Raw genomic sequence first — 57,671 nt, 5'->3', positions numbered from 1 at the left:
TCAACGGCATAGTGGCGCTAGTCTTCCCCTCGATGATGGAATTTCTGGGAGGGTCGAAGACCTACCTGATCTTCGGCCTCATCAACATAGGTACTTTCCTCTTCTACTGGAAGATTGTGCCCGAGACCAAGATGTACTCCCTAGAGGAGGTCGAGGAGCAGTTACAGAAACGCTTCTCGTGAAACAAACAACTAATAGGGTTGTTTGTTATATCAAAAGAACATAGTATTGGGCTGTGACGTCGACGACGACGCGGCGCTTCAACGAAGCGGCGCCCAGCCCAAGGAAAGGAGAGGAAATGACTTCTAAAGCAAGAAATCTGACCGATCCCAAATACTCCAAGCTGGCGATCGGCGTTTGCCCCGACCAGTGGGGCGTTTGGTTCCCACGCGACGAAAAACAAATCGAACCTCGCCAGGCCATGAAAGAAATGGCCGAAGCCGGGTTTGAAATCCTAGAAACCGGCCCCTACGGTTACTTCCCAACAGATCCCAAAGAGCTCACCCGCTGGTGCGACGAATTCGGATTCAAAGTTGTAGCCGGCACAGGTTGGGGCATTTTGCACAAGCGCGAGGCCTGGCCGGAAACCGAAAAGACCTTCCGCGCCATCGCAGAAACCCATGCGGAAGTGGGAGCCGAATACATCGTCCACCTGCCCCCGCTCTACCGCGACGACAAGACCTGGCAGTGGACTGACGAGCGCGTCCTCAGCCCGGACGCTTGGAAGCTCTACGTGGAAAATGCCAACAAACTAGGTCAAATGTTGCTCGACGAATACGGGCTCAAAATGGTGTTGCACCCCCACGGGGATTCCCACATAGAAACCCCACAAGACATAGATCGCATTTTCAAAGCGACCGATCCAAAATACGTGAACCTGTGCCTCGACACCGGCCACATCGTGTACGGGGGCGGCGATCCAATTGAAATGGTGCGCAAGTACCCGGAGCGAATCACCTACGTGCACATAAAGTCTTTCGACGTGGCAATTTCGAAGCGCGCCCACGAAGAAGATTGGCCATTTGGCGAGGCCGTAGCAAAGGGAGCGGCGGTACGTCCCCCCGCCGGCGCCCCGGACATGAAGCAGTTGGTAGACGCCCTCGCCGAACTGGATAGGGATATCTACTGCGTATGCGAGCAGGATTGCTACCCCTGCGAGCCGGATTTTCCGCTACCGAATGCCATAAAAACGCGCGAATACTTGGCTTCGGTCGGACTAGGGACACTGTAGGAGGACTCATGACTGTGAATATCGGACTCATCGGGTGTGGGGGCATGGGCAGGGCCCATGTAAAGCGCATCACAGAGGATCTGTCTGGTGCCCAGGTAGTGGCCGCCGCCGATTTGAACCCGCAAGCCGCCGAAGAGGTCGCCGCCCAAGTTGGAGGGAAAGCCTACGGCAGTGGGGCCGAACTAATCTCTGACCCGAACGTGGACGCCGTCCTCGTTGCTACCTTCGGCAAGGTGCACGCCCCCGACGTGATAGCGGCAATTGAGGCCGGCAAATACGTCTTGTGCGAAAAACCGTTGGCTACCACTGCGGCCGACTGCAAAAACATAATGCAGGCAGAGCAGCGGGCTGGCAAAAAACTCGTGACAGTAGGTTTCATGCGGCGTTTCGACCAGGGGTACAACCAGTTGAAAAAAGCCGTCGACCAGGGCGAATACGGCCCTGTGCTAATGGTCCACAACCGCCACCGCAATCCGACTGTGCCCGCTAATTACACTTCGCGAATGCTGATCGACGACACCGCCATCCACGAAATAGACACGATGCGATGGCTCACCGGCGAAGAAATAAAAGCCGTGCGCGTCGATCCGGTGCGCCAAACCAGTCGCGCACACGCCGGCTTAGAAGAACCGATCGTTTTGGTCATGTACACGGACTCGGGGATCCGCCTAGACGACGAGGTAAATGTCAACCTGGGGTGGGGCTACTCCATCGAATGCGAAGTGGTGATGGAAAGCGCCGCAGCCAGGTTGGGTGACCAAGAAAAGATGTTCATCCGGGACATAAACGGCAACCGCAACGCCATCTGCACCTCCCACATTGACAGGTTCAAAGGAGCCTTCGACACAGAGGTGCAGGCCTGGATCAACGCCGTGGCACAAGATCGCCACACGGGCTCTACTGCCTGGGACGGCTACGCCGCCACCTCAGTAGTAGACGCCGCACTCGAATCCCAAAAAGAGGGCGGAAAAGAGATCGCCATCCAGCTGATCGCAAAACCCGCCTTCTACAACTAAACAACCGGTCTTGGTCGGGGTTGCCGCCTGCTCCGAGCGGCAACACCGAGCAAGCCGACCCCCACAACTACAAGACGGAGCAAGCGCCACCCGGCGCAGGCAGCACAGCTGCCAGCCACGCATACCGTGCACAATAAAGGAAGGTTTTGTCGATGCGTAGGATACCGGAACCGCAGCTAGATGTACTTACCATAGGGCGTTCTGGCGTGGACATTTACCCGCTGCAGACGGGGGTAGGGCTCGAAAAAGTCACCTCCTTTGGCAAGTTCTTGGGCGGCTCGCCCACAAACGTCGCAGTAGCCGCAGCAAAACTCCGCCACTCGGCCGCAGTAATCACCGGGGTGGGCGACGACCCATTTGGCCGGTACGTGCGCAGCGAAATGCGCGCCCTCGGCGTATACGACACCTACGTGAAAACCAGCGAAACCCTGTCCACCCCGGTGACCTTCTGCGAGATCTTCCCACCGGATAACTTCCCGCTGTACTTCTACCGTCAGCCCAAGGCGCCAGATCTCGAGATCACCCCCGACGATATTCCCGAGGACGCCCTACAAAAGGCAAAGATCTTCTGGATATCTGTAACCGGACTATCTGAAGAGCCCTCCTTCAGCGCCCACATGCACGCCCTCAAAGCCCGTGCCCGCGAACACTGGGTGATCGCAGACCTCGACTACAGGCCCATGTTTTGGGAAGATGAAAAGCTCGCCACCGAACGCGTGGGAGAAGCCCTCCAATACGTCAACATCGCAGTTGGCAACAAGGAAGAATGCCGCATCGCAGTTGGCGAAACCGAACCCGACAGGGCAGCCGACGCCCTCCTGGACCGCGGCGTCGAAATCGCAATAGTAAAACAGGGCCCTAAAGGTACCCTGTGCAAGACCAAAGACCGCCGCATCGAAGTACCTGTCACCGAAGTAGAAGTGGTGAACGGACTCGGCGCAGGCGACTCCTTCGGCGGTACCCTCTGCCACGGCCTCCTGTCAGGGTGGGACCTCCCCGAAATCATCTCGGCAGCATCAACCGCGGGAGCTCTAGTATGCACCCGCCTCGAATGCTCCACCGCAATGGCCTCCGAGCCCGAAATCCTAGACATGATGCGGGCCCACCCCGAGGCAGAACCACAAGTAACTGAGCGGAACTGACATGTCTATCATCGAAAAAATCGCTGACATTCGGGCCAACCACCCCGAAAAAATTGCTCAAACCCTAGCTGAGCGCACCAAGGGCAGTGCCCCCAAAGACGGGGCAATGCTGGTGATCGCCTGCGACCACCCCGCCCGCGGAGCACTAAAGGCAGGCGCCGACAACACCGCCATGGCCGACCGTGAAGAACTACTGAGCAGGTGCGCAGAAGCACTGGCCAGGCCGGGCGTACACGGCTTCCTCGGCACCGCCGACATGGTCGAAGACCTCGCCCTGATGGGTGCCCTCGAAGGAAAACTAGTATACGGTTCTATGAACCGCGCCGGCCTCGACGGAGCTAGCTTCGGCATCGACGACCGCTTCAACTGCTACGACGCTGCCGGAATCAAAACCGCTGGGCTCGACGGTGGAAAAATGCTACTGCGCATCCACTACAACGACCCGGCCACGCCAGCCACCTTGCAATCTGCCGCAAACGCGGTAAACGAGCTGGCCGCCGAAAAAGTTATGGCAATGGTCGAACCATTCATCTCGGAAACCAAGAACGGACACATCGCCAACAACCTAGAACCCGAAGCGGTAATACGCTCCATCGCAATCGCCGAAGGACTAGGACGTACGTCCGCATATACGTGGCTAAAACTGCCCTGCGTCGACAATATGGAGCAGGTGATGGCCGCCACCACACTCCCATCACTTATCCTAGGTGGGGAAGTTTCCTCGGATCCTGAAGCCGCGATGAACAGTTGGGGCAAAGCTCTGAAACTACCAAACGTAAAAGGCCTAGTGATCGGAAGATCGCTTCTATTTCCGCCTGACGGCGACGTCGCCAAGGCGGTAGATCAGACAGTGGAGATGCTATGAGTGACAACGAAAAATATTTGAAAAAAGCCGGTTCCACCGCACACGGGCAGTACGAAACCGACATCTGTCCCGAAATCGCCGGGTGGGAATTTTCTGGCATCAAGGTGCTGAACCTGCCCGCAGGCGGACAGGAAGAACTCAATTCCGAGGCCGACGAACTGCTAGTGCTTCCCCTCTCCGGCGGGTGCACTGTACAGGTAGAAGGCAAGGAATACCAGCTCGAAGGCCGTCAGGACATTTGGACTGACGTAACAGATTACCTGTACATCCCACGCGAAACCGACTTCACCGTTACCTCCAAGGAAGGAGGTCGTTTCTGCATCCCCACCTCCCGCTGCAACCAGCGCCTCGAGGTTTCCTACTGGGGCAAAGAAGCCGTCAACACTTCGCTGCGCGGGGCAGGCCCCTGCTCGCGCCAGGTGAACAACTACGCCCTCGGCAACGAACTAAAAACCGACCACCTGCTGGTAACCGAGGTGCTCACCCCGGGCGGCAACTGGTCTTCCTACCCGCCACACAAGCACGACGAGCACAACGAAAACGAACGCAAACTAGAAGAAATCTATTACTTCGAAGTGCGCCCCGGAAAAGATAACTCGGAAGGTTTCGCCCTCCAACGTGTCTACCCGTCCCCAGGCCACCCCATCGACGTGTGCACTGAAGTGCGCACCGGCGACGTAGTAGTAATGCCATACGGCTATCACGGCCCCTCAGCCGCCGCCCCCGGCTACGACCTGTACTACCTCAACGTGATGGCAGGCCCCGCCGAGGACGCCACCTGGCTAATGACCGACGACCCAGCCCACGCCTGGGTCAAGGAATCGTGGGGGGAACAGCAGGTAGACCCCCGCCTGCCCATGACCAAAAAAGTAGAAAAGTAGAAAACGGGAAAATCACAATGAAGAGTGAACCAAAAGTAAGGCTTACGGTCGGGCAGGCAATTGTCCGCTTCCTGGTAAACCAGTACTCAGAGCGCGACGGTGTAGAAAAGCGTCTAGTTCCCGGCACCTTCGGCATCTTCGGGCACGGCAACGTGGCCGGACTGGGACAGGCCCTACTGCAAAATGAAATCGATCCGGAACCCGACGGCGGGCGCATGAAGTACATAATGCCCCGCAACGAACAGGGTCAGGTACACGCCGCCGCCGCGTTCGCAAAAGCTAACGAGCGCACCCAACTAATGGCATGCACCGCGTCCATCGGGCCCGGCTCGTTGAACATGGTCACCGGCGCAGCACTGGCCACCACCAACCGGGTGCCAGTACTACTGTTCCCCTCCGACATCTTCTCGACCCGCTTCCCAGACCCGGTACTGCAGCAGCTCGAAGACCCAACCAGCCTAGACGTGTCCGTGAATGACGCCTTCAGGCCAGTGTCCCGCTTCTTCGACCGGATCAACCGGCCCGAACAGCTGATGCCCTCCCTGATGGCAGCAATGCGCGTGCTAACCGACCCGGCCGAAACCGGGGCAGTTACTATCGCCCTGCCCCAAGATGTGCAGGCCGAGGCATACGACTACCCCGAAGCCATGTTTGCAAAGCGCGTCTGGCACATCCGCAGGCCCGCAGTTTCGCCCTCTGAACTAGAGCGTGCAGTCCAGGCCATTAAGGCATCCAAGAGGCCGCTAGTAATCGCCGGCGGCGGCGTAAAATACTCGCACGCACACGAAGAACTGCGCGCCCTAGCCACCGCCACCGGACTGCCCGTAGCCGACACCCAGGCCGGCAAAGGCGCAATCACCTACGACCACCCGTCCTCAGTAGGGGGCGTAGGATCTACCGGCGGCGACTCCGGCAATCACTTAGCCGACAAATCCGACCTCATCATAGGGATCGGCACCCGCTACAGCGATTTCACTACTGCCTCGCGCACGCAGTTCAAAAACCCCGACGTCAAGTTCGTTAACATCAATGTGACCAGCTTCGACGCTGCGAAGAATTCCGCAGTCATGGTTGTTGCAGACGCACGCGAAGCCCTAGTAGCCCTCAAAGACGCCCTCGCCGGATACAAAATCGAAGCCGACTACGCCAAAGAAATCGCCTCCGAACGCGAAGCCTGGATGAAAGCCACCGAAAAGTGCTACCACCTGGACCACGGGCCACTGCCCGCCCAGACAGAAGTGTTCGGCGCCCTCAACGAAATGCTGGGCGAGCGCGACGTAGTAATCAACGCCGCCGGCTCCATGCCCGGGGACCTACAGGCACTGTGGCAGGCTAAATCCGAAATCCAGTACCACGTCGAATACGCCTTCTCGTGCATGGGCTACGAAGTGCCCGCCGCGATGGGCGTCAAACTGGCACTGCCGGATTCGGAAGTAGTCGCAATCGTAGGCGACGGCACCTACCAGATGCTACCCATGGAACTGGCAACCGTAGTCCAAGAGCGCATCAAGGTAATCTACGTGCTGCTCGAAAACCACGGCTTCGCCTCGATCGGCGCGCTAAGCGAATCGCACGGTTCGCAGCGCTTCGGCACCCGCTACCGCGTTGGGGACGGCAACGCCCACAACGAGGACGGACAATTGCTAAGTGTCGACATCGCCGCAAACGCCGAATCGTGGGGCCTAGACGTGCTGCGCGTGCACTCCATAGCCGAGTTCCGCGAAGCCTACGCCAAGGCCGCCGCCTCGGACAAGGCCACCATGATCTACATTGAAACCGATCTTTACGGGCCCAACCCGCCGGCCTCTTCCTGGTGGGAGGTGGCCGTATCGCAGACTTCGCGACTCGATTCGACCAACCAGGCCTACAAGGAATACATCGACTACAAGGACAAATACCAGCGACACTACTGGTAAGCTCCCAGGCCTAGCCCCCGGCTTGCCGGGTGGGCTAGCTGACGCGAGTTGCCAGCCCCGCCGCTGGTGCGAACAGATGCCCCGACACGCTTCAGTGCCGGGGCATCTCGTTACCCAAGCGGCCCGGGCTACTTCGTGACGACGCTTCTGCTTCTTTAACTTCTGTGGTCCCGGCTCTCCTGCCCTTGCGCTTCGCGCAAATGCCCGTCCGCGCCCAGAGCGCACCCTACTTACCCAAGCGCAACGACCGTGCCGTCCTCGCCTAGAACACAGCGGGGGAACGGACTTGGGGCCCTTTCCGGCCAAACTATAAGAGTCTGCAAACGGGTATGTAGAACCGCTCCAAAGGTTGAAAGCAATGCTCACAATAAAAGTAGATTGATAGGACAAACGCTTGATTGATAGGACAAAAGGCCGTACTATTGAGGCATAAGAGACCTAAGTACTAGGGGCTCTTAGCTGACTTAGAAGCGAACTCATTGGGGAGATACTTTCATGACTTACGTTGTTAAGCCTTGGATCGGTGGCAAAGCCGTCGACGGTAAGGGCGGAACAGTCGACATCGACAACCCGGCTACCGGTGAAGTCATTGGGACCTTGGAGCTAGTGAGCCCCGAACAGGTCGAAGAGGCCATCGAGCTGGCCGACAAGGCGCAGAAGGAATGGCGCAACAAGTCGATCCCGAAGCGTCAAGAGGTTATGTACAAGTTCCGCCAGCTGGTCATGGAAGATATTGACAACATGGCGCAGCTGTCGGTGGACGAACACGGCAAGACCCTCTCGGATGCTCGTGGCGAAATTCAGCGCGGTCTAGAAACTGTCGAATACGCCTGCAACATTGGTGCCAACTCCAAGGGGCAGTACTCCTACAATGTGGGCACAAACGTGGACCTGAAAGTTATTCGCCAGCCCCTCGGCGTAGTGGCGGGCATCGTCCCGTTTAATTTCCCGGCAATGGTTCCCATGTGGATGTTCCCGCTGGCTCTAGCCACGGGCAACGCCATTGTGCTGAAGCCAGCCAATGCGGTTCCGTCGGCCGCATTCGACATGGCTAAGAAGTTGAAGGAAGCGGGTCTGCCTGACGGGCTCTTCTCGCTGCTGCCTGGCGACAACCAGATTACTAACGTCATCATTGACAACCCCGCAGTGCAGGGCGTTTCGTTCGTGGGTTCCACCAAGGTTGCCAAGCTGGTGCAGAAGAGGGCGATCGAGGCCGGCAAGCGCGTACAGGCGCTGGGCGGTGCCAACAACCACGCTATGGTAATGCCCGACGCCGATCAGGAGTTCGTGGCAAAGTGGCTGGCCGCAGCAGCCTTCGGTGCCGCCGGCGAGCGTTGCATGGCCCTTTCTGTTGCCGTAGCTGTGGGCGAGGCCGGGGAAGGTCTGGCTGAAGCCGTCAAGAAGCAGGCCGGGCAGATTGCTATTCCTGGCCAGGGCAACGACGAAAAGGCTGGATTCGGTCCGGTGATTTCTAAGGCCGCTCAGGAGCGCATTATTTCTTGGATTGACGAGGCTGAAAAGCTGGGCGCGAAGGTAATCCTGGATGGGCGCAAGCACAAGGTGGAAGGTTACGAGGGCGGCTACTGGCTCGGCCCCACTATTTTGGAAGATGTCCCGCTCGAAGCGAAGGCCTATTGCGAAGAGGTCTTTGGCCCCGTTCTGCTAATCCAGCACCGCGACAGCTTTGACGAAGCGATTGAGTTGATGAATAGGCAGACCGTGGGTAACGGCTCCGCGATCTTCACCAACGACGGTGGGGTTGCGCGCCGTTTCGAACACGAGATCGAAGCTGGCATGGTTGGCATTAACGTGCCTATTCCCACCCCGGTCGCCTACCATTCCTTCGGTGGTTGGAAGGATTCGCTGAACGGTGAACATCACATCCACGGGCCCGAGGGCGTAGAGTTCTACACTCGCGCCAAGGCAATCACTTCCCGCTGGCCTTCCGAAGACGAGGTGCACGACGCCACCTTGTCTTTCGAAAAGGAAGATTAGTAGCTAAGTCCAAGTGAAGGGGTAGGGCCCGGCCGCTGCGAGAGGCCGGGCCCTACCGTGTCCGGGGCAAGGTGTATGGAGGCTGACGCGGGCGGTTTCGGCCCACCACCTGATTGGGCATCTGTGAAAGCGCTCGCGGCGCGCAAACCGGCTGCCGGCGCCAATTTACTGAACGCGACGGAAAAGACAATGTAAAATGAGCCTTATGGCGCGCAAGGTTACTCAGCAAGATGTTGCAGATCTCGCTTGTGTCTCTAGGGGCCTGGTATCTATGGCATTGCATGATTCGCCTAAGATCCGGCCAGAAACTAAAAAACGTGTCGCCGAGGCAGCCGCAAAGCTCGGCTACCGGCCCAACGCTGCGGCGGCAATGCTGGCTTCTTCTAAATCCGGTTTGGTGGGGCTCATTCTGCCGAATCTGTCTAACAATTTTTTTGATTCCGTGGTGTCGGGCGTTCGCGAGGTGGCTAAAGATTCGGGCAAGTTGGTGCTCGTTTCGGATTCTGGCACGGATGTGGCCACCGAAGTGTTTGCGGCGTGGAAGTTTGTGGATCTGAGCGTGGACGCCCTCATATTGGTGTCGCCTCTGATGGCTAAGGCGCAGCTGATAGAGCTCGGCAAACATGTGCCGGTGGTAGTGGTGGGGCGTACTAGCCCGGACCCGTGTGTGCCGGCCGTATATGCGGATCCCGTTCCGATCATGAGGCAAATAGTTTCGCACTTGGTGAAGGCCGGGTGGGAGCATTTGATCTACATAAATTATTCCGAGGGCGCAGGCGAACTTGGGGCGCGCGATCGCAGGGACGCGTTTTTAGCAAGCGTAAAGGCTAGTAGCCAGGTTACTTACGAGTTGGCGGTGGTGAGCCATTCGGGGGTGGGGCATTTGCTCGACGGAAAGCTGGCTAGCCACCAAAAGGTAGCGTTTGTGGCGCACAACGACATGTTGGCGCTCGCAATTCTGTCAGGGCTGACGGTGCGCGGTAAGCGGGTGGGCCAGGACGTGGGCTTGGTGGGATACGACAATATTCCTATGGCGGCGGCCCCTGAAATTAACCTGACTACGGTTGACCAAAAAGGCGCTTCGCTGGGGTGTTTGGCGCTCATGCGGGCGCTGGGTGGGCGCCGCGAGCAGCAGATTGTGAAGGCGGGTGAGTTGGTCGTAAGGGCCTCTTCCGGCGGCGAAAACCCCAAAAAATCAAAATGATACGACAAAGCGTTGACGCGCGTTAAAAACTCCGGTAGCGTAATTCGTACGCAACCGGTACCCGGCCGTGGGTGCTCGGATGCCGCTTTAGCGGCAATCTCAACGAGGAGAGCAAAATGGCGAAACCACTTTCTGTTGCAGTTATCGGTGCGGGCATGGCGGGGGCAACCCACGCCAACGCCTGGCGGCAAGCAAGCACCGTTTTTGGGGCTAATCTGCCCCCCATTCGATTGGCCACAATCGCTGACGCGTACCTTCCCTTCGCTCAGGACGCGGCAAGGCGCTACGGATACGAAAAGGCCACTGCCGATTGGCACGAAATTTTGACCGACCCAACCATCGACGTCGTTTCTATCGTCGTGGGCAACGCCTTGCACCGCGAAATGGCACAAGCCTTGGTGGAGGCCGGCAAGCACGTGTTGTGCGAGAAGCCTCTGACCGACAACCTGGAAGATGCCAAGGCACTAGCCGAACTTGAACAGGGCGCTTCGGTGCAGACGGGAACGGCCTTCGGCTACCGTTGGTCACCCTCGCTGGCGAAAGCCGCCGAGCTTGCCCGCTCGGGCCGGCTTGGCGAACTGGTGAACTTCAACGGCAGCTACCTGTGCGACTACGGGTGCGACGCGAACGCGCCTTTAGCTTGGCGTTACACGGGGCCGATGGGTTCGGGGGCTTTAGGAGATGTAGGTTCGCACCTGATCAATACCGCCGAACTAGTGTGTGGGCCCGTAAAAAGCGTTTCGGGAGCCGCCTTCAACACCGTAATTACCGAACGCCCAATCGCCGAGGGCGCCCAGGCGGCCCAGCGGGGGCAGACACAAGCAGGCGGGCCAAAAGGCAAGGTGACTAACGACGACGTGGCGGCTTTTACCGCCACTTTCGAGGGCGGGGTTGTAGGGTCCTTCGTCTGCTCGAGGGTAGCGTTGGGCCACCCCAACTCCCAGCGTTTCGAGGTATACGGTACCGACGGCTTTGCGGCTTTCGACATGGCCCGGGCGGGTGAGCTCAGCGTGCAAACGCGCTCAGACGAACCTGATCTTGCTGGCCCCCGGGTCGTCCTCGCCAATCCGGATTTCCCGTACTTCAAGGCGGGGTCGTCTATGGCGTTTGGGGGAGTGGGCGTAACCCAGATCGATCAGTTCATCTACCAGGCACACGCCTTCCTAGGGCAGGTGGCCGGCGTTGATACGGGCCTGCCTCGGGTGCCCTCGTTTGCGGACGGGTACAGGGCAATGCGCATTCAAGAAGCGATAGTGCGTTCGGCTGCCGAGGGCGGACGCGAAGTAGAAATCCGATAGGGGAAAACGATGACGTTGAAACTGGGCGCATACACTGCTTGCCTACACAACTACGATTTGGCCGAAGCGTTGGACATTCTGAAGGGCTACGGCTTAGACGGCGCTGAGGTGAACGTGGGCGGGTTCATTCCGTCTCCGCACTGCCACGTGGACTTGCTGGTTTCTTCAAAAACGGCGCGTGAAGAATACCTGGGAGTTTTTGCGGAAAAGGGGATGGAGATTACCGGGCTAAACTGTTCCGGAAACGTTTTGGACCCGCTCCCTGACGTGGGCCCGCGCCACCACTACGATTTGAAGAGGGCGATCGACCTCGCCTCCAAGCTTGGGGTCGAGGAAATTGTCTGCATGTCGGGCGCGCCTGGGTCGGATCCAGACGCGAAGTATCCCTCCTGGGTGGTGAACCCGTGGAATGGCGTTTACCTGGAAGTGCTCGAATACCAGCAGTCTGTGTTGGACAAGTACTGGAAGGAAATGGACAGACGGGCCGCAGATGCCGGCGTGAAACTGGCCTGGGAGCTGCACCCCCACAACACGGTGTTCACCCCGGTAGGGTTTATGAACTTCCTAGAGCGGGTGCAGCCCACGAACATAGGGGTGAACATGGACCCGTCGCACCTGATGTGGCAGGGTATGGACATTTTTAAGTGCATCGACTTCTTGGGTGAGCACATCTACCACGTGCACGCTAAAGACACGAAGATCCTGCCGGATGTGGACGTGCGCGGGGTGTTGGACGACAATTTCACGCGGTGGCCGGAGCAGAACCCCTACCCGTCGGGTATGGCGCATTACTGCTCCACTTGGGCGGACCCGGCCGCGTGGCGTTTTGTGGCTGTTGGCAATGGACACGACACCGAGTGGTGGGCCGAGTTCTTGCGCCGCATTGCCGCCGTAAACCCGGCCATGAACGTAAACATCGAGCATGAGGACCCGTTCTTAGACCAGCTTGCGGGCATTGAAGTGTCTGCGCGCACCCTGCTAGCGGCAAACGCAAACAGGTAGCTTCTAGATTTTGTATAGGTGACGAAGGAGTAACCGATGGTAGACATAGCTCTAGACCCGAACATGTATTATTTCTCAATGTCTGTGCCGCAGACCTTGCACAAGGCCCGTGAACTGGGGTTCGACCATGTGGAATTGTCCCCTAACGCAGACCTGCACTTTTGGCACCACTACCCTAAGGCCGACGACGATTATGTGGCCGAATTGGTGAGGACGTCCAAGCAAACAGGCGTCAAAATACGCACTTTGAATCCGGTGTTCAATTGGTCTGCCACTGACGAACAGGAACGCCAGGGGCAGGTGCGCAACTGGCGTCGCCTGCTGGAAATTGCCGACCAGCTAGATTGCCGCGAAATTACCTCGGAGTTTTCTGGAAATCCTAATACGCCCCGTGAGTGTGAAATGCAGTGGTACAAGTCCATGGCGGAGCTTGAGGGCGACTTCGAAAAGTATGGGATTGCGCTGAACATGGAGGCCCACCCCTACGATTTTGTCGAGACTCACGACGAGGCGTTGCGTCTGGTGCGCGGCGTAAACAAGGATTGGGTCAACTACGAGTACTGCTGCCCCCACACCTTCCACCTGTCCGAGGGCAAGGGAGACGTGGAGCGGATGCTGCGCTCCAGCGGAAAAAAATTGAAGGAAGTGCACGTGGCAGATGTGTACAACCATGCCGCCAACGACGGCAACCGCTACATTGTCAATCCGCCAGGGGTGGACGCTCGTGTGCACCAGCACAATGAAATAGGCAGGGGCGAGGTCGACTGGGACGCGGTGTTCTCGACCTTGCGCGACATGGACTTTGACGGGGTTTTGAGCGTGTGCGTGTTTGGTTGGCACGAGTGGGCCGACGAAATTAACAAGCGCATTTTGGCCCGCCTACAGGAGGAATTCGCGTAGGGTTGCTTAGGTAACTGCAAAACTTGCTGGTTCGCACTCGCCCTCGGCTGCTGTTGCGTTGAGGGCGAGTGCGTGCTGCGCTTCGCCGAGTAGGGCAGGTTTACTACCTGCCCTAATGCTTGGAGATTAGGCCATTGGTCCTTGCTCGGAGCGCCAATTTAATCTATTGTATTTTTGTTGTTACAAATGCGACCTGGAATACATTTCCTTCCAGGGGACAACAGGCATGCAAAGGAGCATAAATGGCCAGGAAACGTATTGGAATTGGGGTAATATCGCTAGGTTGGATGGGGAGGCTGCACACCCGCTCTTACAAGGCACTGCGCGAAAAGTACCCGGAGCTGGAAGTCGACATTGACCTAGTGGTCTGCTGCGACTTAATCGAGGCAAACAGAAAAGTAGCCACCGAAAACCTGGGATTTCGAAAGGCCGTCGAAGACTACCACGACGTGATCTCCGATCCCGAAGTAGACGTAGTTTCCATCTGCGCCCCCAACTTCCTCCACCACGAAATCGCCATGGCCACCATCGCCGCCGGCAAGCCGTTCTGGATTGAAAAGCCAATGGGTATTTCGGCCGCCGAATCGAAGGACATTGCCGAGGGCGCAGCTAAAGCTGGGTTGATCACCTCCGTGGGATTCAACTACAGGCACACTCCCGCAATCGAGCTGGCACGCAAACTCATCAGCGACGGAAAACTCGGACGTATCACAAATGCTCGCGTGTGGTTGATAGCCGACTACGCCTCAGGCCCAGAAGGGCCGCTCACCTGGCGTTACTTCAAGGAAAAGGCCGGGGCTGGCGTAATCTTGGATCTGCTCGGCCACGGCGAAGATCTAGTCCAGTACCTCCTCAAGGATCGCATTAGCGCGGTTAGTGCCCAAACCGGCACCTTCATCACGGAGCGTCCAATTCCGCTAAAGGCGGGAGTGGGACACACCGGCTGGGAAGTGTCTGACGAAAAAGGCCCGGTCGGCAACGAAGATTACGTGTCAGTAATCGGCCGCATGGAATCAGGGGCACTACTAACCATGGAATCCTCCCGCGTCTCTGTGGGCCCACGCGCCGAATACATCGTGGAGGTGTACGGAACCGACGGTTCTATCCGGTGGAACTTTGAAGACCTGAACCACCTGCAGATCTGCCTGGGACGCGACAACGGCTACCAGCAGGGCTACACAAACGCCATGGCCGGCCCCGACTTCCCGGAGTTTATGCGTTTCCAGCCCGGCGCTGGCACGTCTATGGGCTTCGACGATATGAAAGTCGTAGAAGCCGCCCAATTCATCCAAGGAATCTTGGAAGAACGCCAGATTGGCCCCTCCGTAGGCGACGGTTGGTCGGCTGCGGAAATTGATGCGGCAGTGGAAGCTTCCGCCGCAGACGGGCGCTGGCATGAGGTAACTTTGGTTACCGACAACACAACCTTTGACAAATAAATAAGTTCTGCTCACTAATGCTTCGCAAAGTAGCGAAGCTGGCGACTGTCCGGTACCCATACCAGCCGGCAGTAGATTACGCCAGACAATGGTGTCCTAAACCCGGAGAGGGATATGACAAATAAAAATTCTTCTAGCGTGGATTCCTATAGCCAATACACGCCAGAAAAGATAAAAGAAATGGTGGCCGAAACGCCGCCCTCGGGCAAAAAGCGGGGAATCGTCGCGCTGGCCGCGGTAGCAACCCTAGGCTCTTTGCTCTTCGGCTATGACACGGGCGTCATCTCCGGCGCGCTTCCATACATGTACATGCCCCAAGGCGCCGGCGGCATGGCTCTGACGCCAATCGAAGAGGGCGCAATCGGGGGCGTGTTGACCCTCGCAGCAGCGTTCGGGGCGCTATTTGGAGGGCGGCTGTCCGACCGCTACGGGCGCAGGCACAACATAATATTGCTGGCCATCCTGTTCATCATCGGCGCCCTGGGCAACACCTTCTCGCCAAACGTGTGGATCATGTACATCTTCCGTGCGATCCTGGGGCTGGCTGTAGGCGGAGCTTCCGCAACAGTACCCGTATATTTGGCTGAAACAGCACCCAAGCGCATCCGCGGCACCATCGTTGCAGTCGACCAGCTGATGATCGTAACTGGCCAGCTGTTAGCATTCTCAATGAACGCTGCAATCAACTCGGCCCACGGTGGCCCCCAGTTGACCGTCAAAGCCGATCCGTCAGGGATCGTAAAGCCCGGCACCTACGATTGGGACTCCCTTAACTCCCTCGTATCCTCGCACGTCGGAGCCGACAAGCAGGCAATTCACGACTTCATGATGCAGTTGACACTAAGCTCCGGCAACGGCTCGGCCTGGCGCTGGATGATTGTCCTCTGCACGCTCCCCGCAGTATTCTTGTGGATCGGCATGCACCTCATGCCAGAATCCTCCCGCTGGTACATAATCAAACACGAAATGTACCAGGCGATCGGCGCCCTCAAACGCATTCGCGAACCCGAAAAAGATGGCTCCATCGAAGAAGAAATCGAAGAGATGGTGGCAGCTCGCCGTCAACAAGACGCCACTAGACAACTGGGCCTACGCCATGTCTTGAACACCCCGTGGCTGCGCAAACTTCTAGCGGTGGGGATATTCCTGGCCATCGTCAACCAGACAACCGGCGTCAACACGGTCATGTATTACGCCCCCAAGGTACTTTCGTTCGCCGGAATGGGAACCTCTGCCGCGATCACCGCCCAGGTGGCAAACGGCGTAATGTCCGTTATCGGCTCCGCTATCGGGCTGGTTCTTATCAGCAAGTTCAAGCGTCGCCACCTGCTCATATTCGACGTCACCGGAGTGGGCGTCTGCCTACTAACCATCGCGGCGCTGTTCCACTTTGTAATTGCCCCCCACATGGGTGGTGCCGGCAAGCCACCGGCCTGGGCAGCCTTCCTGATCTTGGTAATGATGGGTGTATTCATGTTGATTGTGCAGTCCACTAACGGCACAGTCGTGTGGACCATGCTAGGTGAAATGTTCCCCGCCAACGTCCGCGGCATCATGAACGGTTTCGCCGTGTTCTGCATGTGGGTTGCCAATGCGATCATCACCTGGACTTTCCCGAAGATGATGGAATCCTTCGGCGGCGGTGTAACATACCTGATCTACGGTGTAATGAACCTGATCATTGCGGTGATCTTGTTCAAGATCATGCCCGAGACCTCAGACAAGTCGCTCGACGAGATTGAAGGGTACATGCACGCGATCTATTCCAAATAAAGTTTCCTGTGAAACTTTGAAATAGTTCGCCTGTCGAGGGCGGGGGTGCCAAAGGGTGCCTCCCGCCCTCGCTCTTGTTTTAAACGCCGTATCTGCGCAGGCCCCGCAACTGGTGCGTGATCGGGGCGCAGACGCATTGTTCGGAGGGCGCCTGCAAGTGGGGTGCGCTCTGGGCGCGGACGGGCATTATTGTCGAGCTTAGGCAGGTGGGGTGCGCTCTGGGCGCGGACGGGCATTTGCGCGAAGCGCAAGGGCGGGAACGCACCCCACCCACCTAAGCGCGCGCAGGCTAGAATCTGCGCGAAGCGCAAGGGCGGGAGTGCACACCACTTGCGTAACTTTCCCCTCGCGTTTTGCCGTTCTGAAGGCAGGTAGGGCTGGGACCTAAGGGCATATTCTCCACACAAGCGGCAAAGTATCGACAAATAATGTCGATTTTTGTTTGAATGTATTTACAAAGATTGCGGTGGTTGTATATATTGCAAGTGAGCGCTCGCAGACGAGCCAACCTAAACGCAAGAGGAGACATAGATGTCGGCGAATATTCCAAAGACGATGAGAGCAGCAGTATTGCGCGAACCCGGCAAAGGTTTGCACGTTGAGGAGATCCAGACCCCCCACCCTCGCGCGGGTGAAGTTCTGATCAAAGTGTCGGCTTGCGGCATGTGCCACTCCGATCTGCACGTGATCAACGGTGCGATCGCCTTCCCGATGCCGGCACTGCTCGGCCACGAAGTAGCAGGCGAGATTGTCGAGGTAGGCCCCGGCAACGACAAGCGCAACCTCAAAGTTGGCGACAAAGTGGCCGGCGCCTTCCTAATGCCTTGCGGCACCTGTGAAGCCTGCTCCAAGGGCCGCGACGACCTGTGCGATCCCTTCTTCTCTATGAACCGCCTAAACGGCACCCTCTACGACGGCGAGACCCGTCTAGCTGACCTGGACGGCAATCCCATCTGGATGTACTCCATGGGCGGGCTTGCGGAATACGCGGTAATTCCGGCGACTTCCGTTGCCAAGGCCGGCGAGGGCATCGACCCGGTTGCAGGCTCCATTCTGGGATGCGCGGCCCTTACCGCCTACGGTGCAGTCCGCCGCGGCGCCAACCTACAGTTCGGCGAAACCTGCGCGGTAGTAGCAACCGGCGGGGTAGGCTCGAACATCATTTCCCTGGCCCGCGCGTTCGGAGCTCGCAAGGTCGTAGCGATCGACGTCTCGGACGAAAAGCTCGCCCCCATGAAGGATCTGGGTGCTACCGATGTCATCAACTCCACCAAGGTCGACGACATTCACCAGGCCGTTGTAGACATTGTAGGCGGTACCGGCGTCGACGTGTCCTTCGAAGCCCTGGGCATTCCCGCCACCTGGACCACCGCCCTCGACGTGTTGGCCGACGGCGGGCGGATGGTGCCGATCGGACTTGGTGCAGGCGTACAGACCGCGGGCGTAGAGATCAATCGCACCGTGCGTCGTGGCCAGTCCATCCTTGGCAACTATGGGGCACGTACCCGCCAGGATTTGCCCGAGGTAGTTCGCCTTGCCGAAGAAGGCGTAATTCACTACGAGGACGTTGTCACCCGCCACTTTGCACTCGAAGACGCCAATGAAGGCTACGAGCTGCTAAAGGCCGGCAAGATTAACGGCCGCGGCGTAGTGGACATGTCGCTGTAAAACAAAAAGTGGGGCGGGGCCGGCTCGCGCCGGTCCCGCCCCTTATATATGTAACGTTCGTTGCAGGTCCCGCAAAAGTTAGTTGGTGCGCGCGGCCTGGATTTGCCGAACTAGGCCTGCAAATTCGCCTCGTGTACGCGCTAGTTCCTGTGAGCTGCTTCCAGGCCGATGTTGAATGCTGCGGCAATACCGGTGAAGGCCACTGCGAAGCCGCCGATGATCGCCATCGGGATGATCGAGGTGAACACGCCGATCCAAGTGACCACGATTGCTCCGAGCATCAGAGCGAAGAGGGCGACAGTCAGTGCGCCGGTGGTCAGTTCGGGCTTTACGCCTGCTAGGTACATCTGAGTCATTTTTCCTCCTGAAAGGTTATTTGCTGGGGGATCTCTCTTGTCCCTCGCTCTCGGTAACAATGTTAGGACAAATAAAACGGGGGTGGAAGAGCGGTATCCTCTTTAGCGCGCGCTAAGTGGTATGACCTTGTTCATATGGCGCTGACCTGCGAAAACGCGGCGAAGTTGGGGCTGTTCGATGATTTGCGGGGGCAACTTATGCGCATTTAGCACGTGCCATGGGCTGAAGTGGCCCTATGCGGGGCATGCGCGTCTAGATAAGTGCGGGTCTGTGCCGGTTAGATAACGCCGCAGCCGCGGCCAGGAAATTCAGAATTTTAGAAGTGGTGCTTGAAATCGGCGATGGCTGCATAGTTGCCGTGGCAGACGCGAAGCAAGGTGTCGGGTTCGAGCTTTACCGACCAACCGCGTTTGCCGGCGCTCACATGGATTGCCTCTTGCAAAATCGCCGATTCGTCCAAGAAAATGCGGTGCGGGTGTTTTTGTCCGAGCGGAGAAATGCCCCCGGCAATGTAGCCGGTGACTACCTGCGCGCGCGCCACTGGGAGCATCTCGGCCTTCTTACCTCCGGCGGCCTTGGCCAGTTGCTTCAGATTTAGTGTTGCGGTTGCGGGGACGATGCCCACCACGTCCTCGGAATCATCCACCCGAGCCATAAGTGTTTTAAACACGGTTGCGGGGTCGAGCCCCATCAGCTCGGCACCTTCCAGGGCGAAACCTTGCTTTGCACGCGGGTCGTGTGGATGTTCGAACACCTCGTAAGGTACCCCCGCTGCTTCGAGTGCTTCCAGTGCGGGAGTTGCAGCTCCCGCCTCCACTTTGCCGTTGCCGCGCTTTTTGGACATAGCTCTATTGTAAGGCGCAAAAAAGATCTAACGGTGGGCGGGGGCTGCAGGTAGGGGCGGCGAGGGCGAATCCCGGCCGGGCCCGCGCGTTCGCCGTTAGTTTTTCGCGCTGCGCTGCGGCAGGCCCGAGCCAGGTTACTTCTTGCGGTTGCGGGGCCGCTTGCCGGCCAGATCCCACCAGTAGAGGATGGCGATTACCAGGGAAACTGCTAGCACGGAGGCAATCAGCACGTAGGCTGCGCTAATGCCCATGGACCAATCCCAGCGGGAAGCTGTGCGCTGGTTTCCCACCACGGCGAAGAAGATGGCGGTGGTTACTGCGTTGCCGATGGCCGTGGTGATGCGTTGGGCAGTTTGGGTGATGCCTCCAGCAATTCCGCCGTGTTCTACGGGTACGTCGAGCATAGCCTGGGTCTGGTTGGCTGCGCCCATGGACCCCTGCCCGAAGCCAAAGATCATGAGCGGAATGCATAGCCACCAGAACGAAGCGCCGTTGTGCACTGCCCAGACCACGCCGATCAAAGTCAGCACGCCGGCCAGTAGGAGGCTCAGCGCCAGGATCTGCACCTGCCGCCCGGAGCGGAGGGCGTGCTTTCCGGACCACAGCGCAGCTACTGCGGAAACGACCGCGTTGGGGATGCCAATGGCGCCGGTCAGCAGTGCCGATTTGCCCAGCCCGCCTTGCAGGTAGATTGCGAAGATAACAAATAGTGAGGTGGTCCCCAGGAATTGGGTGGCCGAGATGGCCGCACAGTAGCTGAACGATTTCAACTTGAACAGCGAAAGGTCGACCATGGGGAAGTGGCCGCGGCGCTTGTAGCGGTTTTCCCACCACACCCAGACTACGGTTATGACGATTGCCAGCGGGAGCAGCGACCACATCAGCGGGTGGCCGTGGCTAATGAAGGGCAACATTACGCACAGCACCCCAACCGCCAGCAGTAAAATTCCCACCGGGTCGAGGTCGACTTTTTCAGTTGCTGGGGAGGCATTAGCTTTCGAGGGGGCAACGCCCTTTGAGGTAGTCCTGTTCCTTTTGAGCTTGCGGACAGCGCCGAAATGGCGACGTTCTTTGCCGAAGGGCAACAGTCGCAGCGCGGCAATTACCCCGATGATTCCGAGTGGCAGGTTGAACAAGAACGAAGACCGCCACCCGTTTTGGGGCCCGAGCTGGTCGATTAACAGTCCGGCAAATAGTGGTCCAACTGCCACGGAGGCACCAATAACGAGGCCGAACATCGAGAAGGCGCGGGCGCGGGCTTGACCTTGGAAGTACTGCTGAATGATGCCGGTTACCTGGGGGCTAAATATGCCGGCGGCTATCCCTTGCAGGATGCGGAACCCGTTCAGCATGGTTGGGGAGGTGGCAAAACCGCATGCAGTGCACGCGATGGTAAATAGTGCCAGGCCTATAGTGAATACCCCGGACCGGCCAAAAATGTCACCGAGTCGGCCTGACGGAACCAAGAAAATGCCGAAGGACAGGGCGTAGCCCGAGAGCACCCACTGGATGGCGGATTGGGATGCTCCCAGAGCCTGCCCAATAGTTTCGAGCGCCACGTTCACCGACGAAACCTGGATTAGTGACATAGCCAATGGGATAAGTAGCACTACCAGAATTAGGTTGCGATTGTAGACCCGATCCGATTCGGGAATTTTTACCCATTTTGGGTCGTCAGGGTTAGGCCGGTTTATAAACGATGGCGTTTGTGACATGTGCTCCTCAGCTACTTTTGGTCCAGTTTTAGCCAACGCATCCGGTTAGCGGCGGCAATAATGTCGATCGTGCGGGGCTCAGCTAGGAACCCGGAACGAGGCCGGAGCGCGTCAAGGCCTCCGTCACTGTACTCCTTTTCCCACAGGTAGTCGACAGCCTCTTTGAGGGTTCGCTCTCCGTTGAATACTTCGTCTTGGAGCCGGCGCAGCGACCACCCAATGGCATTTGCCTGACCTGCCTCAACGACCTGTTCGAGCGCAGCGATGTCGATATCTTGCCGGTCCAGTGAAATACGCGAAGTGTTGCCGCGTACCTTGGGGCCGCGGTCGCCCTCGTAGGGGTTAGCGAGGGGCTTGCGAGCTGCAACTTCGGGGAAGTCGAGATCGGCGGTTGTCTGCCTGGGAGTGTCCTTTACAACCTGCTTCGCCTTTTCAGTCACATCGGTGATCACGTAGTTGTCCATGCAGATAACGGTGTCGGCTCTATCTAGGTAGTCGCCGGAACCGCCCATTACGGCTATGGAAGAAACGCCCTTGCGTGCCAGCCCGCGGATGCGGTCGACCAGCGGGGTGATGGGTTCGCCCGCATCGGGTACCAGCTGGCGCATGCGCAGGTCGCGGATCATCAGGTTGGTAGCTGAGGTGTCCTCGTCAATTAGCAGGCAGTTGGTGCCGGCCTCGACGGCCTCCGCAATGGCAGCAGCCTGCGAAGTGGATCCGGAAGCATCCGGGGAAGTGAAGCGGGAGGTGTCCCCGCCCGAGGGCAGGTCAGCGATGAAAGCGGAAACGTCCACGCCGGTAACTGCGCGCCCGTCCTCGGCTCGCACTGCGACGGCCTTGGGGGTGGTAGCCACCTTCTCGCGCCCATCGCCGGGAATGTGTGGGTAGACACCGTTGGAAACGGCATCGAGTAAAGTCGATTTGCCGTGGTAGCCACCGCCCACAATCAACGTGACACCGGGGCGCAAAGCCAGCCCGCGCACCTTGCCGGCGTGCGGCAGCTCGACCTCCAGAGCAAGTGTGTCGGGAGCCTTGGTGGGAACCGCGTCTTCCATAGGGTGCTGGTCGATGCCAGAGGCGCGCGCCAGAATCGAATCGTCGCCAATGAAGGCGAGTAGGTTCTGTTCGGTTAGCACCTGCTGTAGGGCAAACCAGTCTTCGACTGTTTCTACGTGTTTTTTGAGGGCGTCCGCATCGGCTACGGCCTCGTCGGAGAGGAAGTCGACCGTGTCTAGCACGCAATCGGGAAGCGGGCCGTCAACCAGGTCGGCCATGGCATGGCCCAAGATGCGCCGGCCGCGGGCGGGGAACTGGACTTGGAAGCGCATCTGCACAGACCCGTCCTCATTTACCGTAACAGCGCTGCGATTGAGCACAGTTTGCCCCGCATAGGCTACGCGCAGATCGCGTTCGGGGCGGATACGCGCAGAGAAGTCGCGGTGGAAGTAGTCTGCTGCCGCAAGCCGTGCCTGCGGGCTGGCTTTAGCAAAGTCGGGGATTCCGGCAACGTCTGCCGGGATTTCGGCACGCACTGCCGACGGGGGAGCGTAGGGGTCGGATTGGACGCGCTCGATGTGAAGAATGAAATCGCCGTAATCCCAGGCGCCCACCAGTTGCTTATATGCGCCGTAGGACGAGCCGTCCATCTTATGAAGGTGGTCAATTAGTTGATCTGCGGTACCTCCGCCAAAGGGCTCGCGGCGTCCTTTGCCGTTCCGGTTACCTTTTCCTCGTTTGCCGCGAAAATTATTCATGCCTCCACAATAAGACAGTGACGCCGGTTGCACCCTTCCAGCTGGGTAAAGTCACAACATTTTTATGCCATTTAATTAGTTTTGTACTTTTTTGCCACCCCTGGGGCGCTAAAAAGACGGGAGGGCAGGGGGTCGGTTTTTGCGGGGACGGCCGGTATGGTTGAGCCATGGCACGCATTAGCATTGACGGCATCAGATCTGCCTCGCTGCAGATGGCAACTTCGCTAACGATAATTGCGCCAAATAGCCGCGATCTGGCGCCGGATGCGCCGGCGCCCGGCAGGGTGGCTTACATGTTGCATGGGCTCAGTGGGGACCATTCCATTTGGCCAACTTATGCGCCGGTACAGCGGTGGGCCGACAAATACAATGCGCTATTCGTATTTCCGAGCGGGGAACGCTCCTTTTGGACTAATGCCAAATACGGGCTGGCGTGGGCAGATTGGGCTTTTGACGAGGCGCCAGAATACGTAGAAACAACGCTGGGGGTGGCCTCGCCAAAGCGGCGAATTGTGGCCGGATTTTCGATGGGCGGCTATGGGGCACTAAAAGCGGCCTTAGCCCGTCCCAATTTTTTTCGGGCTGCGATCTCGCTCTCGGGCACTACCGATATTGCCGAGGGCGCATTCAAATCCCGCCACCAGGACCTGTACCAGAACGTCTTCGGCCTCGCCAACGCCCGCGGAAGCGCCTTCGACCTGTTTACCCAATTGGAAAATGCAGACCCGGCCGCCCTCCCAAGATTGTGGGCCTGCTGCGGCAGGGACGATCGGCTGTTGGATATGAATAGGCGCTTTGCCGCCCTCGCGAAGAAACTTGGCGTCAGCTACGAATACACTGAGGGCAGTGGCGGACATGACTACGCCTACTGGAACCCGCAGATGGCGGCCGCGTTAGAATCGGTGGCGCAGCTCTGGTAGGGGACGCAGGCGCGGCAGAAAACATAAAATTTGTAGAACACGATACGCAGAAGGGGAAACATGTTCGGGGACAACCACGTGATCAAGGCGATCAACTGGAACAAGATCGAAGACGAAAAAGACGTAGAGGTGTGGGACCGTCTGACAGGTAACTTCTGGTTGCCCGAAAAAGTGCCTCTCTCTAACGACATTCCCTCTTGGAAAACGCTGAACGAGGCCGAAAAGACCATGACTAACCGCGTTTTCACCGGTTTGACTCTGCTGGACACCCTGCAGGGCACGGTTGGGGCCGTCTCGCTGATCCCAGACGCCCGCACCCCTCACGAAGAGGCCGTTTACACCAACATTGCTTTCATGGAATCGGTGCACGCCAAGTCGTATTCGTCCATCTTCTCGACCCTGCTGTCCACCGAGGAGATCAACGAATCCTTCCGCTGGTCCGAAGAGAATGAGGCCCTGCAGCGCAAGGCGCTGATCGTCGAAAAGTATTACGAGGGCGACGACCCGGAAAAGCGCAAGGTTGCCTCCACTATGCTCGAGTCGTTCCTGTTCTACTCGGGCTTTTACGCACCCATGTACTGGTCTGCGCACGCCAAGCTAACTAACACTGCCGACTTGATTCGCCTGATCATTCGCGACGAGGCCGTGCACGGCTACTACATTGGATACAAGTACCAGGTGGCCGTAAACGAAGCATCCCCGCAGCGCCAGGCTGAACTCAAGGAGTACACCTTCGACCTGCTGGACGAACTCTACGAGAACGAGGAACAGTACACCGAGGACCTCTACGATCCGCTGGGCCTCACCGAGGACGTAAAGAAGTTCTTGCGTTACAACGCCAACAAGGCCCTAATGAACCTGGGTTACGAGGCGCTGTTCCCCGCCGAAGCCGTAGATGTCAACCCTGCAATTTTGGCGGCCCTTTCTCCGAATGCAGACGAGAACCACGACTTCTTCAGCGGTTCCGGCTCCTCGTACGTAATCGGCGACATTGTCGAAACTGAGGACGAAGACTGGGATTTCTAAGCCTGCCATTTTAGGCTTTTCTGCCAGCACCCGAATTATGCGCGTCCCGAATTGGCGGGCGCGAATGGCAACATTTGGGTGCTGGCAGCTTTTTGTCCGTTGGGCCCACGGAGTGTTGACTAGCCTAAAACCCCTTTTAGATAATGGTTTTGAGCGGGCTAAGGTTCAGCGAGGAACCGGTAAAACCAAGGAGGGTTGGCCGTGTTTGCAGAAGGGGTTTTTGGTCGGAGTCGGCCGCAGGTAGGTTTTGTTGAACGGCTAGATCTGGTCGCACTCGTAGCGGTAGAACTGGTCTACATAGCCACGGTTATGTGGCCCCAAAATGCGGTGTCGTGGCTTTGCCGTCCCCTGGGATTTTTGCTGGCAGCTACCGAAGTGGCCTATTTTTTGGCCGCCTACCTATTTCAGAGCAGACCCGGTTGGGGGTTCGGCCCTTTGGGCCTGTCAAGGGATGCGGCTCGTGAATGTAGGCATCGCCTTGGGTGGTGTTTGGGTGATTGCGCACGAGGGCGGCGCTCGCGGAATTTTAGAGGCCGTGCGCGTCTACGACGCCAAGCTAGTTTTCCCTGCCCTGGTCGAGCTAGTTCTGTTTGGGCTGTGCCTGTACTCGTTGGTGACTTCAGGCCGGCCGGTGTGGGAGCTGCCCCTGCCCGATTACAGCTACAGACGTGGCAGGGCGTAGCTGCCGCCGCTGCGGCTGGGCCAGAGAGGCAGAACTAACTACTGGCCGGTTACCTTGCGGATGTAGTGAACAATGTGGGGGCACACTTTTTCAACCGTTTGCATTGTTTGGTCAAAGTCAGCTGCCGTACCGTACCACGGGTCGGGCACGTCTAATTCGCGCCGCCTCAGCCACTGGGTATCCCCGTCCTCTTCAGCTTGTGTGAACGGGTCGCCCTCGCCGCGTTCGGCAGGGCTGACCGCAAGGGAGGGGTCGAAACTGCGGAACATGCGCAGATCTATGCGCCCGGGCCCGGATGCCCCCGGAAAGGCCTCTAGCCCAGCCTCGCGCGCCAGCCGTTCCAGGTGCGCAAAGTGGGTGGAGGTCATTGCCAGCACCAGGTTCGCGGAGGCGAAAGTGGCCGCATCCAACTGGTGGGCGCGATGCAGTGGAGTGGGGTAGCCCCCCTGGCGCAACACCTTGGCGGCGCGCCTATCTATTGGGTTGCCATGTTCCTCGTCTGAAATTCCCGAGGACGAAACCTGCACGCCCTTTACACCGCTGCGCCGCAGCTGCGTGTCGAGCACGATCTGCGCCATCACTGAACGGCAGATGTTGCCCGTGCACACCATTTCGATTTTGTAGGGCTTCGAGGTATCCATAACCTCATTGTTACCCGCTCAGCTGGAATCTGCATCTTGGCAGGTGAAGGCCTCAATGCTTGCGGCTGTGAGCCGGCCCTACAACAGGGGCGGTCAGCCTTGCTTTGCTGCTGCGGCCTCGGCCTCGCGCCCGGCCTGCTGAGCCTTCTCTAAGTCAGCTTGCAGGTCTTGCCTGGGTTCGTCGGCGTTGGCGTCGATCTTGGCTAGTTCCTGGTAGCCGCGCGCCAGCAGCGGTTTGAGGGGTTCGCGGTCGCCTCCGGTAGGGATGGTCATGAGCCCGATCGCAGTCTCGGGAAGCATAAGCATGAGCGTGCCAAATTCTAGGGGGCTCATAGCGTCGACCAGGTCGCGCCATTCGTCTGTCTTGCCGTGCAGGCACAGGTAGATTGCATCAAAACTGGGCTGAGACGCGCGCGCAGCCTCGTCGCCCTGGCTGGCTTTAGCGGCCAGATCGTCGTGAATGTGGCTCATCAGGTCGTTCATGTCGGATTCAGAAACTCCGAGCGCCTGTATTGAATTAGAAACAATCATCGCCAGAGCAATGGTGATGCGCTGGGCGTCCGGCAGGAAAACCTGCCCGTCCTCGACAAGGTTCAAAGTATTCTGGCCCTGCAAATGTTCCTGTAGCACCAGTAGTGCTTTGCCCAAAGCGTTACGTAAATTAGCCATTTGCGGATCGCCGAGCGGAACGGAAGTACCCGTTTCCGAGGGCGTTGCCTCGCCACTTTGAGGGGCATTAGTAGAATTCATGTAACCTACTTTGCCACATTAGCGCGCTCTAATACACCACCCGCCGACAAAAGTGGGCAAAAATGAACACCGCTACAGGAAAATCGTGAGAGGACTCACTCGTTGAATGTCAAGACGAGTTTGCGCGAAAAAACTGCGGGCCTTAAGCTCGAGTCAGACCATCAAGAGTAGCGCAGAGACCTGGCTCGTACGCTGCAGCAACCCGCCGTCTGGTGTGGGTGCTTCCGCCAGGACCGATGGAAGGATACGGATGCCGATTACGCAAGAAGATCGCTCCCCACTAATTCAGTTGAGCGACGTAACTAAGCGTTACCCCAGGCGCAAGGGTGGGGACGTACACGCCCTCGACCACGTTAGCCTTTCGGTTCCCCAAGGTGACATCCACGGCATTGTGGGCCAATCAGGGGCCGGTAAATCCACGCTGATTCGCTGCCTATGTGCGCTCGAAAAAACAACTTCCGGTTCAATTACTGTTGCCGGAAAAGACCTGTCGAAACTGCACCATTCTGAGCTGCGCAAAGCCCGCCTGAACATTGGCATGGTGTTCCAAAACGCCAACCTGCTGGATTCGCGAACTGCAGCCGGCAACATTGGCTACGCGCTTTCACTTGCAGGGGTAAAAGCTGGCAAACGCCATGCAAGAGTCCAAGAGATGCTCGATCTGGTAGGGCTATCTGACCGCGGCTCCTCCTACCCGTCCCAGCTTTCCGGGGGGCAGCGCCAGCGCGTGGGCATCGCCCGCGCACTCGCCACCAATCCGCCCGTGCTACTGTGCGACGAGCCGACCTCCGCCCTCGACAGCGAATCGACCCGGCAAATTCTGCAGCTCGTTCAAGATGTGCGCGACCGGCTGGGCGTAACCGTTTTGATAATCACTCACGAGATGGGTGTGGTACGCGAAATCTGTGATTCGGTCACCATGCTCGAGAACGGCAAAGTGATCCAATCCGGACGCATCGAAGACGTGTTGGAAGATCCCGGCTCGCGGCTTTCGCGCGAACTGGTGCCGCCGCCCTCGATCGAGGACGAACCCACCCTAGGTGGCAAACCCGCAGCCGTGGTAGATGTCGCCTTCACCGCCCACCCCGGCGAACCCAGGGGTTCCGCAGTAATGAGTGCGGCCGCACAAATCGGTGCCGATATTGTCTCGGGCACCTTCGAGACAGTAGGGCAAACCCAGGTGGGGCGCCTCGCACTGGCAGTACCACCCGAACAAGTAGAAGCAACCATCACCGCCATGCGCAACGCTGGCACCAGCGCGGAAGTGAGGGAAATAAAGTGAACACCTCCCTACTATCCGGCCTAACCGACATCCCCGTAATCCAAAGTGGGGAATTGTGGACGGCCACCTGGCAGACGCTGGCTATGACCGCTATCTCGTCCGTCCTCACCGTTATCGGGGGGCTCATCTTGGGGTTGGTGCTAGTTGGCACCGGGAAAGGCGGGCTGTTCCCAAATCAGGTCGTAAACCAGATTTTGGGCACCATAGTTAACATTGGTAGGTCGTTCCCGTTCGTCATCCTAGTTGTTGCCATCATCCCGTTCACCAGGCTGGTGGCAGGCACTTCAATCGGTTGGAAGGCCGCCATTGTGCCGCTCACCGTTGGGGCTATCCCTTTCTTTGCCCGCCTGGTCGAATCGAACCTGCTAGGAGTCGAATCCGGCAAAATTGAGGCGGCCAAAATGATGGGGGCGTCCCGCATGCAAATCATGCTCGACGTGCAAATTCTTGAAGCGCTACCGTCTCTGATCCAATCCATTACCGTCACCGTAATTACCCTTATTGGCTACAGCGCCATCACCGGCATGCTCGGTGGCGACGGCCTCGGCTTTTTGGCGGTCTCCTACGGCTACAACCGCTTCGAAACCGACGTAATGATCCTTGCCGTAGTAGTCGTTATAGTCATAGTTGAAGTAATCCAGCTCACGGGCGACATGCTCAGCCGGCTAGTAGACCACCGCTAAGGCACTACTAGTCGGGCCGGCGCGCCTTAGCTGAGCAAACCGCACCCAAATCTTGCCCTCGTGGCAAACACGGCAAGACGCGGTGCGATGCGAACACAGTCACGTCCGACACAAAGTTTTCGTTGCCAGCCCGCCCACCATGGGCCAGTCGGTCGGCAACCTGTGATACCTAAATCCCTTTCAAAAACCGAAGCTTTGTAAGCAGAGCTTGCAAAAGAAAGAAGAACACCGTGAAAATCCGCAACCTCGTAGCAGCAGCAACTGCCCTAGTAACCGCCGTAGCCCTGACCGGGTGTGGTTCCTCGAACTCTTCCGAGGGCGCCAAGTCCTCGGGCGATTCGAACACCGTGGTAGTGGCTGCCTCGCCCACCCCTCACGCCCAGATCCTAAAGTTCGTCAATGACGAGCTGGCAGCCAAGCACGGCTACAAGATCAAAGTCAAAGAATTCAACGACTACGTCCAGCCAAATGAGGCCCTAAAGAGCGGTGACGTGGACGCCAACTTCTTCCAGACCGTCCCCTACCTCAAGACCGAATCCAAGCAGCGCGGCTACGATTTTGAGGCCGGCAAAGGCATCCACCTGGAGCCGGTTGGCATCTTCTCTAAGAAGATCAAGGATCTGAAGGACCTGAAAGAGGGCGCCAAGATCGGCATTATTCAAGACGTGACCAACCAGGGGCGCGCCTTGGCACTACTGGAAAAGCAGGGCCTAATCAAGCTGCCCAAGAAGGAAAACCCAGCAGTAGCCGACATCAAGGCCAACAAGGAACTAAACCCGAAGGGATTCGTGTTCCAGGAAGTTGACGGCCCGCAGCTGGTTCGCTCCCTAGCCGATGTCGACATTGCTGTAATCAACGGCAACTACGCTCAGGCTGGCGGACTGAAGCAGTCCGAGGCTATTGCCCTTGAAGAAGCCGAGGGGAACCCGTCCTCGAACATTCTAGTGTGGCGCAAGGGCGACAAGAACGAAGCTATCCAGAAGCTCGAAAAAGACCTGCACTCCAAGGAACTAAAGGACTTTATTGAAAAGACTTGGGCCGACAAGTCTGTCATTCCGTCCTTCTAAGGAAATCCTCTCCGGCAACATCGTGTAGAAAACGCGCACCCGCGCAGTGCCCCACCGGCAGTTCACCTGTTGGTGGGGCACTTTTTCGTCTTCCCAGCCCCGGGCTGTGCTTACCTTAGGGGAGCCACCCCGCCCTCTTGCCCTCGTCGACTATGGGGCGGGCAGGTAGGCTGGGCACATGCGCATAAGTTTGGTTTTGGGGTCGGGTGGGGCTCGTGGGTGGGCCCACATCGGCATTATTGAAGAGGTCGAACGACGCGGACACACGATCGTATCTATCTCGGGGGCGTCTATGGGGGCGCTCGTAGGTGGGGTTTACGGCACGGGAAAGCTGCCTGAGGTGGCACAGTGGGCGGCCTCCCTTACCCGCACAGATATGGTGCGCCTAGTGGATCCAGCCCTGGGATCAGCGGGGATAGTGCGCGGGCAGAAAGTATTGAAAAAGATCGAGGAAATCGCAGGTTCTGCGCGCATCGAAGAACTTTCTATCCCCTTCACCGCAGTGGCCACAGACCTCTTGTCGCAGCGCGAAATCTGGTTCCAATCAGGGCCCTTATATCCGGCGATTAGGGCGTCAATTTCCATCCCAATGATCTTCACTCCCGTTCTGATGGGGGACCGGCTGTTGGCAGATGGGGGCCTGGTAAACCCCGTACCAGTTGAACCAACCCTGGCGCAGGTATCCGACGCTACCATCGCCGTGAACCTATACGGTCACCCCGACGCCCACCCCCGCGACCGACTGCGCGAAGCGATAGAGGCAGAAAAAGAAGGCTCCGCCCTCGCTAGGTCTATCAACAAAGGCGTGAACGCACTTACAGACAACGAACTGTTCCACAAGATCAGCCGCTACTTTGAAGAACCGCAAAAGGAAGAGAGCGGGCAGATCACCGAACCTGGCAACCCCGAAGCGGGCAAAGACCCGCACGCCAACTGGGGGCCCGGAAAACTGCCTCCCGGCATATCTACCTGGCAGGTTGCAGACATGTCAATGACAACTATGCAGGAGCTAATCTACCGTTATCGGGCAGCATCCAACCCGGTCAGCGCAACCATCGATATACCAATCGACAAGGTGGGAACACTCGAATTCTACCGGGCCGAAGAAATGATGGACTACGGGCGCAAGCTCGCGGCGGAAGCGCTGGACGAACTCGAATCCTAGGCGTGCCCCAGGGGGGCCTCGAGCAAACCTGTGGCAAAGTGTGCCGTTAGGATGCCGGAGCGTCCGCGGTGCGCCCCAAAGCGCGCCAGAAGGTAAAGGGTGGCTACGATAGCGGTAAGTTTGCAAACCGTAGCGGAACTTCCCGCTAACAAAGGAGTGCCCATGAGTGACAATCTGTCTGAACTTTCTTCCATCGGAGTTTCCGTGTGGCTGGACGACCTTTCCCGGCAGCGAATCAAATCGGGCAATTTGCAGGAACTGATCGAAGGGGCGTCCGTGGTTGGGGTTACCACCAACCCGGCAATTTTTAAGGCTGCGATCGGCGATGGCAAGGATTACGGCGACCAGGTGGCCCAACTCGCTGGCGAGGGCGCTTCCGTGGAAGAAGCCATCGAGACCATGACCACCCAGGACGTCCGCGAGGCCTGCGACCTGATGCTGCCGGTGTATAAGGCCTCGGGTCGCCGCGACGGGCGCGTATCGATCGAGGTGGACCCCCGCCTGGCCGACAAAACAGAAGAAACTATTGCGGCGGCAAAACACCTGTGGCAGGTGGTGGATCGCCCCAACGCCATGATCAAAATCCCTGCCACCTCTGCCGGGCTGGCTGCGATAGAAGAAGTAATAGGGGCTGGGATTTCCGTAAACGTCACCCTAATCTTTTCGGTACCCCAATACAAGCAGGTGATAGAGGCCTACTGGGCTGGGCTAGAAAAGGCCAAACAGGCCGGCATAGACCTGTCGACAGTCTCGTCGGTAGCCTCGTTCTTCGTTTCCCGAGTGGACACGTTGGTGGACAAGCTGCTGGACGCAAAGGAAGGGAAAACGGCCAGGCAATTGCGCTCTAAAGCCGGCGTAGCCAACGCCCGGCTGGCATACGAAACGTACCAGGAATCGTTGCAGTCCCCCCGGTGGCAAGAACTGGCCAGGCAAGGTGCCACCGAGCAAAGGCCGCTGTGGGCGTCTACGGGAGTCAAAGACCCCTCCTTGAAACCGACCCTATACGTCGACGAACTGGCAGCAGACGACACGGTCAACACCATGCCCGAAAAGACGCTGCGCGCCGTGGCTGCTTCGGCCGAGTTGCACGGGGATGCTATTACCCCGAATCTGCCGGAGGCACACCGCGTATTTGACGGATTAGCCGAGGTGGGCATTGGATTTTCGGACGTTGCGCGCCAGCTTCTGGACGAGGGCGTGAAGAAGTTCGAAGTTGCCTGGGAAGATCTGCTTTCTTCTGTGCAAAAAGCCTTAGAACAGGCCTAAAGAGGGCGGGGCCGGACCACTTCAGCGGCGAAGGTCAGAAAAGAACGTTTGCAATTGGAGGCGGGCGTCGGCCTCGCAAATGCCCCCGATCACTTCGGGGCGGTGGTTGAGCCTAGAGTCGCGGGCTACGTCGCGGATCGACCCACAGGCTCCGGCTTTGGGATCCCAGGCGGCGAAGACAATGCGCTTCACACGCGCGAGTACTGCCGCCCCCGCACACATGGTGCACGGCTCTAGGGAAACCACCAGAGTGCAGCCTTCCAAAGTGGGGTGCTGCAGGGCTTCCGCGCCGGCTCGCAAGGCGCGTATTTCGGCGTGCCCTGTAGGGTCAAAATGCGGTTTTCGCTGCAGGTTGTGTTCGGCCGCAACCACCTGCCCTCGAGCTGATACGACCAGTGCGCCCACCGGAATTTCGCCCTGGGCGGCACCCTGCTGGGCGAGGTCTAGGCAACGGCGTAAATAAGGGAGCCAGTGGGTGTGGCGATTCATAGTTTTACGGTACCAGGCCCCTTCACCTACCCGGATCACAAAATGTCGCGGTAGCCTAAAGGTATGGATTTGAAAGTGCTTGACCACCCGCTGGTAAACCATAAGATGACCATCCTTCGTGACAAGAACACGCCCTCGTCAACTTTCAGGATGATTGTTGACGAACTGACTACTTTGCTGGCCTACGAAGCCACTCGCAATGTGCGGGTGGAGCAAGTGCAAATCGAGACTCCGGTTTCGGCAACTAGTGGGCAGAAACTTTCTGAGCCCCGCCCCATTGTTATTCCGATTCTGCGTGCGGGCCTAGGAATGCTCGAGGGGATGACGCGGCTACTACCTACCGCCGAAGTTGGGTTTTTGGGCATGGTCCGCAACGACGAAACGTTGGCGGTGGAAACTTACGCGAACCGCCTGCCAGACGACCTGACGAACCGGCAGGTGTTCCTAGTTGACCCCATGCTGGCAACAGGGCACACTCTGGTGGCGGCAGTGAACTACGTGCTCGAGCGTGGCGCACGCGACGTAACTTGTACTTCGCTGGTTGCTGCTCCCCAGGGAATCAAGGCCATGCAGGAGGCCATCGGGGACCGTGCCGACGTGCACGTTGTGGTTGCAGCCGAAGATGAAGGCCTGAACGATCACAATTACATTGTTCCTGGTCTAGGCGATGCTGGCGACCGCCTGTACGGCATTGTCGACTAGTCGCAACCACAGTTTCAACCGCGGGGTGTGGCGATTCACTTCGCGCGGATTTGGGAATGCGGCAAGCTATTTTATATAGTGAGTGTCTGAGCTCATTTTGTGGGCTTAGGTGGAGTGTCCGAGCGGCCGAAGGTGCAGCACTCGAAATGCTGTGTGGTTAATAGCCACCGTGGGTTCAAATCCCACCTCCACCGCCATTTAAACAGCCCCTGACCTGCGAAAACAGGAAAGGGGCTTTACTATTGCGGTTGTCGAGCACCATATGAGCACCATCGAAACAAAACGTGGTCTACCGTGAAAACAGTTCCGCGCTCGCGGACACTCCAACTACGGAGCTAGACGAGCTTGTGGGCACTTGCCTCTTCCCGCCGACGCTCACGGCCCTCAAAACGAGCACCTAGCCGTCGACCATGCGGACGGACTTCTCACTGCGAGTCCTGCTACATTAGTGTTGCTCTATGGAAGAGCATCGCATCGTTGAACCGGCAACCACCTGCAGGCCGTTTCTGCTCGCCGTGTGTCGCCCTCCTGGGCTGATCGCGCAGGACGAACTGGCCACCATCAAGGCGTGGGGGCGAATGGCGGACATGGAGCTCGACCAAATTTCTTTGCTGAATCCTTCCGAACCGGACCCCAGCGATTTGGATTTGGGCAAGTATTCGGGCGTGATCATTACAGGTTCCCCGTTCGGCTACGCTCACCCGCAAAATACGAAGTCCGTCCAGCACTTGCTGGTGGAAGAACGCGTGGGCTCCCTCGCCCGCCGGGTGGTGGCAGAAGATTTTCCCACGTTAGGTATTTGTTTTGGGTTGCAGGCTTTAGCACGTACTACCGGAGGGACCTTAGTGGGAGGCTTTGCCGAAGACTTGCAGGCGCCCACCATTACGTTGACGGAGGAGGGCAAGGCAGATCCGCTCACGGGAAGGTTGGGTGGGGAGTTTCGCTCCTATACGGGCCATTCCGAGGCCGTAGGCCACCTGCCGCCCAACACCACGCTTTTAGCTACTGGTTCTTTCTGCCACGTGCAGATGGTGCGCTGGGGCAAAAACGTGTACGGCACCCAGTTTCACCCGGAGATCACCACTAAGGGGATGCGTATTCGGATTAATTCCTACGGGGATACCTACTATCCGGCGGACCAAAAAGAACAGGTAATTGCTCGTTGTGACGCTGCCGAAGTTACAGGAGCTAACCGGGTGATTACAGAGTTCGTCCAACGTTTCCGCAGGTAGTTTTCGCCCTGCCAGTTTTGGGCGGGTTTTGGCCCAGATATTGACGAGGGCGATTCCTGCCTGTGGACGGTACTTTTCCTGTTCCAGCAACAAAAAGTAGGATTTTTCTGTCAGCTACTTGAAAAACTTTGGCGGAGCCGAAGATATTACGAAAGCATAAGAGCATGACTATTGAATTTGCGCAGTCTGAGCGTTCGACAATTGGTTTGGAATGGGAGCTGCAGCTCGTCGACCAAGATTCTGACGACTTGCGCCAGTGTGCGGACACGGTGATTGCTTTAACTAAGCAAGCCCACCCGGGCACCCCGCTGCTTTACGGCGAAATGTTGCGCAACACTGTGGAGTTAGTTTCGCGCAAAAATCATAAGGTTTCCCAGTGTGCGGCCGACATGGAAGAGGGGTTGGCCCAACTTGAACCGGTCCTGTCACAGTTGCGCATCGGGCTGGCTTCTGCGGGATCACATCCTTTTGCACAGCCGTCTTACCAGCGAGTATCAGATTCAGAGCGCTACGGTGAACTGGTGAACCGCACCCAGTTTTGGGGCAGGCAGATGCTCCTGTTTGGCACTCACGTGCACGTGGGGATTGAAGACCGCGACAAGGTGATGCCAATTTTGAACTTCTTGGCCACCAAGTTGGGCCACATTCAGGCGGTTTCGGCCTCGTCGCCGTTCTGGGCTGGCGTTGATACCGGCTACTGCGACAATCGCGCAATGGTGTTTCAGCAGCTGCCCACGGCAGGCGCGCCGCGCCAGTTTGAGGATTGGGCGGGACTTGAAAAGTACACCTCGGACATGCTGAAGACTGGGGTTATTGATTCTTTCGACGAGATTCGCTGGGATATTCGCCCCTCGCCAAAGTTGGGCACGATTGAGGTACGCGTGTGCGATGCCGCCTCGAACGTTGCTGAGCTGCGGGCTTTTGCTGCGCTAATCCACTGCCTCGTCGAGACTGCCTCCAGGGAATTGGACGCGGGCCACGCCCTGCCCACCGTGCCCGCATGGTATCTGGCGGAAAACAAGTGGAGGGCATCCCGCTACGGCATGGACGCGATACTGATTGAAAACGCCGAGGGTGAAGAGGCGCTTATAACGGACACCTTGCCGGATTTGTTGGATTGGCTTGAGCCGGCCGCCCGCGACCTGGATTGCTTAGACGACCTGGGTTTCATCCACGACATCGTTTCGATGGGGGTGGGGTATCAGCGTCAGTTGCAGGTAGCGAAGGAGACCGGAAATTTGGAGGCCGTCGTTGCTTACCTGCGTGCCGAGCTCAAGGCGGGCCACCCGATTCGCCCTCACGAGTTTGAACCACACTTGGATGGGGTGCACATACCTTTCGAGGGGAATCGAGGTTGGAATCGGTAGTGGCCGTGCCTTTGCGGTTAGTGATCATCCTGGCTGGGGGAACCGCCCGCCGGCTAGGAGGGGTGTCCAAACCGGATTTGCAAGTGGGCGGGATGAGCCTGCTGCAAAGGCAGTTGGGGCAGGTGAAAGACGTATGCCCGCTGGCGCAGGTGGTGGTTGTAGCGCCACCTACGGTGGTTGTGCCAAAAGGGGTTACTAGGGTACTTGAGGACCCACCTTTTGGAGGGCCGGTGGCCGGCTTTGCCGCGGGCCTTTCAGCTGCTCCCGGTTCGGCGGAGGGCCTGGTTGGGCTCGCCACCTGTGATGCGCCGCTGGCGCCTGCGAACTACGGGAGGCTCGTGGCCGCCCTCGGGCCGGATCTAGACGGGGCTGTTCCTACTACCGGCGAGGGCGAAGACGCGTTCGCACAATACGCCCTGGGCGTATACAGGCGCGAAAGTTTGGCCAAACTCCTGGGCGGGCCCACCCGAAACGTGTCGGTAAAGGGGACGTTTTCGCCTGCAAAATTGGCGTTTGTGCCAGACCGGGAGGGACTGTGTACGGACGTCGACACCTGGGAAGATGTAGAAACGTTAGAAGGCTTACTAAACCTGCACTGAGGCATATCCGAAGTTAGACTAAGGCAATGTTAAGGGAGGTTTTTTGAGCACACTTGTCGAGCTGCCACTCGTGCAGGCGAAGCTTGATGCGCGAGGGCGTCCTGACGTGCCCGAGCTAGTTGATAGGCACGGCAGAATTGCCCGCGATCTGCGCATTTCTGTGACCGACCGGTGTAACTTGCGTTGCCAGTACTGCATGCCCGCCGAGGGTGTGTCCTTCCGTCCCAGCGAGCAGATCCTGACCGACGAAGAAATAATCCGCCTTATGCGTATTGGCGTTGGTCAGTGCGGCATAGAAGAGATCCGCTTTACCGGCGGGGAGCCGCTCATGCGACGTAGCCTGGAAGAACTGGTGGCTGCCGCCTCCCAGTTGCGTTCGTGGAAAGGCAAGCCGCTGGATTTGTCACTTACCACTAACGGGCTGGGCTTGAAGCACAGGGCGAAGGCTCTGGCCGAGGCGGGTCTTACGCGAGTGAATATTTCGATGGATTCAGCCACCCGCGAGGGCTACCGCAAGCTCACCCGGCGTGACCGCTTTCAGGATGCGGCTGCCGGGGCTAGGGCTGCCGTTGAGGCGGGGCTTACCCCGGTGAAGTTGAACGCCCTCCTAATGCCCGGGGTGAACGAGGACGAAGCCCCCGAACTAGTGCGCTATGCCTTAAAGGGCGGTTACGAATTGCGTTTTATAGAGTTCATGCCGCTGGGCCCGCGCGGGTCGTGGAAGCGCGAGCAGATGGTAACTCGCGACGACATTTTGGATAAGTTGCGCCCCCATTTTGATTTAGCTCATCGCCCAGAGCGCGAACGCGGGCCAGCCCCAGCTGAAGAATGGGACGTGATGCCCGGGGCAAACCACCCGGGTGGGCGCATCGGCATTATTGGTTCAGTTACCCGCCCATTTTGTGGCGACTGCGATCGCACGCGCCTCACAGCGGACGGGCAGATCCGCTCCTGCCTGTTCGCACGTAACGAGACAGACCTGCGTTCGCTGCTGCGCGGGGGAGCCACCGACCAGGAAATCGCCCGGGTCTGGCGCCTCGCGATGTGGGGTAAACAGCCAGGTCACGGAATAAATGACCCAAGTTTCTTGAGCCCTTCGCGGCCCATGAGTGCGATTGGAGGATAATGCCTACAGCAAAAGTAACCTATTTCGCCGGCGTGGCTGATGCGGCCGGCACTCGCGAAGAACGGGTGAGCCTACCCGAGGCGATCGACGCCTCATCTTTGCGTGACATATTGAAAGCGGGCAAGTCCGAACGCTTCGGGCAGGTAGTTGACGTGTGCGCCCTTATTGTGGGCGGGCAAGCCCTTGCGGGCGATCCAATCCGCCTAGACGGAGAGGTTTCCATTGAGGTGCTGCCGCCCTTCGCCGGCGGCTGAGCCAGCCTACAAGCGGCCTGGGGTTAGCGCCGGCCCGGGCGGATCAAGACGTAGCGGAAGTGCATGCGCCTGAGCCGGCCGAAAGGCTCGCGCACGCGGTCGACAATACGAAAGCCCACGCCCTCGTACAAGGGCAAAACCTTTTCGTTGCCTTCCATAACATCCAACACGTAGGTGCGGGCGGGCACAACTTCGATGGCCTTGCGCAGCATTGCCGTGGCTACCCCTTTGCCCCGAGCCTTCGGTACCGTTCCCACGCACGATATGAAGGCCTCCCTGGTACCCACCTTTACTCGAGGGCGCACCTCCCTCTCGAGGACGCGCCCACCGATGTGCCCATAAAGTGGGCCCAAAATTTTGGCTAGGTGGGCGTAATCGACGTCGAAGGGGTCCCGCCCACCGAAGGCAATTGCGAGCACGCCTACCACCTGGGTGCCGTCTTTAGCGATTATGAAACGGTCGGGCACCACTGCGGGGGTGAGCCCCCGCACTAGCTTTTCTTGGTCAGAGCTCAACGCCTTGAACTGGTCGTAGAACGCGGTGGATACTGCCTCAACTATGCCGGCGCGGTCGGCGTCGGTTCCAAGCCTGTATTCGATCATGCCTTTCACCTTAGGCGGGCCCGCGCTGCCCTTCCACCGCTAGGCGCTGCCAGTCCAGGCGTGCGAGCCGTCAGTAAATTCTTGTTTCTTCCACACCGGCAGTTCTGCCTTCACCTGTTCCACCGCCTTCTCGAGTAGTTCGAAGGCCTCGCGACGGTGGGCCGCGGAGGCGGCTGCGGCAAAGGCCACGTCGCCAACCTCTAGGTGCCCGTAGCGGTGGACCACAGCCAGTTTCAGTGCGCCCGAACCTTTGGCGCAGGCGCGCGCGATGCGTTCTACAACCTTGCCGGCATCCGGGTGGGCTTCATAGTCAATGGAAACAACGCCCTGCCCATCGTCGTGGTTGCGCACGCGCCCATCGAAGAGGACGACAGCCCCAGCCTGCGGGTCACGCACGGATTCTTGCAGAGCAATCACGTCAATGGGCTCGGGCGTGAGACCAGCGAATACGACCTGAGCGTCAGAGCCGTCGTTGTAGCCGCGATTTTGGACCGCAAAAGTGGCCTGCTGGTGTGCGGACATGCCTATCTTCTCGGCTGGGGCGGTATGGTCAGCATCTAGGAGCTGTTCACAAATGTGCGAAATTAGTGGCCCGATGGCCCCAACCGCGTCCTTGACCCCGCCGGTGGAGCCGGGGGCGTTTACAATAAAGGCCCGCCTCGAATCTAATTCGATTACGCCGGCAATCCCGCGCGAAAGTGCTGCGGCCGGAACTTTGGGGTTGTTGCGCAAGGCGGCCTCGATGCCCTCGGCGCGTTTGGAAACTAGCTTGGCTGTGGCTTCCGGGGTTACGTCGCGAGTGGAAATCCCCGTGCCGCCCGTGGTGAAAACAATGTTGGCTCCACCGCGAATTGCCTGCTCTATGGCCCGCGTTATGTCGCAGACTTGGTCGGGCACAACCGTGGCGGGGGAGGTTTGGCCAAACTCTGAAAGAAGCTGCACAGCGAGCGGGCCAGACTTGTCTGGGCGCACCCCGGCGGCAGATCTGTCAGAAACTGTTATCACTGAAATATTTGGCATGGTCCCATCGTACTAATTGCTGGCTGACCTGCCACAAAATGTGCAATATTACCCCCGCGAAATATAGGCTTGAACTCGATGAGCATTACACCGATCGCAAAACTGGGACCCGAACTTACGGACTTGCAACGCGAACGCTACGCCCGCCCGATGCTGCTGGCCGGCATGGGCGAGGAGGGCCAACGCCGGCTGCTAAATGCCAAGGTGCTAGTGGTAGGGGCAGGCGGGCTGGGTTCGCCGGCACTGCTCTACTTGGCGGGGGCCGGGATCGGGCGGCTGGGCGTGCTCGATTCAGATCGACTAGATGTGTCAAACCTGCACCGGCAGATCATGCATTCCATGGAAGCGCTCGGGCAAGAAAAAGTACAGAGCGCGGCCCGGCGCATCCAAGGGCTAAACCCAGACGTGCAAGTGGTCACCTACAACCAGCGCCTGGGCGAGGACAACGTGCAGGAAATATTTGCCCCCTGGGACATAATCGTCGACGCCACAGACAACTTTGCCACCAGGTATCTGATAGACGCCGCCGCCACTCGTTTGGGCAAACCCGAGGTGTGGGGTTCCGTACTTGGGGCAGCCGGGCAGGTCTCTACCTTCTGGTCTGGCCCGCAGGCAGAAAAAGCCGGCGTAAAAGTGCAAGCCCGCCTACCCCATCTGCACCCTGCTGCCCCGCCCGCAGGGGTAATTCCCACCGGCCCGTCCTCGCCGGTAATCGGGCCCCTAACCGGGATGATTGGTTCGCTAATGGCAGGGGAAGTAACAAAGCTGGCAGCCGGCTACGGCCAGTTGCTGTTGGGGCGTGTCGCATACCTGGATACCGCGGCCGGGCAGATGCGGGACCTCACTTTCAAAAGCGCGTAGGCGCACCAGGAATTAGGTGAACAAGGGAGTAAGAATGAAAGATGTTGCCGCGCACTACCGCGACGTATTGCAACTCGGCCAGCCGCTGCCGCCGCAAACGGTGCCAGTAGAACAGGCTTTGGGCAGAGTGTTGGCGCAAGATACTCCCGCCCGCTATTCGGTACCTCCCTTTACAAACTCTGCGATGGACGGTTTCGCAGTGCGCGCAGAGGACGTGCAAGCAGGTTGCACCCTGCCGGTTAGCACCGACATTCCCGCGGGGCGTACGGACCCGCTAACGCTCGAGGCGGGTACGGCCATGCGCATTATGACCGGAGCTCCACTGCCCAGTGGCGCAAACGCCGTAGTGCAAGTGGAGCTTACCGAAAACGCCGACCAAAACATGGCCGAACAGGCCCCCGCCCAAGTGACCTTCAGTGCCGACGTTGCTGCAGGCGCCAACGTTCGCCGAGCCGGTGAAGATATAAACGCTGGCGAAACGCTGTTTCAGGCGGGGACGCGCCTTAGTGCGGCCCACCTTTCAGCACTGGTCGCGGTGGGCTACGGCCAAGTGCAGATACGCCCGGGGTTACGCGTCGGAGTAGTAACCACCGGCGAGGAATTGCGCCCGGCCGGTGAACAGCTAAAGCCCGGGCAGATACCAGATTCCAACTCGGTGCTGGTTGCCTCTCTAGCTGCCGAGGCCGGAGCCAGCGCCCATCTGCGGGCCTTTCACGCCGACACTGTAGAGGGATTCTTAGCAGATCTAGATGCGGCCGCCCGCGAAGTGGACTTGCTGATCACCACGGGCGGGGTTTCGGCAGGAGCCTTCGACGTGGTCAAAGCAGCCCTGCGGCAAAAAGGAGTCACCTTCACCAAAGTTGCCATGCAACCGGGCAAACCGCAAGGCTTCGGCCAGATCCGCGCAAACGGCCGGGACGTACCGATCCTTTGCCTACCCGGAAACCCCGTATCCGTCCTCGTGTCCTGGTACCTGTTTGCCGTGCCCTTGATACACAAACTAGAAGGCCAGCGCCCGGCTGCTTTTGACGACCGTTTCACGCGTGCCGAAGTGGGCACCGGGTGGAAGCGCAAGACCGGACGCGTACAATTCTTGCCCGCCACGGCGCGCGAGGGCGAAAATGGCCTTCCCAGCGCCGAGGTGCACGTTCACCCAGCCAGCCACGGGGGCTCAAAATCGCACTTTGTGGCCTCGCTGGCGGCTGCCACCGGGCTCGTGAGAATACCTGCTGATCAGGCAGAAGTAAAAGTTGGCGAAGAGGTACCCGTAATGTGGTTTGGGAGGCCCAGATGAAATTTAGCCACCTCAGCGAGGCGGGAAACGCCCACATGGTAGACGTGACAGCTAAAGCACCCACCGTCCGCGAAGCCACCGCCATCGGCAAAGTGGAATGCTCCAGCCAGATCGTGCAGGCCCTCCGCGACGGTACCGTTCCCAAAGGTGACGTGCTGGCGGTAGCGCGCATAGCCGGCATATCCGCCGCCAAAAAGGTGCCCGAACTACTACCCTTGGCGCACACCATAGGGGTGCACGGAGCACAAGTCGACTTGGAACTGAACCAAGACCACGTGGCCATAACCGCCACCGTGCGCACCGCCGACCGTACCGGCGTCGAAATGGAAGCCCTCACCGCGGTGTCGGTGGCTGCCCTCGCCATAGTGGACATGGTCAAAGGCGTGGACCGGTCCGCCCAAATTACTGACTGCAAAATCATTCACAAGGCGGGCGGGAGATCCGGGGACTGGTATAGGCCCGGCTACGAAAAATAGCCGCCAACTCGGCCCGGCTGAAGGTGCAGCGGCTAAGCCTGCTAGCCTTTGTGGGGTTCGGCCCGCTCCACCCGGCCGTGGCGGATAAGCACGTCAAAGCTGGAAAGCTGGGCTGCGTCCTCCACATCGTGAGTAACTAAAACCGCGGTGAAAGGGTGCGCTTGCAGGCGGCGCAGCAGCTGGTGGCGAACTGCCTGGGCAGAAGGTTCGTCCAAACCAGCCATGGGCTCGTCGAGCAGTACCACATCCGGATCCAACGCCATTGCCCTGGCAATTGCAGCCCGCTGAGCCTGCCCGCCCGAAAGCTGGGTGGAACGGCGCTCGGCTAGCGCTTCCATTCCTACCGCTTTCAATTCGGCTCTGGCGCGCTCGCGGGCCGCCTTTGCGCCCACGTGGCGGGCCCGCAACCCGAACTCGACATTTTGGCGTACGGACATGTGCGGAAATAGTAGCGATTTTTGCTGCAATAGCACGATTTTGGGCGAGGGCGGGTCGAAACTGACCTGCCCCTCGGAGGGAAGCAAAGATCCCGAAATGAGCGACAGCAGTGTGGATTTACCCGACCCGTTGGGGCCCATCACCGAGGTGAGTACCCCGCCCGGAAGATCCACATTCAAGGATACGTCGCGTTCGCTAACCTTCGCCGCCACGTGGATTGAAGGGCAGGACGAGGGCGAAGCTGAAACGGGCAGCTCCCCTTCGGCTGGGGCAGCTGGCTCGGTGAAGGTACTTCCTGTCTTTGCGCGGCGTTTTTGCAACGCCTGCATTTCTGCCTCGGTTCGCCCGCCGGGGAGGTGGGCGGCCAGGGCGTTGGCCCCAAACAAGATTGCTAACGCCAGTGCGAGCAGAACGACGGATAAAGCCAGGGCCTCGTCGGTGGAGGACTGGCGTTGTAAGTAGATTGCTAAAGGCATGGTTTGAGTGGTGCCTTGCAGGGATCCCGCAAAAGTAATGGTGGCCCCGAATTCGCCTAGAGCACGCGAAAAGGACATGGCTGCCGCCGAGAGCACTGAGGGGAACATGACAGGCAGCGTCACCTGGAAGAAAGTGCGCGTTCTAGAGGCCCCCAAAGCGCGCGCAGCCTGGTCGTATTCGCTGCCGCGAGTGCGGATAGCGCCCTCGAGCGAAGAGACTAAAAAGGGCATGGCCACAAACGTCTGCGCCATGATCACTGCCAGGGTAGTGAAGCCAATTTCTATGCCTGCTACAGATAGGTGCCGGCCCAGTAGGCCGCGCCTGCCCCAGGTGAGCAAGAGGGCCAGGCCGGCCACCACCGGGGGCAGCATCATTGGCAGCGTGACCACTGTGCGCAGCAGCCGTGCCCACCACCTATCTGGCAAATTCGCCAGCACAAAGGCTAGGGGGACGCCCAGCATTACGCAGAGGGCGAGCGTGATGCCGCAGGTGCGCAGCGATAGCCACAGGGCATCTTGGGAAACGTCGGTGGAAATCAGCTGGCCGAAGCGCGTCCAGGGAGTTTGCGTAAAGACGGTTACCAGGGGAAATACTAAAAAGAGGGCGGCGAGGGCGCCGGGCAGTGCCAGCCAGGGAGCATACTTTAGCTTCATAAATACACCTGTGGCCCGCCGGAGCGGGCCACTAAGCAGTTTTACTTGTTAGTTGGGGCTGTGAAGCCGTACTTTTCGAGGATCTTTTGGCCTGCGTCCGAAAGAATGAAATCTACGAAGGCTTTGCCGCCCTCCTTATTCTTTGCCGACTTGGTCAAAGCAACTCGGTAGTCATTTACCACCATGTCCGCGTGCGGAAGTTTGATTGCCTCGACCTTGTCGGAGGCCATGGCGTCGGTCTTGTAGACGATGCCGGCGTCGGCCTCGCCAGTTTCAACCTTGGCGAGGGTGTCGCCCACGTTCTGCTCCTCGGAAACCGGGGTGAACTTTACGCCCGCCATTTCGGCGAGCTCCTTGGTGGCGTTGCCACAGGGGACCCCAACGGCGCACACCACTAGCTTCTTGTCTTTGAGGGCGTCAGTAGTGAATTCCTTTACTCCAGCCGGGTTGCCCTTGGGAACAACCATGACCAAAGTGTTGGTGGCGTAGGACTTGTTGGCCTCGACGTCGCCGTTCTTGTCGGCCTTGTCCATGTTCTTCTGGTCGGCAGTAAACAGGGCGTCGGCGGGCGAACCCTGGTGGATCTGATCTACCAGGTTCTGAGAGCCGTCAAAGCTGAAGGTAACCTTGGTGCCCTTGTTCTGCTTCTCGAATTCTTTGCCCAACTCGGTGAAGGCTTTGGTTAGGGATTTTGCCGCGAAAATAGTGACATTGCCCAGGTTCTTACCCTGGTCAGCCTGAGTGGACTGAGAGGTTTCAGACTTGGCATCGTTCGCCTTCTGGTTGTCTGTAGACGAACAGCCAGAAAGGGCCATAGCGGCCGCGGCCACCAAGGCCAGGCCAGTACCAAACTTACGAAGCATTTGTAACTGCCTTTCGTCGCGGCTAGCCCGCGAACTTATTTGACGATAGAAACGTTTGTGGCCTTGATCTGCGCCTTTGCAATAACGCCCGGTTTTAGATCTAGATCCTTTACTGCCTCGGTAGAAATTAGTGAAACCACCCGGTAGGGGCCGCACTGCATTACTACCTGGCTCATGACCTTATCCGAGATGACCTCGATAACTAGGCCATCTAACAGATTTCGGCTAGAAACGTTGTGACTTGGTTCGTGAGTATTCGCATCCTTTAGGTAGCGCGCCAGCGATTCGCCAGTAACCTGCAGCGGGGAAGAATCCTTTTCGGCCTGGATTCGCCCGTCGTCGAGCCACCGGCGGACAGTGTCGTCAGAGACGCCGAGCAGGCGCGATACTTCAGAAATACGGTAATTCATCGATACCACCTTATCTATTTGTTGCGGACATCAGCAAGCAATTTTGCCGCAAATGCGGAAGTGACTATTTCGGGTTTGGGCTGCGAAAATGCGGCCTCTGCTGCCACCATAGCCGAGGGCGGGCGGGCGCGTTAGGGGGTAAATTCCGACTTAGGTTCGGGCATTCGCCGCCGCAGAAATTTTGGGGATTTGTGGCGTGATGCCTGCTGTGGCGCACCACAATGCGGATATGTAATCATTGGCGGATGTAGGAAGAATTTTTCGCTAAGAAAATCACACGCGGTAAAACAATAGATTTAGCTCCGCAGGTGCAAGACTAGGTAGCGGATATGCCAGCAGGTGCGGAAGGGGAACGGATGCGAAAATCTGCGGGGGCGCAGTTAGCATTCCTCCTGTTAATTTCCGCTGTGGTGTTGCTCGCAATAATGGGTGCATGTCTAACCGTGGGCAGGTACGGGCTGCCCGCTCACACTATTTTCACCGCATTCAACCCATTTGCTAAAGACAGTGTTTCTGCCGCGGATGCGACTGTGCTCTACCAGGTGCGCCTGCCGCGCATGGTGGGGGCCGCCCTCGTCGGAGCTGCGCTGGCACTAGCTGGGGTGTCCTATCAAGGAATCTTCCGCAATCCGCTGGTATCGCCTGGCATCCTAGGCGTATCGCAGGGCGCTTCGGTGGGGGCCGCAGGGGCAATTCTGTTGGGGCTGTCCACGCTGGGCGTATCGGCGGCGGCGCTCGTTGGCGGCATCGTCGCTGTTTTACTTGCCACCTCTATCCCGCGCGTGCTGCGCAACGATTCAACGCTGATGCTGGTGCTCTCGGGTGTAATAATTGGCGGTTTTGGATCCGCCCTCGTGGGAATCTTAAAATTTGTTGCAGATCCGGAAACAGAGCTCGCTGCCATCGTGTTTTGGCAAATGGGCTCCCTCTCGGACGTGCGTACTGATTCGCTGGCCCACTGCGCCCTGCTAGCGCTACCCGCCGCCGCACTCCTGCTGGCAATGCGCTGGCGTATCAACGTGATTTCCCTTGGAGATCGCGAGGCCGCCGCGTTGGGAGTGAACCTGCGCCGGGACCGCTCGTTTGCAATCCTGGCGGCTACTGTTCTAACCGCTGCTGCCGTGTGTTTGGCCGGAACTGTTTCGTGGGTGGGGCTCGTGGTGCCGCACCTGTGCCGCCTGGTTGTGGGGCCAAATAATGCGCGCCTACTGCCCCTGTCAGTAACCTTTGGTGCCTCATTCATGGTGGTTGTCGATACGCTGGCGCGCTCGCTCAACCAGATGGAAGTCCCGCTCGGAGTGGTCACCGGCATGATTGGTGCGCCCCTATTCTTGCTGCTACTAGCCGTAGGCAAGGTGAAAGTCCGATGAGCCTGATGCAACTAGAAAATGTCGGCTTCTACTACCGTGCAGACAAGTGGGTATTCCGCGACGTGAACCTCACCCTCGAAAAGGGGCAAACTCTTTCAATATTGGGTAAAAATGGCGCCGGTAAATCGACGCTTTTGCAGGTTGCGCTCGGGCTGGCCACCCCCACCGAGGGCGAAGCCCGCCTAGGCGGCACCGCCACGACTCGCCTCAGCCCCGCCAAGCGGGCCCGCCTGGCCTGCTACCTGCCCCAAACAGAAACCGTCAACGTTGCCTATTCTGTAACCGACTACCTGCTCATGGGGCGCACCCCCTACCTGGGCGCCTTCAGCTCACCGAGGGCGAAGGACCGGTTGCGCGTGCGCAAAGTAATAGCAGAAATGGGGCTGGAGGACTTCGCAGGCAGGCCGATAAACGAGCTATCTGGCGGGGAAAAACAACGCGTGGGCTTTGCGCGCGCCCTGGTGCAAGGCTCCCCGCTAGTGGTCATGGATGAGCCCACATCCGCCCTCGACATGGGAAACCAAATGCGCACCCTAAAGAAAATGCGGGAGCTGACGGGGGAAGGCTTCGCGGTCGTGGCTACCACCCACGACCCTAACCAGGCTTTTTTACTGGGGGGCAAAGTAGCCCTCATGGAAAAAGGCAAACCCGTAAAAGTAGGTGCGGCGGCAGAAGTGCTAACAAGCAGCTCACTCACAGAACTTTTCGGAACCCCCATACGGGTGCGCTGGGACGACCAGTTGCACAGGCATGTGTGTCTGGGGGCCGAAAGAATTGAAGAAAGGTAAAAATATGTCTCTGCTGAAGAAAGTAGTGGCACTTGGTGCGTTGGTGGCAATGCCGCTAACCCTTACCGCGTGCGGCGCAAACCAGGCGAGCGAAAAGCCGTCCCCCGCAGCAACGCAGACCGAATCCAAGACCCGCACCGTAACCGACGTTGACGGCACCAAGGTAAAAATTCCCGCCCAGCCGAAGCGCATCGCAGACCTGTGGCACGCAAACAACCAGGTAGTGCTGCTGCTGGGAGGTGCCGACAAGCTAGTGGCAACTACTAAGCAGGTGCAGGCCCTGCCCTGGTTCGCAAAAGTGTACCCGGGCATTAAAAAACTGCCAGCCCCGGCTGCAAAAACTGACCTGAACATTGAAGAATTGCTGGCGGCCAAACCCGAGGTGGTGCTCGCCTCTAACAAGGAGCAGATCGAGGCCGTGCGCGCCAAGGGTATCCCGGCAGTTCACGTCGAGTTCCAGAACTTCGCAGACATGAACAAGGTAATCGATATTACGGCCGACGTGCTGGGCACCCCCGAGGCCAAGAAGAAGGCTGCCTCCTTCCACAAATACCTGAATAAGAACTTGGACCTGGTGAAAGACCGCCTGAAAGACGTTGCGGATGGGAATAGGCCATCCGTGCTGCACATTGTTGGTGGGGACGACCTGACTAAGGTCGATGGCTCAGATTCCCTAATCGGCGAATGGATGAAGGCTACCGGGCTGAAAAATTCCCTGGACAACGTCCAAAACATGAAGGAAGTTACGCTAGAGCAGATTATCGGATCCAACCCTGACGCCATCATTATTGGCGGAGGCAAGGCGCAGGCCGGCGTGGATCAGATCAAGTCCGACCCAGCCTGGGCGGGCGTGAAGGCTGTTGCTGACGGAAAGATCATAAAGAACCCGGTTGGCACCTTCAACTGGGATCGCTACTCTGCTGAAGAAGCTCTGCAAATCCTGTGGTCGGCAAAGACCTTCTACCCGGACAAGTTCAAGGACGTTGACCTGGTAGCCGAAACCCAGAAGTTCTACAAGGACTTCTACGGCTACGACCTGAGTAAAGACGACGCCCAGCGGATTATCGACGGGCAGGCTCCCGAAGGGGCTGAAGCAGCCAAGTAACTAGCGGCGAAGCATCGCCCATCCCGGATCGTCTTGCCCTCTTGGGGCGGCGGTCCGGGTTTTTATTCGGCTAGCTGTTTGAGGATAGAGGGAAGCACCTTCAGCACTACTTCCAGGGTGTCTTTTACTCCGCCTTTTGAAGAGGGCGAATTTGCCACCACGGTGCCAGGCTTACCAATCGTAGTCACGCCAACGAGGCCGCGAGAGAGCCCGGCTAAGGGAGTAGATTTAGCCCCCTGCATGATGATTTGGGTGGCGAGGCCGGGGAAATCCGCAGCAAGGAATTCTTTGGTTACCTCGGGTACGCAAGCGCCGGCGGTTACTCCTGTTCCGCCAATACTCATTATGAAATCCGGCTTAGAGGCAAGTTGTGCGCTTAGAACTGTGCGGAAGTCGTTGGCGCGCTCGGCAACGATTAGGGGAGCTGGGCACAGGTAACCGGCTTTGGTCAGCAGCTCCCTTGCTAGTGTTCCCGAGTCGTTTGGGCGTTCCTTAGAAAGGACGCGATCGGAAACCACAATTACTACCGCGCAGTACTGTTTGCGAGTTGGTGCAGACATGGCGCCTTTTTCTAGTTTCGTCGCCGGCTCCTTCCGTGTTACGGCGCTTCTAATCATATGACTGTGCCCCGTTAGAAATGTATTAGACAAGTGTCGCATTACCTAAAATTATTGCACCATTCTTCCCCGCTACGTCAGCTGCCGCCAACATGGTTCGGGGTAATCGCCGTAACCTGGCCGTTAAACAAATTCGCATATTTTGGCCAAAAAGTATCTATTTTTCGCCCTCATAATCGAAATATGGAAAACAATGACTTTGCTCCCGCTGTGCAGGCGGGAAAGGAAGCGCCCACCCTGGACACCTCTGGGCGTGTGCTGCGTGGCTGGGACCCGGAAGAGGCTGAACGGTGGAGTAGCAAGCTAGCTTGGTCCACCCTGGCTATAACTACCTACTCGATGATTGTTGCTTTCTGCGTCTGGTTCTTGGTGTCGGCAATCGCACCGAAACTAAACGAAATTGGCTTTGATCTTTCGCCTGCACAACTGTACTGGTTGGGGGCAATGCCCGGCCTCTCGGGAGGCCTAATTCGACTGGTTTACATGTTCTTGCCGGCAAAAATCGGCACGCGCAAGATGGTTGCCTGGTCTTCGCTGCTGTACGTCATCCCGATGTTGGGATGGTTCTTCGCAGTGCAGAACCCCAACACCTCTTTTGCTGTACTCATACTACTGGCGTTCATCTGTGGCATTGGCGGTGGCTCCTTCTCGGGCTACATGCCTTCCACCGGATACTTCTTCCCGAAGCGCCTCTCGGGCACTGCCCTCGGCATTCAGGCCGGTATAGGTAACTTGGGCATGTCTATCATCCAACTAGCGGCCCCCGCGCTGATGGGATTTGGCCTCTTTGGCATCACCTTTATTGCCCCTCAGAACTCTGAAACTGGTCCGCTATACGTTCACAATGCGGCAATTTTCTTCGTCCCCTGGGCTGTTGTGGCCGCGGTACTAGCATTCGTTTTTCTAAAGGACGTTCCCGTTAAAGCTTCCGTCAAGGAACAGCTGGATATCTTTGACAACCCGAACACCTGGTATATGACCCTGCTCTACGTCATGACCTTCGGCATCTTTTCGGGTTTATGCGCTCAGTTCGGCATCCTGGTGAAGAACAACTTCGGTGGCGCCGGGCTTGCCCTAGCCTTTACCGGGCCGCTGATTGGTTCTGTTGTCCGCTTCATATGGGGGCCTTTGTGCGATAAGTTTACCGGCGGGTTGTGGACCTTCGTCTCGGGCGTCGGCATGACGGCCTCGCTGCTGTTTTGTTCGTTCTTCTTCGACAGCCAAAACTTCGCAATGTTCTATGCCGGCATGGTTGGCATGTTTATCTTTGCCGGCATTGGCAATGCCGGCACATTCAAGCAGATGCCTATGATCATGCCGAAGCGACAGGCGGGTGGCGCAATCGGATTTACCGGTGCCGCTGCTGCTTTTGGACCGTTCTTGGTGGGCGTAGCTCTGTCTTTGCTGTCGGCCAAAATCTTTTTTATCGGTTGCGCAATCTACTGCGGCATCTGCTCAATAATCTGCTGGCAGCGTTACGCCCGTCCCAGCGCGCCTTTCCGCGGCTAGTTAGGAGTTAGTAAGTGTCTAAATCATCCAATCCTTTATTGCAATTTGGTGCACAGGTTCGCGGCGGAAAGGCATCGGCCGATGCCCGCCAAATCTTCCTGAAGGGCGGACGTGAAGCTGACGTCTTCTACAGGCAGCGCTTTGCCCACGACAAGGTAGTGCGTTCCACCCACGGGGTGAACTGCACCGGTTCCTGCTCGTGGAAGGTGTACGTGAAGGACGGGATGATTACTTGGGAGTCTCAGGAGGTGGACTATCCTTCCACCGGCCCTGACCTGCCTGACTACGAGCCGCGCGGTTGCCCTCGTGGGGCGGCATTTAGTTGGTACGAGTATTCGCCTACGCGCATCCGCCACCCTTACGTGCGCGGAGTGCTGCTCGAGGCCTACCGCAAGGCCAAGCTTTCCGAGGGCGGGGATCCAGTCGCTGCCTGGCATAAAGTAGTTTCAGACCCGCTCACGGCGAAGGCGTACAAGTCTGCTCGCGGCAAGGGCGGAATGGTTCGGGTCAGCTACGCGGAAGCCGTCGAGATGATTGCCGCCGCCACCGTTTCTACTACCAAGGATTTTGGGCCTGACCGCCTTGCTGGCTTTTCTGTCATTCCCGCTATGAGCCAGGTTTCCTACGGTGCAGGATCCCGTTTTCTAGAGCTGATGGGCGGCACTATGCTGTCCTTTTACGATTGGTATGCTGATCTGCCGCAGTCCTCGCCGCTGGTTTTTGGCGACCAGACGGATGTACCTGAGGCGGGGGACTGGTTCAATTCTGACTACCTAATGGTGTGGGGATCGAACCTGTCGGTGACTAGGACTCCCGACGCCCACTTCATGACTGAGGCGCGCTACCACGGCTGCAAGGTTGTGGTTATGGCCCCGGACTATTCGGACACCACTAAGTTTGCTGACGAGTGGGTGCGCTTGGCTCCCGGCACTGACGGGGCTTTTGCTATGGCGATGGGGCACGTAATTTTGAAGGAGTTTCACGAGGGCAAGCGCACCAAGTTCTTCTTGGATTACATGAAGCGCTTTACGGATTCACCGTTTTTAGTGACGTTGGAAAGGCGCGAGGACGGCAGCCTGGTCCCGGCGCACTTCTTGACTGCCAGCGAAGTGGGCGGGGAACTGGCAAAGACCGAGAACGCCCAGTTCCGTCTGCTGGTTATGGACGAAGACGGCACGGTCAGGGATCCGGGAGGCACTAACGCCGATGCGTTCGGCAAAGAGGGAGCCGGCAAGTGGAATCTTTCGCTCGAGGGCGTATCCCCGCGGCTTAGCCTTTACGAGGCGGGTGGACAGGCCGAAACTATTAGTCTGCCGCGTTTTGACCTGCCCGCAGTCCCAGGGCCGGGCCCGATCGGAGCGGGAGTGCTGAAGCGGGGCGTGCCCGTGCGCGAAGTGGCGGGCAAGCTGGTAACTACCGTTTACGACATTATGTTGGCCCATTACGGCGTATACCGGCGGGGGCTGCCAGGGAGTTGGCCTGCCGATTACGAGGATGGCAGTGATCCTTACACTCCGGCCTGGCAGGAAGAACACACGGGGGTGCCCGCCGAGCAGGTAATTCGCATCGCCCGAGAGTTTGCCCAGACGGCGATCGATTCGAACGGTCGTTGCCAGATCATCATGGGTGCGGGCATCAACCATTATTTCCACTCGGACGACATGTACCGAACGATCCTGGCGCTAACCACCATGTGTGGTACCCAGGGTCGCAACGGGGGCGGTTGGGCACACTACGTCGGTCAGGAGAAGGTGCGTCCCATAACCGGCTGGCAGCAGTACGCAATGGCCTTGGACTGGCAAAGGCCAGCCCGGCAAATGATTTCTACGGGCTTTTGGTACATGCTTACCTCGCAGTGGCGTTATGACACGGGTACGGTCGAACGGTTCTGCTCCCCGCTAGCTTCCGGAAAGCTAGAAGGAATGACGGTTCCCGATTCGCTTGTAGAGGCCACCCAGCGCGGCTGGATGCCGTCTTACCCGCAGTTTGACCGGTCCCCGCTCAAAATTGCCAGGCAGGCGGAGGAAGCCGGCCAGGACGTTGGCGAGTACGTGGCAGCACAACTTGAAAGTGGCGAACTGAAGTTTGCCACACAGGATCCGGACGGGCCGGGTAACTGCGCAAAAGTGCTGTTCAACTGGCGTACTAACCTACTCGGTTCTTCAGCTAAAGGTACTGAATTCTTCCTGCGCCACATGATTGGAGCGGACAACGAGGTGCAGGCCGAGGAACTGCCGGAGGGGAAAAGGCCGAAGAATATTATTTGGCGTGAAGCGGTGAAGGGAAAGCTAGACTTGATGGTTACGGCTGACTTCCGCAACACGTCCACCACCTTGCACTCGGACATTGTTATGCCTGCTGCGACCTGGTACGAAAAGCACGACATTTCCTCTACGGATATGCACCCGTACATGCATACGTTCAACCCGGCTATTCAGCCGCCCTGGGATGCGCGCACAGACTACGAATGGTTCCGTGACATCGCTAAGTTAGCTACTGATATGGGGGCGAAACATCTGGGTAAGCAGACCGACGTGCTCACGGTGCCGTTGCAGCACGACAGCTCGGATGAACTAAACAATCCGCATGGGGAATTTACCTCCAGGGAAGAGGGCGGCTGGGTGCCCGGGGTGAATATGCCCAAGCTGGTGAAAATTGAGCGGGACTACTCGAAGATTTTCGAAAAGTGGAACGCGATTGGCCCGCTCCCAGAGAAAGTCGGCATGGCCACTAAACGCGTCGGTTTCAATGCCGAGGACAGCCGGAAAGTTGTCCAGTCCCTGGCGGAGCGCAACGGCACTGTAGAAACTGCAATCGGCCCGCGTCCCGCCCTCGACGATGCACGCAAGGCAGCGAACATGATCATGTCCCTTTCCGGCACCACCAACGGCAAAATAGCTGTGTCCGGTTGGAAGAATCTGGAAGCCAAAACCGGCAAACACTTCGCGGAACTGGCTGAAAGCGAGGAGGAAAAACTGATTACCTTTGACGACATCGTCAAAGCGCCCTCGTCGGTAATAACCTCCCCAGAGTGGACTGGATCAGAGCATGGGGGCCGCCGCTACAGCGCCTTCGTGGTCAACATTGAACGCGACAAGCCCTTCCACACTATTTCGGGGCGCATGCACTACTACCTGGACCATCAATGGTTGCGGGACTTTGGTGAGCAACTGCCCATCTACAGGCCCCCGCTCGACTTGATGCACCTGTACGGGGAACATAACCCCGGCCAAATCTTGCAGGACGGGCAGGGGCAAACCGAACTTGCCGTGCGCTATTTGACCCCGCACAACAAGTGGTCGATCCACTCCTCCTACTACGACAACCAGCACATCCTGACGCTGGGCCGCGGCGGGCAGGCCGTATGGATTGCCCCGGCAGACGCGAAGAAGGTAGGGGTGCGCGACAACGACTGGGTGGAAATCCGCAACCGCAACGGGGTGGTAACTGCCAGGGCCGTAGTATCACACCGCATCCCAGAGGGAACCGCCTACATGCATCACGCGCAGGACAGACAAATTGGTACCCCACTGAACGAAAAATCGGGTAAACGCGGCGGCACCCATAACTCCCTAACCCGTATATTGCTGAAGCCTGCGCACCTGATAGGTGGATACGGGCACACCACCTACGGCTTTAACTACATTGGCCCAACCGGAAACCAACGCGACGAGGTGGCAATACTGCGCCGTCGCAGCCAGGAGGTGCAGTTCTAATGAAGGTAATGGCACAAATTGCGATGGTAATGAACCTGGATAAGTGCATCGGCTGCCACACCTGCTCTGTGACTTGTAAACAGGCGTGGACGAACCGCGACGGCACGGAATACATCTGGTTCAATAACGTCGAAACTAAGCCCGGGGTTGGCTACCCGAAACGTTGGGAAGACCAAGATAAGTACAGGGGCGGGTGGAAGCTCAAGCGCGGCAAGCTCACCCCGCGTCTTGGCGGGCGCGCCCACCTCTTGTCGACCATCTTTGCCAACCCGCGCATGCCCGGCTTGGAAGATTACTACGAGCCGTGGACATATGAGTACGAGAAGCTGCTGTCGGCGCCGAAAGATTCAAAGGCGCTGCCTACGGCCAGGCCTATCAACCAGCTCACCGGCGAAAAGATTGACGCCCCTCAGTGGGGGCCAAACTGGGATGACGATTTGGGCGGGTCAGAAGAGACCATGGCCCAAGACCCGGTCATAAAAATCTCGGGGGCGCAGGTCAAGGCCCAAATCGAAGAAACCTTCATGTTCTACCTGCCGCGCATCTGCGAACACTGCCTAAATCCAACGTGCGTTTCTGTGTGCCCCTCGGGGGCAATGTACAAGCGCACCGAGGACGGGATCGTGCTGGTAGACCAGGATAAATGTCGCGGCTGGCGGATGTGCGTATCGGGTTGCCCCTACAAGAAGGTGTACTTCAACCATGCCACCGGCAAGGCCGAAAAATGTACGCTGTGCTACCCCAGGTTAGAGCAGGGGGAACCCACCGTGTGCTCTGAGACTTGCGTGGGCCGACTGCGCTACCTGGGAGTAATCCTCTACGACGCAGAGCGCGTCTCTGAGGCTGCTGCGACACGGGAAGAAAAAGATCTGTACCAGGCCCAGTGCGATTTGATCTTGGATCCTGCAGACCCCGAGGTTGTGCAAAATGCGCTCGCTAATGGGGTGCCCCGCTCCTACCTGGATGCGGCCGTACAGTCGCCGATCTACGCCCTCATCAAAAAGTACAAGGTGGCGCTTCCGCTACACCCGGAATTTCGGACCATGCCCATGGTTTGGTACATTCCGCCGCTGTCGCCCATCGTCGACCAGATTACTTCCCAGCATGGCGACGCCGAGGACGCAAAAGTCCTGCTGACTTCGATCGCCACCATGCGCATTCCGCTGGAATATTTGGCAGGTTTGTTCACTGCCGGCAACACTGCGCCGGTAGAAAAGTCGCTGCGCCGTCTGGCAGTAATGCGCTCCTACATGCGCGACATCCACCTAGGCGGCCATGCCGACGCGTCCATTCCGGCAGCGGTTGGGATGGGCGAGGACGAGGTCAAGGAAATGTATCGCCTACTTGCCATTGCCAAATACGACGATCGCTACGTAATCCCCACCACCCATCCCGAAGTCGAGCGCGACCTAGCAAACTTCGAATGCTCACTGACCGGCGGGCCCGGAACGATGCCGAATCGGCGCGAGGGTTGCGTAAACGTTGAACTATTGCCCACAAGGTACGCCTAATGAAAACAAACTTAGGCCCGCGCGGAGCGGGCGGGAGGGGAGCTGTAAGAAAGGGGCTGCCGCAGGAGGTTTCGCCCGCGGCCGTTTCCGCGCCCGAGCGTGCAACCGTATTTATTGCGGCTTCTCTCCTGCTCGACTACCCGAAGCAAAACTTCGGCCAGATACTAGACCAAGTCCAAACGGAAACTGCCAAGCTACCCTCCCCGCTGGAAGGGAATTTCAGCCGGTGGCTCGAATGGGCACGCAGGGTAGGAAAGACAAAAGTAGAACAAACCTACGTAAACACCTTCGACGAACAGCGGCGCTGCGCCCTCGAACTGAGCTACTACGCCGCAGGTGACACCCGACTACGAGGACAGGCCCTGTTAGCCTTCTCGCAGTTATATGCCGCAGCCGGTTACAACCTGGTTTCGGGGGAACTACCCGACTACCTGCCCGCAGTACTAGAAATGGCGGCCCGCAGCGGCGACCCCATTGTCGAAGCGGCCCTGGCCAGCCATCGAGACGGGCTCGAAGTACTACGAACGGCGCTCTACCAGCGCGAATCCCCGTGGGAGCAAATAGTGGGCGCGGTGTGCGCGGTTCTGCCAGAAATTGACGAGGCAACGCGGGCGCGCTACCAGAGGCTCATAAGGCAAGGTCCCCCGGCCGAATTAGTCGGCATCAACGATTTACCATTCCCAACCTTCCCGGAGGCAACTCGATGAACGCACTAGACGTATTCTGCTGGGGTATTTTCCCCTACATCTGCATGAGCCTATGCGCAGCAGGGCTAATGTGGCGGTGGCGGCACGACCAATTCGGCTGGACCTCCCGCTCTTCGCAACTGCACGAATCCACCCTGCTACGCCTAGGGTCGCCGCTATTTCACTTCGGATTGATATTCGTGTTCCTAGGGCATGTCATGGGCCTGCTTGTACCAAAATCGTGGACTCGAGCAGTGGGCATTTCCCAACACACCTACCACCTGCTGGCCACCATCCCCGGTACCCTAGCTGCCGCCATTACGGTAGCCGGGCTTGTGATCTTGCTTTACCGGCGCTTCCGAGTAAAAGGCGTTCGCGAGGCGACCACCCGCGCCGACAAAATAATGTACTTCTTTTTAACCGTTCCTATTCTTCTGGGGACCTGGGCCACCGTGTCGAATCAAGTCCTAGGGCAATCCTCCGCCGGTCCTGCAGGCTATGACTACCGTGAAACTATCTCGCCGTGGCTGCGCTCCCTGTTCTACTTCCGCCCAGAATTGTCGTTGATGGCAGATGTGCCGCTCAATTTTAAACTGCACGTAATAGCCGGTTTCCTGCTGCTCGCACTACTCCCACTGACACGTTTGGTACACATGTTCAGCGCTCCGGTCGGGTACGCGACTAGGCCCTACGTTATATATCGCTCGCGCGAGGCACACGTGGCATCCGCAAAACCCGCCCGCGGGTGGAACAAGCCGCGTAGCGCCCAGCGATTCGAAGAATAGGGAATTTTCACGTTTTGAGGGTTGGGTGGGTGGTTTGGGTTAACGGTTGGTGAATGGGGGGTTGTTTTTGGGTGTATTTGGCCTTTGGGGGCTGTTGTGGGGTTTTGGGGGTGGTTAGGGTTGGTTTTGGGTCGGTGGTTTGGCCGGCTGTTTTGTAGGTTTGAGTTTTTTGTGTTGGGAGCTTTTTATGGCGAACATGAATGTTACTTATGCGGAGTTGGAGCAGGTTGCTTCGCAG

The 57,671-nt window shown here is 58.2% G+C and carries 53 protein-coding genes and 1 tRNA gene (1 of these 54 running past the window's edge); 41 read left to right on the top strand and 13 right to left on the bottom strand.

Annotation, left to right across the window (positions count from 1 at the left end):
• The 15 genes from G437_RS0107590 to G437_RS0107515 all read left to right on the top strand — a co-directional run.
• Positions 1–182 carry the end of an MFS transporter gene (locus G437_RS0107590; protein WP_024331964.1) on the top strand. The gene continues 1,426 nt to the left of window position 1, outside the view, so 182 of the gene's 1,608 nt are visible here — the last part of the coding sequence; its start codon lies beyond the left edge, outside the window; its stop codon occupies positions 180–182.
• A gap of 116 nt (positions 183–298) precedes the next feature.
• The gene (locus tag G437_RS0107585; protein ID WP_024331963.1) at positions 299–1,231 is read left to right on the top strand and encodes a TIM barrel protein; all 933 of its coding nucleotides are present in this window, start codon (positions 299–301) and stop codon (positions 1,229–1,231) included.
• An 8-nt stretch (positions 1,232–1,239) separates the two neighbouring features.
• Positions 1,240–2,247: a Gfo/Idh/MocA family protein gene (locus tag G437_RS0107580; RefSeq protein ID WP_024331962.1), complete on the top strand. Its 1,008-nt coding sequence runs from the start codon at positions 1,240–1,242 to the stop codon at positions 2,245–2,247.
• Positions 2,248–2,399: 152 nt separating this feature from the next.
• Entirely contained in the window at positions 2,400–3,389 is a 990-nt protein-coding gene (iolC, locus tag G437_RS0107575) for a 5-dehydro-2-deoxygluconokinase (protein ID WP_024331961.1), read from the top strand.
• 1 nt (position 3,390) lies between these two features.
• Positions 3,391–4,254 (top strand): Cgl0159 family (beta/alpha)8-fold protein, encoded by an 864-nt coding sequence (locus G437_RS0107570; RefSeq protein ID WP_024331960.1) that lies wholly within the window; start codon positions 3,391–3,393, stop codon positions 4,252–4,254.
• Positions 4,251–5,135: a 5-deoxy-glucuronate isomerase gene (gene iolB / locus G437_RS0107565; RefSeq protein ID WP_024331959.1), complete on the top strand. Its 885-nt coding sequence runs from the start codon at positions 4,251–4,253 to the stop codon at positions 5,133–5,135. Before G437_RS0107570 ends, iolB begins: the two co-directional genes overlap by 4 nt.
• A 17-nt stretch (positions 5,136–5,152) precedes the next feature.
• On the top strand, positions 5,153–7,051 hold the full coding sequence (iolD, locus tag G437_RS0107560) for a 3D-(3,5/4)-trihydroxycyclohexane-1,2-dione acylhydrolase (decyclizing) (protein ID WP_024331958.1): 1,899 nt from the start codon (positions 5,153–5,155) through the stop codon (positions 7,049–7,051).
• Positions 7,052–7,546: 495 nt separating this feature from the next.
• Entirely contained in the window at positions 7,547–9,046 is a 1,500-nt protein-coding gene (locus G437_RS0107555; protein WP_024331957.1) for a CoA-acylating methylmalonate-semialdehyde dehydrogenase, read from the top strand.
• Between the two features lie 205 nt (positions 9,047–9,251).
• A complete protein-coding gene (locus tag G437_RS0107545) occupies positions 9,252–10,250 on the top strand; it encodes a LacI family DNA-binding transcriptional regulator (RefSeq protein ID WP_024331956.1) in 999 nt (332 codons plus the stop codon).
• A gap of 116 nt (positions 10,251–10,366) precedes the next feature.
• On the top strand, positions 10,367–11,548 hold the full coding sequence (locus tag G437_RS0107540) for a Gfo/Idh/MocA family protein (RefSeq protein ID WP_024331955.1): 1,182 nt from the start codon (positions 10,367–10,369) through the stop codon (positions 11,546–11,548).
• A gap of 9 nt (positions 11,549–11,557) precedes the next feature.
• The gene (locus tag G437_RS0107535) at positions 11,558–12,550 is read left to right on the top strand and encodes a sugar phosphate isomerase/epimerase family protein (RefSeq protein ID WP_024331954.1); all 993 of its coding nucleotides are present in this window, start codon (positions 11,558–11,560) and stop codon (positions 12,548–12,550) included.
• Positions 12,551–12,586: 36 nt separating this feature from the next.
• A complete protein-coding gene (locus G437_RS0107530) occupies positions 12,587–13,450 on the top strand; it encodes a sugar phosphate isomerase/epimerase family protein (RefSeq protein ID WP_024331953.1) in 864 nt (287 codons plus the stop codon).
• Positions 13,451–13,692: 242 nt separating this feature from the next.
• Positions 13,693–14,889 (top strand): Gfo/Idh/MocA family protein, encoded by a 1,197-nt coding sequence (locus G437_RS0107525; RefSeq protein ID WP_024331952.1) that lies wholly within the window; start codon positions 13,693–13,695, stop codon positions 14,887–14,889.
• A gap of 114 nt (positions 14,890–15,003) precedes the next feature.
• A complete protein-coding gene (locus tag G437_RS0107520) occupies positions 15,004–16,662 on the top strand; it encodes an MFS transporter (RefSeq protein WP_024331951.1) in 1,659 nt (552 codons plus the stop codon).
• Positions 16,663–17,193: 531 nt separating this feature from the next.
• On the top strand, positions 17,194–18,330 hold the full coding sequence (locus G437_RS0107515; protein ID WP_024331950.1) for a zinc-binding dehydrogenase: 1,137 nt from the start codon (positions 17,194–17,196) through the stop codon (positions 18,328–18,330).
• Between the two features lie 140 nt (positions 18,331–18,470).
• Here the strand turns inward: G437_RS0107515 and G437_RS0107510 are convergent, their stop codons facing one another.
• The 4 genes from G437_RS0107510 to G437_RS0107495 all read right to left on the bottom strand — a co-directional run bounded on the left by G437_RS0107510 (position 18,471) and on the right by G437_RS0107495 (position 23,001).
• Entirely contained in the window at positions 18,471–18,686 is a 216-nt protein-coding gene (locus tag G437_RS0107510; protein WP_024331949.1) for a hypothetical protein, read from the bottom strand.
• A 317-nt stretch (positions 18,687–19,003) separates the two neighbouring features.
• On the bottom strand, positions 19,004–19,531 hold the full coding sequence (gene ybaK, locus G437_RS0107505) for a Cys-tRNA(Pro) deacylase (RefSeq protein ID WP_024331948.1): 528 nt from the start codon (positions 19,529–19,531) through the stop codon (positions 19,004–19,006).
• Between the two features lie 135 nt (positions 19,532–19,666).
• Positions 19,667–21,247, bottom strand: coding sequence for an MFS transporter (locus G437_RS0107500; protein WP_024331947.1), 1,581 nt, complete (start codon positions 21,245–21,247; stop codon positions 19,667–19,669).
• An 11-nt stretch (positions 21,248–21,258) separates the two neighbouring features.
• Entirely contained in the window at positions 21,259–23,001 is a 1,743-nt protein-coding gene (locus tag G437_RS0107495; RefSeq protein ID WP_024331946.1) for an ABC-ATPase domain-containing protein, read from the bottom strand.
• A 167-nt stretch (positions 23,002–23,168) separates the two neighbouring features.
• Between G437_RS0107495 and G437_RS0107490 the strand changes: the two genes are divergently transcribed.
• From G437_RS0107490 to G437_RS0107480, 3 genes are all read left to right on the top strand, one after another.
• Positions 23,169–23,921 carry an alpha/beta hydrolase gene (locus G437_RS0107490; RefSeq protein ID WP_024331945.1) on the top strand — a complete coding sequence of 251 codons (753 nt, stop codon included), beginning with the start codon at positions 23,169–23,171 and terminating at the stop codon, positions 23,919–23,921.
• A gap of 60 nt (positions 23,922–23,981) precedes the next feature.
• On the top strand, positions 23,982–24,947 hold the full coding sequence (gene nrdF, locus G437_RS0107485) for a class 1b ribonucleoside-diphosphate reductase subunit beta (RefSeq protein WP_024331944.1): 966 nt from the start codon (positions 23,982–23,984) through the stop codon (positions 24,945–24,947).
• A gap of 451 nt (positions 24,948–25,398) precedes the next feature.
• Positions 25,399–25,629 carry a hypothetical protein gene (locus G437_RS0107480; protein ID WP_162138738.1) on the top strand — a complete coding sequence of 77 codons (231 nt, stop codon included), beginning with the start codon at positions 25,399–25,401 and terminating at the stop codon, positions 25,627–25,629.
• A 38-nt stretch (positions 25,630–25,667) separates the two neighbouring features.
• On the opposite strand, the gene G437_RS0107475 is transcribed toward G437_RS0107480, so the two are convergent.
• Complete coding sequence (locus tag G437_RS0107475; RefSeq protein ID WP_024331942.1) at positions 25,668–26,270, bottom strand: low molecular weight protein-tyrosine-phosphatase; 603 nt, start codon at positions 26,268–26,270, stop codon at positions 25,668–25,670.
• 93 nt (positions 26,271–26,363) lie between these two features.
• Positions 26,364–27,020, bottom strand: coding sequence for a hypothetical protein (locus G437_RS0107470; RefSeq protein WP_024331941.1), 657 nt, complete (start codon positions 27,018–27,020; stop codon positions 26,364–26,366).
• A 250-nt stretch (positions 27,021–27,270) separates the two neighbouring features.
• Between G437_RS0107470 and G437_RS0107465 the strand changes: the two genes are divergently transcribed.
• The 5 genes from G437_RS0107465 to tal all read left to right on the top strand — a co-directional run bounded on the left by G437_RS0107465 (position 27,271) and on the right by tal (position 32,483).
• Entirely contained in the window at positions 27,271–28,302 is a 1,032-nt protein-coding gene (locus tag G437_RS0107465; RefSeq protein WP_024331940.1) for a methionine ABC transporter ATP-binding protein, read from the top strand.
• Positions 28,299–28,985: a methionine ABC transporter permease gene (locus G437_RS0107460; protein WP_024331939.1), complete on the top strand. Its 687-nt coding sequence runs from the start codon at positions 28,299–28,301 to the stop codon at positions 28,983–28,985. Before G437_RS0107465 ends, G437_RS0107460 begins: the two co-directional genes overlap by 4 nt.
• Positions 28,986–29,215: 230 nt before the next feature.
• Entirely contained in the window at positions 29,216–30,052 is an 837-nt protein-coding gene (locus G437_RS0107455; protein WP_024331938.1) for a MetQ/NlpA family ABC transporter substrate-binding protein, read from the top strand.
• Between the two features lie 178 nt (positions 30,053–30,230).
• Positions 30,231–31,217: a patatin-like phospholipase family protein gene (locus G437_RS0107450; RefSeq protein WP_024331937.1), complete on the top strand. Its 987-nt coding sequence runs from the start codon at positions 30,231–30,233 to the stop codon at positions 31,215–31,217.
• Between the two features lie 162 nt (positions 31,218–31,379).
• Complete coding sequence (tal, locus tag G437_RS0107440) at positions 31,380–32,483, top strand: transaldolase (protein ID WP_029769451.1); 1,104 nt, start codon at positions 31,380–31,382, stop codon at positions 32,481–32,483.
• A 21-nt stretch (positions 32,484–32,504) separates the two neighbouring features.
• Here tal and G437_RS0107435 read toward each other — a convergent pair whose 3' ends face one another.
• Positions 32,505–32,972 carry a nucleoside deaminase gene (locus G437_RS0107435; RefSeq protein WP_024331936.1) on the bottom strand — a complete coding sequence of 156 codons (468 nt, stop codon included), beginning with the start codon at positions 32,970–32,972 and terminating at the stop codon, positions 32,505–32,507.
• 63 nt (positions 32,973–33,035) lie between these two features.
• On the opposite strand from G437_RS0107435, the gene upp reads away from it, so the two are divergent.
• The 7 genes from upp to G437_RS0107400 all read left to right on the top strand — a co-directional run bounded on the left by upp (position 33,036) and on the right by G437_RS0107400 (position 38,252).
• Positions 33,036–33,674, top strand: coding sequence for a uracil phosphoribosyltransferase (gene upp, locus G437_RS0107430; RefSeq protein ID WP_024331935.1), 639 nt, complete (start codon positions 33,036–33,038; stop codon positions 33,672–33,674).
• A gap of 108 nt (positions 33,675–33,782) precedes the next feature.
• Positions 33,783–33,871, top strand: a tRNA-Ser gene (locus tag G437_RS0107425).
• Positions 33,872–34,132: 261 nt separating this feature from the next.
• The gene (locus G437_RS0107420) at positions 34,133–34,906 is read left to right on the top strand and encodes a glutamine amidotransferase-related protein (protein ID WP_024331934.1); all 774 of its coding nucleotides are present in this window, start codon (positions 34,133–34,135) and stop codon (positions 34,904–34,906) included.
• A gap of 164 nt (positions 34,907–35,070) precedes the next feature.
• Positions 35,071–36,273, top strand: a complete 1,203-nt coding sequence (locus G437_RS0107415) for a glutamate--cysteine ligase (RefSeq protein ID WP_024331933.1) — start codon at positions 35,071–35,073, stop codon at positions 36,271–36,273.
• A gap of 5 nt (positions 36,274–36,278) precedes the next feature.
• Entirely contained in the window at positions 36,279–36,872 is a 594-nt protein-coding gene (mobA, locus tag G437_RS0107410) for a molybdenum cofactor guanylyltransferase (RefSeq protein ID WP_231782335.1), read from the top strand.
• A gap of 43 nt (positions 36,873–36,915) precedes the next feature.
• Complete coding sequence (gene moaA / locus G437_RS0107405) at positions 36,916–37,998, top strand: GTP 3',8-cyclase MoaA (RefSeq protein ID WP_024331931.1); 1,083 nt, start codon at positions 36,916–36,918, stop codon at positions 37,996–37,998.
• Positions 37,998–38,252, top strand: coding sequence for a ubiquitin family protein (locus G437_RS0107400; RefSeq protein ID WP_024331930.1), 255 nt, complete (start codon positions 37,998–38,000; stop codon positions 38,250–38,252). The genes moaA and G437_RS0107400 overlap by 1 nt, the downstream gene beginning before the upstream one ends.
• A 23-nt stretch (positions 38,253–38,275) precedes the next feature.
• Here G437_RS0107400 and G437_RS10965 read toward each other — a convergent pair whose 3' ends face one another.
• A complete protein-coding gene (locus tag G437_RS10965; RefSeq protein WP_024331929.1) occupies positions 38,276–38,854 on the bottom strand; it encodes a GNAT family N-acetyltransferase in 579 nt (192 codons plus the stop codon).
• Between the two features lie 39 nt (positions 38,855–38,893).
• Positions 38,894–39,874 carry a molybdenum cofactor biosynthesis protein MoaE gene (locus G437_RS0107390; RefSeq protein WP_024331928.1) on the bottom strand — a complete coding sequence of 327 codons (981 nt, stop codon included), beginning with the start codon at positions 39,872–39,874 and terminating at the stop codon, positions 38,894–38,896.
• Between the two features lie 78 nt (positions 39,875–39,952).
• Here G437_RS0107390 and G437_RS0107385 point away from each other — a divergent pair, with 78 nt between their 5' ends.
• Genes G437_RS0107385 through moaC form a run of 3 tightly spaced genes read left to right on the top strand, consistent with a single transcriptional unit; the run spans position 39,953 to position 42,505 of the window.
• A complete protein-coding gene (locus G437_RS0107385) occupies positions 39,953–40,735 on the top strand; it encodes a HesA/MoeB/ThiF family protein (RefSeq protein WP_024331927.1) in 783 nt (260 codons plus the stop codon).
• Between the two features lie 34 nt (positions 40,736–40,769).
• Positions 40,770–42,029: a molybdopterin molybdotransferase MoeA gene (locus G437_RS0107380; protein ID WP_024331926.1), complete on the top strand. Its 1,260-nt coding sequence runs from the start codon at positions 40,770–40,772 to the stop codon at positions 42,027–42,029.
• Complete coding sequence (moaC, locus tag G437_RS0107375; protein ID WP_024331925.1) at positions 42,026–42,505, top strand: cyclic pyranopterin monophosphate synthase MoaC; 480 nt, start codon at positions 42,026–42,028, stop codon at positions 42,503–42,505. The genes G437_RS0107380 and moaC overlap by 4 nt, the downstream gene beginning before the upstream one ends.
• 41 nt (positions 42,506–42,546) lie before the next feature.
• Here moaC and G437_RS0107370 read toward each other — a convergent pair whose 3' ends face one another.
• The 3 genes from G437_RS0107370 to G437_RS0107360 are packed head-to-tail and all read right to left on the bottom strand — an operon-like array spanning position 42,547 to position 45,346.
• Positions 42,547–44,073, bottom strand: a complete 1,527-nt coding sequence (locus tag G437_RS0107370; RefSeq protein WP_024331924.1) for an ABC transporter permease — start codon at positions 44,071–44,073, stop codon at positions 42,547–42,549.
• A gap of 41 nt (positions 44,074–44,114) precedes the next feature.
• Entirely contained in the window at positions 44,115–44,936 is an 822-nt protein-coding gene (modA, locus tag G437_RS0107365; RefSeq protein WP_024331923.1) for a molybdate ABC transporter substrate-binding protein, read from the bottom strand.
• Positions 44,937–44,971: 35 nt separating this feature from the next.
• A complete protein-coding gene (locus tag G437_RS0107360; RefSeq protein WP_024331922.1) occupies positions 44,972–45,346 on the bottom strand; it encodes a TOBE domain-containing protein in 375 nt (124 codons plus the stop codon).
• A gap of 356 nt (positions 45,347–45,702) precedes the next feature.
• On the opposite strand from G437_RS0107360, the gene G437_RS0107350 reads away from it, so the two are divergent.
• The 3 genes from G437_RS0107350 to G437_RS0107340 are packed head-to-tail and all read left to right on the top strand — an operon-like array spanning position 45,703 to position 48,609.
• Entirely contained in the window at positions 45,703–46,716 is a 1,014-nt protein-coding gene (locus tag G437_RS0107350; RefSeq protein WP_024331921.1) for a FecCD family ABC transporter permease, read from the top strand.
• Positions 46,713–47,504 (top strand): ABC transporter ATP-binding protein, encoded by a 792-nt coding sequence (locus tag G437_RS0107345; protein ID WP_051141916.1) that lies wholly within the window; start codon positions 46,713–46,715, stop codon positions 47,502–47,504. The genes G437_RS0107350 and G437_RS0107345 overlap by 4 nt, the downstream gene beginning before the upstream one ends.
• A gap of 4 nt (positions 47,505–47,508) precedes the next feature.
• Positions 47,509–48,609: an ABC transporter substrate-binding protein gene (locus tag G437_RS0107340; protein WP_024331919.1), complete on the top strand. Its 1,101-nt coding sequence runs from the start codon at positions 47,509–47,511 to the stop codon at positions 48,607–48,609.
• A gap of 62 nt (positions 48,610–48,671) precedes the next feature.
• Here the strand turns inward: G437_RS0107340 and G437_RS0107335 are convergent, their stop codons facing one another.
• A complete protein-coding gene (locus G437_RS0107335) occupies positions 48,672–49,169 on the bottom strand; it encodes a molybdopterin-binding protein (RefSeq protein WP_024331918.1) in 498 nt (165 codons plus the stop codon).
• Positions 49,170–49,409: 240 nt separating this feature from the next.
• Between G437_RS0107335 and G437_RS0107330 the strand changes: the two genes are divergently transcribed.
• Genes G437_RS0107330 through narI form a run of 5 tightly spaced genes read left to right on the top strand, consistent with a single transcriptional unit; the run spans position 49,410 to position 57,433 of the window.
• The gene (locus G437_RS0107330) at positions 49,410–50,735 is read left to right on the top strand and encodes a nitrate/nitrite transporter (protein ID WP_024331917.1); all 1,326 of its coding nucleotides are present in this window, start codon (positions 49,410–49,412) and stop codon (positions 50,733–50,735) included.
• A 14-nt stretch (positions 50,736–50,749) separates the two neighbouring features.
• Complete coding sequence (locus tag G437_RS0107325) at positions 50,750–54,451, top strand: nitrate reductase subunit alpha (protein WP_024331916.1); 3,702 nt, start codon at positions 50,750–50,752, stop codon at positions 54,449–54,451.
• Positions 54,451–55,962, top strand: coding sequence for a nitrate reductase subunit beta (gene narH, locus G437_RS0107320; protein WP_024331915.1), 1,512 nt, complete (start codon positions 54,451–54,453; stop codon positions 55,960–55,962). The genes G437_RS0107325 and narH overlap by 1 nt, the downstream gene beginning before the upstream one ends.
• Entirely contained in the window at positions 55,962–56,669 is a 708-nt protein-coding gene (gene narJ, locus G437_RS0107315) for a nitrate reductase molybdenum cofactor assembly chaperone (protein ID WP_024331914.1), read from the top strand. The genes narH and narJ overlap by 1 nt, the downstream gene beginning before the upstream one ends.
• A complete protein-coding gene (narI, locus tag G437_RS0107310; RefSeq protein WP_024331913.1) occupies positions 56,666–57,433 on the top strand; it encodes a respiratory nitrate reductase subunit gamma in 768 nt (255 codons plus the stop codon). Before narJ ends, narI begins: the two co-directional genes overlap by 4 nt.
• The last annotated feature ends 238 nt before the right edge of the window (positions 57,434–57,671 follow it).

The organism is Winkia neuii subsp. neuii DSM 8576, assembly GCF_000420405.1.
GTDB lineage: Bacteria > Actinomycetota > Actinomycetes > Actinomycetales > Actinomycetaceae > Winkia > Winkia neuii.
This window is presented reverse-complemented; position numbering and strand designations above follow the sequence as displayed.

Bases quoted from the DNA above. Each gene is read 5' to 3' on its own strand.
- G437_RS10965 (WP_024331929.1), bottom strand. From the start codon at position 38,854: ATGATCGAATACAGGCTTGGAACCGACGCCGACCGCGCCGGCATAGTT.
- G437_RS0107380 (WP_024331926.1), top strand. From the start codon at position 40,770: ATGAAAGATGTTGCCGCGCACTACCGCGACGTATTGCAACTCGGCCAG.
- G437_RS0107330 (WP_024331917.1), top strand. From the start codon at position 49,410: ATGGAAAACAATGACTTTGCTCCCGCTGTGCAGGCGGGAAAGGAAGCG.
- narH (WP_024331915.1), top strand. From the start codon at position 54,451: ATGAAGGTAATGGCACAAATTGCGATGGTAATGAACCTGGATAAGTGC.
- iolC (WP_024331961.1), top strand. From the start codon at position 2,400: ATGCGTAGGATACCGGAACCGCAGCTAGATGTACTTACCATAGGGCGT.
- G437_RS0107350 (WP_024331921.1), top strand. From the start codon at position 45,703: ATGCGAAAATCTGCGGGGGCGCAGTTAGCATTCCTCCTGTTAATTTCC.
- ybaK (WP_024331948.1), bottom strand. From the start codon at position 19,531: ATGTCCAAAAAGCGCGGCAACGGCAAAGTGGAGGCGGGAGCTGCAACT.
- G437_RS0107535 (WP_024331954.1), top strand. From the start codon at position 11,558: ATGACGTTGAAACTGGGCGCATACACTGCTTGCCTACACAACTACGAT.
- G437_RS0107570 (WP_024331960.1), top strand. From the start codon at position 3,391: ATGTCTATCATCGAAAAAATCGCTGACATTCGGGCCAACCACCCCGAA.
- G437_RS0107420 (WP_024331934.1), top strand. From the start codon at position 34,133: ATGGAAGAGCATCGCATCGTTGAACCGGCAACCACCTGCAGGCCGTTT.
- narI (WP_024331913.1), top strand. From the start codon at position 56,666: ATGAACGCACTAGACGTATTCTGCTGGGGTATTTTCCCCTACATCTGC.
- G437_RS0107400 (WP_024331930.1), top strand. From the start codon at position 37,998: ATGCCTACAGCAAAAGTAACCTATTTCGCCGGCGTGGCTGATGCGGCC.
- G437_RS0107390 (WP_024331928.1), bottom strand. From the start codon at position 39,874: ATGCCAAATATTTCAGTGATAACAGTTTCTGACAGATCTGCCGCCGGG.
- G437_RS0107540 (WP_024331955.1), top strand. From the start codon at position 10,367: ATGGCGAAACCACTTTCTGTTGCAGTTATCGGTGCGGGCATGGCGGGG.
- G437_RS0107465 (WP_024331940.1), top strand. From the start codon at position 27,271: ATGCCGATTACGCAAGAAGATCGCTCCCCACTAATTCAGTTGAGCGAC.
- modA (WP_024331923.1), bottom strand. From the start codon at position 44,936: ATGCTTCGTAAGTTTGGTACTGGCCTGGCCTTGGTGGCCGCGGCCGCT.
- G437_RS0107435 (WP_024331936.1), bottom strand. From the start codon at position 32,972: ATGAATCGCCACACCCACTGGCTCCCTTATTTACGCCGTTGCCTAGAC.
- G437_RS0107495 (WP_024331946.1), bottom strand. From the start codon at position 23,001: ATGAATAATTTTCGCGGCAAACGAGGAAAAGGTAACCGGAACGGCAAA.
- G437_RS0107490 (WP_024331945.1), top strand. From the start codon at position 23,169: ATGGCACGCATTAGCATTGACGGCATCAGATCTGCCTCGCTGCAGATG.
- G437_RS0107475 (WP_024331942.1), bottom strand. From the start codon at position 26,270: ATGGATACCTCGAAGCCCTACAAAATCGAAATGGTGTGCACGGGCAAC.
- G437_RS0107345 (WP_051141916.1), top strand. From the start codon at position 46,713: ATGAGCCTGATGCAACTAGAAAATGTCGGCTTCTACTACCGTGCAGAC.
- G437_RS0107370 (WP_024331924.1), bottom strand. From the start codon at position 44,073: ATGAAGCTAAAGTATGCTCCCTGGCTGGCACTGCCCGGCGCCCTCGCC.
- moaC (WP_024331925.1), top strand. From the start codon at position 42,026: ATGAAATTTAGCCACCTCAGCGAGGCGGGAAACGCCCACATGGTAGAC.
- G437_RS0107360 (WP_024331922.1), bottom strand. From the start codon at position 45,346: ATGAATTACCGTATTTCTGAAGTATCGCGCCTGCTCGGCGTCTCTGAC.
- G437_RS0107510 (WP_024331949.1), bottom strand. From the start codon at position 18,686: ATGACTCAGATGTACCTAGCAGGCGTAAAGCCCGAACTGACCACCGGC.
- tal (WP_029769451.1), top strand. From the start codon at position 31,380: ATGAGTGACAATCTGTCTGAACTTTCTTCCATCGGAGTTTCCGTGTGG.
- G437_RS0107415 (WP_024331933.1), top strand. From the start codon at position 35,071: ATGACTATTGAATTTGCGCAGTCTGAGCGTTCGACAATTGGTTTGGAA.
- G437_RS0107580 (WP_024331962.1), top strand. From the start codon at position 1,240: ATGACTGTGAATATCGGACTCATCGGGTGTGGGGGCATGGGCAGGGCC.
- G437_RS0107585 (WP_024331963.1), top strand. From the start codon at position 299: ATGACTTCTAAAGCAAGAAATCTGACCGATCCCAAATACTCCAAGCTG.
- G437_RS0107340 (WP_024331919.1), top strand. From the start codon at position 47,509: ATGTCTCTGCTGAAGAAAGTAGTGGCACTTGGTGCGTTGGTGGCAATG.
- G437_RS0107470 (WP_024331941.1), bottom strand. From the start codon at position 27,020: ATGAATTCTACTAATGCCCCTCAAAGTGGCGAGGCAACGCCCTCGGAA.
- nrdF (WP_024331944.1), top strand. From the start codon at position 23,982: ATGTTCGGGGACAACCACGTGATCAAGGCGATCAACTGGAACAAGATC.
- G437_RS0107480 (WP_162138738.1), top strand. From the start codon at position 25,399: ATGCGGCTCGTGAATGTAGGCATCGCCTTGGGTGGTGTTTGGGTGATT.
- G437_RS0107530 (WP_024331953.1), top strand. From the start codon at position 12,587: ATGGTAGACATAGCTCTAGACCCGAACATGTATTATTTCTCAATGTCT.
- upp (WP_024331935.1), top strand. From the start codon at position 33,036: ATGGATTTGAAAGTGCTTGACCACCCGCTGGTAAACCATAAGATGACC.
- G437_RS0107515 (WP_024331950.1), top strand. From the start codon at position 17,194: ATGTCGGCGAATATTCCAAAGACGATGAGAGCAGCAGTATTGCGCGAA.
- G437_RS0107545 (WP_024331956.1), top strand. From the start codon at position 9,252: ATGGCGCGCAAGGTTACTCAGCAAGATGTTGCAGATCTCGCTTGTGTC.
- G437_RS0107520 (WP_024331951.1), top strand. From the start codon at position 15,004: ATGACAAATAAAAATTCTTCTAGCGTGGATTCCTATAGCCAATACACG.
- G437_RS0107335 (WP_024331918.1), bottom strand. From the start codon at position 49,169: ATGTCTGCACCAACTCGCAAACAGTACTGCGCGGTAGTAATTGTGGTT.
- G437_RS0107450 (WP_024331937.1), top strand. From the start codon at position 30,231: ATGCGCATAAGTTTGGTTTTGGGGTCGGGTGGGGCTCGTGGGTGGGCC.
- G437_RS0107525 (WP_024331952.1), top strand. From the start codon at position 13,693: ATGGCCAGGAAACGTATTGGAATTGGGGTAATATCGCTAGGTTGGATG.
- iolB (WP_024331959.1), top strand. From the start codon at position 4,251: ATGAGTGACAACGAAAAATATTTGAAAAAAGCCGGTTCCACCGCACAC.
- iolD (WP_024331958.1), top strand. From the start codon at position 5,153: ATGAAGAGTGAACCAAAAGTAAGGCTTACGGTCGGGCAGGCAATTGTC.
- G437_RS0107555 (WP_024331957.1), top strand. From the start codon at position 7,547: ATGACTTACGTTGTTAAGCCTTGGATCGGTGGCAAAGCCGTCGACGGT.
- G437_RS0107500 (WP_024331947.1), bottom strand. From the start codon at position 21,247: ATGTCACAAACGCCATCGTTTATAAACCGGCCTAACCCTGACGACCCA.
- G437_RS0107385 (WP_024331927.1), top strand. From the start codon at position 39,953: ATGAGCATTACACCGATCGCAAAACTGGGACCCGAACTTACGGACTTG.
- narJ (WP_024331914.1), top strand. From the start codon at position 55,962: ATGAAAACAAACTTAGGCCCGCGCGGAGCGGGCGGGAGGGGAGCTGTA.